We start from the raw sequence: 57,671 nt of genomic DNA on the forward strand, positions 1-57,671 counted from the left end.
CTGAGCGGCGGGGAAGGTAGCGACAGATATATTTTTCGCATCGGCGATGGTCAGGACCGGGTGAGTGATACTGGCAGGAACGCGGTAAATACCCTCGTATTCGAAGGGGCTGACTTCACTCAGGCGTTGATAGAGAAATCAGGAAACGATCTGCTTGTTCACGCATGGGGGGGCAGTGACACGCTTACACTCCCTGGCTACTTCACTTCAGAGATAAATCGTCAATTCGATATGGTCTTTGGCGACACCACACTGACGGTCAGCGACCTGGCAGGGATGGCGTTCTCGGTTTACGGCAATGAAAGCAGCAATAATCTCAGCGGCTGGGATAACGATGACACGCTTTTGGGTTATGACGGGAATGACACGCTGTATGGTGGGAAAGGTAATGACAGTCTGGATGGTGGTACGGGTGATGACAGGCTGAATGGTGAGAGCGGTAATGATATTCTGGACGGCGGTACGGGTAATGACAGTCTGAGCGGCGGGGACGGTAGCGACAGATATATTTTTCGCATCGGCGATGGACAGGACCGGGTGGCTGATACTGGCAGGAACGCGGTAAATACCCTTGTTTTCGAAGGGGCCGACCTCACTCAGGCGTTGATAGAGAAATCAGGAAACGACCTGCTTATCCATGCATGGGGGGGCAGCGACACGCTTACACTCCCTGGCTATTTCAGTTCAGATGCAAATCGTCAATTCGATATGATCTTTGGCGACACCACGCTGACGGTCAGCGACCTGGTGGGGATGGGATTCCCGGTTTACGGCAATGAAAGCGACGACATCCTCAGTGGCTGGAATAACGATGACACACTTTTGGGTTATGGCGGGAATGACACGCTGAGCGGCGGGAGCGGTAACGACGTTCTGAATGGCGGTACGGGTAATGACAGTCTGAGAGGCGGGGAAGGTAGCGACAGATATATTTATCGTGCTGGTGATGGAAAAGATAGTATTTATGAGCAGGGTTCAATGATTGATTATTCTGATGCAATTTTATTTGACGAGAATATTCTTGCATCAGAAACGCTTGTTTCAAGATCTACGAATAATTTAGTGTTATCTTTTTCCGAGGGTGCAGACAGTATCACGATTAGTAATTTCTTCATCTCAACAAACTATCAAGTGGAACACATTACATTTGCAGATGGAACTGACTGGGTGCCGGAAGATATCTTTAATTATATTGAAGATAATATTCCTCTCCCGCTGGCAGAAACGAGCGATAGTTCTTTTTCACTCAATTTAATGCAACAACAAATTTGCCAGTTTACATCCGATAATGCTAATGATGAAAATATGGACTCGGTTGGCTATTCTTTGGCGTCGGCCAGAACAACTACAGTCGAGCTTGTACAGTAATTATATTGGCCACTGAGGTTTCTCGGTGGCCAAAATGACAGGGATGTATAAATTGATTTCTTTAGAACAAGGTTTGTGGTCTTGCCTTTCAATTATTGCTCGTCATTACGGGATGGCGGTAAATACAATGGCGTTGCAAGGTAAATATGCTACGGATAATCATCACGACATTAAGGTTCAGTTTGTTCGCGCAGTACGTGAGACTGGTTTAAAATGCCGTTGTGTAGAGGGGGTCAATATAGCCGCCTTAAAAAAATTACCCCTTCCAGCTATAATTGAACTTCCAGAAACAGGTTATGTAATATTGTTGGCTGTAAAGGATGATGAGTGGTTAATCCAGCCAATAAGTCATGATAAACCCACGGTGTTTCATCCAGACGAAAATGACCACTATCATTTATTCCTTTTTACGCGCCGTTTTTCTTGGGGGGAGATCAAAAGCGAATTCAATCTGAATTGGTTTGCAAATGCATTTTGGCACTATAAAAAACTTATTGGTGAGGTTTTGTTGGCATCTTTCTTTATACAAGTCCTGGCATTGATCTCCCCTCTCTTCTTCCAGGTGGTGGTAGATAAAGTGCTTACTCATCAAAGTTTGACGACCTTAGATGTACTTGCGCTAGGTATGGTTGTGGTTTCACTGTTCGATGTTATTTTAAATGGCTTACGGAACTACCAATTGGCTCATACATCTCAGCGCATCGACGTAACGCTCAGTTCGCTGCTTTATAAGCATTTGCTGGCATTACCCTTGACGTGGTTCATGCAACGACAAGCCGGAGTGATAGTCGCACGAGTCCATGAGCTTAAAACGATCAGAGAGTTTTTAACGGGCAGCGCAATGTCCTTATGTCTTGATTTGTTTTTTACTTTACTGTTTTTTATCGTGATGGCTTTTTACAGCATTCCCTTAACACTCATCGTTATTGTCTCTCTGGTTCCCTACATATTGTTATCGATGTCGATTACTCCGATATTACGAGAACGTCTGGACGAGCAGTTTAAACAGGGGGCGAGAAATCAGGCTTTTCTGGTGGAGAGCCTGACAGGTATCGAGTCGGTAAAAGCCATGTCTGTAGAAAACTTAATGAACCGACGTTGGGATGAACAGGTCGCGTCATTCGTCACCAGTTGTTTCAAAACACAGAACCTTGGCAATATAGCCAGTCAGATATCGAGGTTTGTCAGTAAAATTACTAGTGTATCGATTCTCTGGTATGGCGCACATTTGGTTATTGAAGCTCAATTAACAGTGGGGGCATTAATCGCTTTTAATATGTTTGCCGGACAGGTGACAACGCCAGTTTTACGTCTGGTTCAGCTATGGCAAGACTTCCAGCAAGTCTCCGTGTCCGTGAAGAGACTTGGGGATATATTGAATATGCCCGTTGAACATCAAGAATGTACTGCGACCCTGGCTGAAGTAAAAGGGGCTATAAAATTTTCTAAGGTTTCTTTTTCGTGGCAAGTGGGGGGGGCTTCAGTACTGGATAATATCTCATTAACAATTCGACCGAAAGAGATCATTGGTATTGCAGGACGTTCAGGTTCAGGGAAAAGCACGCTTACGCGACTGATACAACGCTTATGTATTCCTACGAGCGGTCAAATTTATATAGATGGGATAGATATTGCTCAAACGGATCCTCACTGGCTCAGAAAACAGATTGGGGTCGTCCTTCAGGAAACACAACTATTTAATGGCACAATACGCGATAATATCGCGCTTGCCTTGCCGGAAGCTTCTCTTGAGCAGGTTATTGAGGCGGCCAATCTCGCGGGGGCGCATGAATTTATTAGCGAGTTTCCACAAGGTTATGATACGCCGGTGGGCGAACATGGTGGGCGACTCTCTGGGGGGCAGAAACAGAGAATAGGCATTGCGAGAGCATTAATTACAAATCCGCGGATCATCATATTTGATGAGGCAACCAGTGCATTAGATTATGAATCTGAATACATCATACAACGTAATATGGCTGAAATTTCTCGCGGCCGTACAGTGTTTATTATTGCACATCGTTTGTCAGCTTTACGCACCGCGAGTCGAATTTTAGTGATGGAAAAAGGGAAGATAGCCGAACAAGGCAGCCATAAACAATTGCTGGAACTGAAAGGTATCTACTCCAGGTTGCACGACCTGCAGGAGTCCGTTGTATGAAAGATACTCACTACCGGGAATTTTTGCCTGCAGTTTTGGAAGTTCAGGAAACACCGCCTTCTCCGGCAGGCAGAATGATTACATGGAGCATTATCATCCTCTTTGTTGTATCGATTTTGTGGGCCGCCTGTGGGCGTGTGGATATCGTTGCGGTAACGCGAGGTAAAATTGTTGTGAGCGATCTCTCTCGTCCGGTTAGCAGTTCTGTGGTGGCCCAGGTGATTGAGGTTGCGGTAAGCGATGGGCAGCACGTCCGCAAAGGAGATGTGTTAATCCGCCTCAACAGTAAAGCCCTTGAGGCCCGATATGAAGAAAATGTATTGCGGCAAAAAACGAATCGTTTTCATATCGCCCGGCTTCAGTTGTTGCGTAAGCATTATCAGGATATTGAAGCACCAGCAGAATTGCCTGCAGACTATTTCAGTGAAGACCCTTTATTCGGAAAGCAAGTGTCTCAACAGTTGGCTGCTGAGATCAATAACGATCGACAGGAAAAGGTGGTACTTCGGGACAGCATGGTCGTTCTTAATGCACAAAAAACCGGCTATCTTTCTCAAAAGGAACAATCGCTACGTTTACTCCCTATCTACGCTGAACAGCATCGTGCCTTATCGTCGCTGTATAAAAAGAATTTAACCAGCCGGGACAGTGTTCTTGAAATCCAGAAGAAACTTACCGAAGCGGAATTTGCTCTGAAAAGCGCTGAAGCAAAAGTGGTGGAGATAGGGGCAGGTTATCATCAGGCTGAATCCGAATATCAGGCCAGAATAACCACTAAACTAGAAAGCGTGGAGCAACAGCTTGCGGATAAAACGCTAGAAAACAGCATTCTGGAAAAACAATTAAAAGAATTAACCGGGCAAATTGCACAATATACCTTAGTGGCTCCTGTTGAGGGGATCGTTGACGCACTGGTTTTTCGGGATGCGGGAGGCGCAGTGGATGCGCCACAAGAACTTCTTAAAATTGTTCCTGATAATGAAATACTTAGTGCTGAAGTCATTGTGAGTAATCAGGATGTGGGATTTTTACGTCCAGGTCAAAATGTTACTCTCAAAATCGATACCTTTGATTTCACGCGATATGGATGGGTTATTGGCCGATTGCGTAAAATTTCCGCTGATGCTACTGAAGATAAAGACCAGGGGCTTATCTATAAAGCCACCATTGAATTGTCGCAAAAGCATTTAATTATTGATGGGCGAGAAATGGCGCTCGAACCTGGAATGCAGGTAACAGCTGAAGTAAAAACGGGGCGGAGAACCATCTTAAGTTATCTGTTAAGTCCGGTGATGGAAGCGCTCGATAGCGTAGGGAAGCAGCGCTAAGTTAGTGGGCCGGATGATCGAGCGGCCAGTCGCAAACCACCTGGCCGCTTAACTCTCTTACTGCACGGGCTGCCAGGCTTTATCCGTCCTGTAGGCTTCCAGAGCCTGGGCTTTTTGCTGTGACTCACTTCCCAGGTCGGTCTGATAAACGGTGTCATTCTGGTCAATCATAAAGCTCATGATCCCGGTTTCGCCGTATTTCACCGGCCAGGCAATCAGGGCAAAGCCCTCTTTTTGGGCATCGGGAAGAATGCGGAAGCGGTAACCGTGATAGCCCATGCCCGGCACGGTGGGGCTGAAGGCTGGCCCTAACGGGCTGGGTTCATCACCGGGCTGTGTGGGCCAGTACAGGCCGTCTTTTTTGCCTTCGCTGCTCAGCAGTTTGGCGGCGTAAATCTGGAAGCGCTGGTAATAGTCTTCCTGCGCATCAACATAGGCGTGCATCGCCTGAATGGCTGACAGCTCATTACGGCCAATCTCGCGGGTCTGAATTTCATCTTCCGCGCTCGCCATATCAAAATGCCAGCCTTCGGCGGTTTTCAGCATCGGGATGGGCAGTTGCCACTCCCCTGCGCCGACGTTCAGGTGCGCAACATCCCCGTTTTCCTCTATTTTATGACCGACTTTCCAGTCTCGCAGGAAGCGGGCAACGGCTTCAGGATCGGCCCCTTCCGGCGGCAGATATTGCCGCCAGTTATCGCCCAACAGGTCGTTCATGGCGGTTTCGTTATGCGTGGAGATGGCATCGACCAGTGCTGTGGCGGCCTTGTCCGGCGAGTCGAAATGCTGCTGCGCAAAAGCGGGCAGGGTGAACAGGGCGAGCAGACCGGCGATCGTTATTTTTTTCATGGCTCCTCCTTAGCGATGACGCAGTTCGCGATGTTGAGAACCACGTTCGATCTGTGGTCGGCTGTGGGTCTGGGACAAGTTGCGGCTTTGCGTGCCGCGTTGGCGCTGGGCCTCCCAGGATGGCGAGCGGCTGTCATTGCCGCTCAGGGCATTGGCTCGCACGTTCTGCAATTGCTGTTGGCGCTGCTGATGCTGTGCGGGTGTCACGGAGGCGTGATGTTCTTTCACCTGCTCGCGACGTTGTTGCTGCTGCGCTGTTGGGTTCTGCACATGAGATTTGGCATTTTCACGGCGCTGTTGCTGCTGCGCCGTTGGGTTTTGCAGCTTCTGCTTCGCCGCCACGCGGTTTTCCGGGGTGTCATAACCGCGGTAGTTGCTGCGCTGGGTGATTTTGTTCAGCTGCTGCGAAGCTGCCTGACGCTGTGAATCGCGGTTGCCCGCTGCTGCCACGCCGCCTGCGGTCAGCCCTTTCGCTGCCCCGTTGTGAGTGCTGTGCTGGAACTGATCGAGCGCCGCCTGACGCTGGCTGGTCAGATTGGCCGGGCTGCGCTGTGTGGCGCTTAGGCCGCCGGGCACGTTGGTCTGGTGGAAGCGCTGAGCCACGTTGTTGTTCGGGTACGGCACGTTGTTGCGGAACGTCGGGTTGTGCTGCCAGTTTACGTTCTTGCCATCAAAGTGCTGATTGTTGAAGTGGTTGTAGTTATTGACGTCGATATTAATGTTGTTGTTTCCGCCGCCGTGCCAGCCGCCGTGATCCCAGTCATCGTCGTGATGATAGTCGTCGTCCCAGTCGATGTTGCTGAACAAGGCGTAGGTGGTGGCGACGCCCAGGCTGAAGCCGAGGCCGTTGACGAAACTGTTGGTGAACTGCTCACCGGGCGTAGGGGGCAGGTAGACCGGTGGGTAAGCGGTATTCGGCCAGGTGCCGTAGACGGTGTTCGGGTTATAGGTTGGAACGTACACCACGTTCGGATCGGCTGACTCAATCTTGATGACTTGCGTCGTCGGGGATGGGGTGGTGGTCGTTGTCGTGGTGGTGGTTGTGCCAGACGCCGGTGGCGGTGCCGCCACTTGGGTGGTGGTCACTTTCTGCTGCGGCGAGGATTTTAAGGTGCCGGTTTGCTGGGCGATGTTACGCAGCTTTTGCACCGAATCCATCACATCCTGAGGCTGTGCCAGAAACGCGTTGCCTAAATCCTGCACCCACTGGGGGTTCTCGCCCATTAAGGACAGCAGCGCCGGGAAGGCAACCAGCGATTTTACGCTTGGGTCCCACGGTTGATTCGCCACGGCCTGCACGGCGGCATCGCCCTGCATGCTGGGGTTATCCTGCGACCATTGCACCGCCTGCAGCACGTTGCTTGGATACGTGGAGGCCATCAACACCTGCGACAGCAGATTGTCAGGGTAGAGCGCAATCGGCGCGACCCACTGATCAATTTGCGCGGGGGGATAAGTTGTGGCAGCAGCGGGTTGTGCCGCGACTGGAGCAGCTGGCTGCGCAGGTGCTGCCGGTTGTGCGACAACAGGAGCAGGCTGCGATGGCGCATCTGCCGCACGGCTCTGGATATACAGAGTTCCCGAAGCGGCGAGCAACCCGGCACTGCAAATCAGCGCAAGAATATGGGGCTTGAAGGGCAACGTCATTGTGGTCTCCTGGCGCAAAAAATTTGGCCTGATTCAGAGAGTATTGCCGAAAATAGCAACGATGACAGGAGTATAGGGGGACTTATTTTTTGTTTTTGACTTTAGTTGGGATCGCGACGAGAAGTCTGTAACCAGATAAGATTTTTATGTTTAAAAAAAGCCAATCGAGCGGCTTTATTCTGACCTTAACGATTCAGCCCATTATTTAATGTTGCTTTTTTGTAAACAGATTAACACCCCCCGGAAATCCTGCTATGCTGCCCGTCGCGGTATCGGGCATTTACCCTACAAACTGCTGTCTCACAGGAGAGTGAAGAGAACGCCGGCCGCATATGACAATGAGAGTGAGGAGATACCGTCGTGCTAGAAGAATACCGTAAGCACGTAGCTGAACGTGCCGCCGAGGGAATTGTTGCGAAACCTTTAGACGCAACCCAAATGGCCGCACTCGTCGAGCTGCTGAAAGCCCCGCCTGCTGGCGAAGAAGAATTCCTGTTAGACCTTTTAATCAACCGTGTTCCGCCAGGCGTCGATGAAGCCGCCTATGTGAAAGCCGGATTCCTTGCTGCTGTCGCCAAAGGCGAAGCCACTTCCCCTCTGGTTACCCCTGAAAAAGCAATCGAACTGCTGGGCACCATGCAGGGGGGTTACAATATTCATCCTCTGATTGACGCGCTGGACAGCGCTACGCTGGCCCCGATCGCCGCTAAAGCCCTGTCTCACACGCTGCTGATGTTCGACAACTTCTACGATGTGGAAGAGAAAGCCAAAGCGGGCAACAGCTACGCGAAACAGGTGATGCAGTCCTGGGCAGACGCCGAATGGTTCCAGAGCCGTCCAGCGCTGGCAGAGAAAATCACCGTCACCGTCTTTAAAGTGACTGGCGAAACCAACACCGATGACCTGTCTCCAGCGCCGGATGCCTGGTCTCGCCCGGATATCCCACTGCACGCGCTGGCGATGCTGAAAAACGCCCGTGAAGGTATTGAGCCCGATCAGCCAGGTGCTGTCGGCCCGATCAAACAGATCGAAGCCCTGCAGAAAAAAGGCTTCCCGCTGGCTTACGTGGGTGACGTTGTCGGTACCGGCTCTTCCCGTAAATCCGCAACCAACTCCGTGCTGTGGTTCATGGGCGACGACATTCCACACGTGCCGAATAAGCGCGGCGGTGGTCTGTGCCTCGGTGGCAAAATTGCACCTATCTTCTTCAACACCATGGAAGATGCGGGCGCGCTGCCAATCGAAGTGGACGTGAACAACCTGAACATGGGCGACGTGATTGACGTTTACCCGTTCAAAGGCGAAGTGCGTCACCACGAAACCAACGAACTGCTGGCAAGCTTCGAGCTGAAAACTGACGTGCTGATTGACGAAGTGCGCGCCGGTGGCCGTATTCCGCTGATCATCGGCCGTGGCCTGACCACCAAAGCGCGTGAAGCGCTGGGTCTGCCGCACAGCAACGTATTCCGTCACGCGAAAGACGTTGCTGAAAGCAACCGTGGCTACTCCCTGGCACAGAAAATGGTGGGCCGCGCTTGCGGCGTAGCCGGTATTCGTCCAGGCGCGTACTGCGAGCCGAAGATGACTTCTGTCGGTTCACAGGACACCACCGGCCCAATGACCCGTGATGAGCTGAAAGACCTGGCGTGCCTGGGCTTCTCTGCTGATTTGGTGATGCAGTCCTTCTGCCACACTGCCGCTTATCCTAAGCCGGTTGACGTGACCACTCACCACACCCTGCCAGACTTCATCATGAACCGTGGCGGTGTCTCGCTGCGTCCGGGCGACGGGGTTATCCACTCCTGGCTGAACCGTATGCTGCTGCCAGATACGGTGGGTACGGGCGGTGACTCTCATACCCGTTTCCCAATCGGTATCTCCTTCCCGGCGGGTTCTGGTCTGGTGGCGTTTGCTGCTGCGACAGGCGTTATGCCGCTCGACATGCCGGAATCCGTACTGGTGCGCTTCAAAGGTAAAATGCAGCCGGGCATCACCCTGCGTGACCTTGTGCATGCAATCCCTCTGTATGCCATCAAACAGGGCCTGCTGACCGTTGAGAAGAAAGGCAAGAAGAACATCTTTTCTGGCCGCATTCTGGAGATTGAAGGTCTGCCGGATCTGAAAGTCGAGCAAGCGTTCGAACTGACCGATGCGTCTGCTGAGCGTTCCGCTGCGGGCTGTACCATCAAACTGAACCAGGCGCCGATTGAAGAGTATCTGAACTCCAATATCGTGCTGCTGAAGTGGATGATTGCTGAAGGCTACGGCGACCGTCGTACGCTGGAACGTCGTATCCAGGGCATGGAAAAATGGCTGGCTGAACCTATGCTGCTCGAAGCCGATGCTGACGCAGAATACGCGGCCGTTATCGACATCGACCTGGCGGATATCAAAGAGCCAATCCTGTGTGCGCCAAACGATCCGGACGACGCGCGTCTGCTGTCTGATGTGCAGGGCGAGAAAATCGACGAAGTGTTTATCGGTTCCTGCATGACCAACATCGGCCACTTCCGCGCGGCGGGTAAACTGCTCGATAATCACAAAGGCCAGTTGCCAACTCGCCTGTGGGTCGCGCCGCCAACCCGTATGGATGCTGCTCAGCTCACCGAAGAAGGCTATTACAGCATTTTCGGCAAGAGTGGGGCACGTATTGAGATCCCGGGCTGTTCACTGTGCATGGGTAACCAGGCGCGTGTGGCGGACGGTTCAACGGTGGTTTCCACCTCGACCCGTAACTTCCCGAACCGTTTAGGGACGGGCGCGAATGTGTTTCTGGCCTCTGCAGAGCTGGCGGCCGTTGCGGCGCTGATCGGTAAACTGCCAACGCCGGATGAGTACCAGACGTTCGTGGCGCAGGTTGATAAGACCGCTGTAGACACGTATCGCTATCTGAACTTCGACCAACTCTCTCAGTACACCGAGAAAGCGGACGGTGTGATTTTCCAGACTGCTGTGTAAAAGCTAGCGCTAAAAATGTAGGCCGGGCAAACGCAGTGCCGCCCGGCAATTCTTTGCCGGATGTCGCTAACGCTTATCCGGCCTACAAAAGACAAAACCTCACTTCCTTCGACGTGGGGTTTTTATTTTCCACTCCTGACACCCGTCCCGCTTTTTATCTCCCTTCTATCTGCGATAATTACGCCAATGGCTTTGCAGAGGAAAACATCATGGATTACGAATTTCTGCGCGACATCACCGGGGTGGTGAAAGTGCGTATGTCGATGGGCCACGAAGTGGTAGGGCACTGGTTTAATGAAGAAGTGAAAGAGAACCTCTCACTGCTCGACGAAGTGGAAGCCGCGGCACAGGCCGTAAAAGGCACCGAGAACGCCTGGCAGCGAGCCGGGCATGAATATACCGTCTGGCTGGACGGGGAAGAGGTGATGGTGCGCGCCAACCAGCTTGAATTCTCCGGCGATGAGATGGAAGAGGGCATGAGCTATTACGATGAAGAGAGCCTGTCGATGTGCGGCGTAGAGGATTTTCTTCAGGTAGTGACGGCGTATCGGGAGTTCGTCAGCAAAAAGTGATCGTCAGTAGCGTTGAACGGCCGGGATTCTTTCCCGGCTTTTTTTTAACCAAAATGATTAATTGATTTTATATAATCATTTTAAAACTGTGATCTGGGACGATTGTGTCTTCATCATGATTAAATATAATCAATATGATTTTATTTAATCATGATGAAGACGGGTGGGACGACATGAATATCAAAAAAGCAATTGAGCGAGTTCCCGGCGGCATGATGGTCGTGCCATTAGTCATTGGGGCAATTATCAATACGTTTGCGCCTCAGGCGCTGGAGATTGGCGGCTTTACCACCGCTTTGTTTAAAAATGGCGCCGCGCCTTTAATTGGTGCTTTCCTTCTTTGCATGGGTGCTGGGATCAGCGTCAAAGCGGCGCCACAGGCCTTGTTGCAAGGCGGCACAATCACCCTCACAAAACTCCTCATCGCCATTGCTCTGGGGCTGGGCGTAGAGCATCTGTTCGGTACTGAAGGGATTTTCGGCTTAAGTGGTGTGGCAATCATTGCCGCGATGAGCAACTCCAACGGCGGTCTTTATGCAGCGCTAGTGGGCGAGTTCGGAAATGAGCGCGATGTGGGCGCGATTTCTATTTTGTCGCTGAACGATGGACCTTTCTTCACCATGATCGCACTGGGCGCGGCGGGTATGGCTAACATTCCAATTATGGCGCTGGTGGCGGTGCTGATCCCTCTGTTGGTTGGCATGACTTTGGGGAATCTCGACCCGAATATGCGTGACTTCCTGACCAAAGGCGGGCCGTTATTGATTCCTTTCTTCGCTTTCGCGCTTGGTGCCGGAATTAATCTTGAAATGCTTTTGCAGGGCGGCCTGGCGGGGATCCTGCTCGGCGTACTGACCACGTTTATTGGCGGCTTCTTTACCATTCGATCCGACCGCTTAGTGGGCGGCAGCGGTATCGCGGGGGCAGCTGCTTCAAGTACGGCAGGGAATGCGGTGGCAACGCCGCTTGCCATCGCGCAGGCCGATCCATCATTGGCCACGGTTGCTGCAGCGGCTGCACCGTTAATTGCCGCATCGGTTATCACCACCGCTATTCTGACGCCGATATTGACCTCATGGGTTGCGAAGAAACAGGCACGACAGGTGGCTCAGGAGAAAAACGCATGAAAATGATCGTTATCGCTGACGATTTCACGGGGGCGAACGACACCGGTGTGCAGTTGGCGAAAAAGGGAGCCAGAACGGAAGTGATGCTCAGTGCAGCACAGAAACCTTCACGCCGTGCAGATGTGTTGATCGTCAATACGGAAAGCAGAGCACTGCCCGCAGAGCAAGCTGCATACTCCGTTGGAGAAGCTCTTGCGTCGTGGTGTGAAAGGGCGACGCCGCCGCTGGTGTACAAGAAAATTGATTCTACCTTCAGGGGAAACGTTGGGGCAGAAGTCGTGGCAGCGATGCAAGCCAGTGGTCGTCGTATCGCCGTCATTGCGGCGGCCATCCCTTCTGCAGGACGCACCACGCAGAAGGGGCTTTGTCTGGTCAACGGAACACCGCTTCTGGACACCGAGTTTGCCAGCGATCCGAAAACACCGATTACCTCTTCGCGCATTGCCGAACTGATTGCACTGCAAAGTGAGTTGCCGGTTCATGAAGTCCATCTCGACGATCTCAGACGTGGGCGGCTCAGTGCTCTTCTGAAAGCCTGGGCTGATGAAGGCGAATGTATGGTCGTTGTCGATGCCGTGGAAGATCGCGATTTGATGTTGGTCGCTCAGGCACTTTGCGAGCAAAAGCAGTTTCCACTGATGGTGGGAGCGGCGGGCCTCGCCAATGCTTTGCCCGTCAGTCTCTTTATGCAGGAACAGCAGGCGCTACCCGTGCTGGTGGTTGCCGGATCGATGAGCGAAGCCACGCGCAGACAGGTCGATCGTGCGCTTTGCGAAGGGCGGGCGGACGTTGTCGATATCGATGCATCCCGCCTGATTTCTTCGTCGTTTGCCTTCGAAATCGCTGCTGTTGCAGAGCAAGCGTGCGCACAGCTAAGTCGCCAGCACCATACGATTTTACGTACCAGCCGAAGTGCGCAAGACAGGCAGTTGATTGATGAGTTATGCCAGACGGCCGGAATGAACCGTCAGCAACTGGGTGAAGTCTTAAGCCAACGTATCGGGGAAATCACGCTAAAAATTCTGGCACAGGCGCGAGTCGGCGGCCTGTTTCTGACAGGGGGCGATATTGCTACTGCGGTTGCCAGCGCGCTGGGCGCAGAGGGATATCGAATTCAGAGCGAAGTCGCACCCTGCATTCCTTGCGGGACATTCATCAACAGCGAACTGGACGATTTGCCGGTGATCACCAAGGCCGGGGGATTTGGTTCAGACAGCACGCTGTGTGATGCGCTTTATTTTATTGAGGAGATGTACTGTGGGCACTAAGATTGTTGCAATCACCATGGGCGACCCTGCGGGGATTGGGCCTGAAATTATCGTTAAAGCACTCACCGAAGATGACCTCAACGGCGCGCCGCTGGTCGTGGTCGGCTGCCTGCATACACTGAAGCGTTTACAGGCTAACGGTCTGGCTAAGGGCGTTGAATTTCGCGCTATTACCGAGGTAGCAGCAGCACGCTTCACGCCTGGTGTCATCCACGTGATTGATGAACCGCTGGCGGAACCCCAGGCACTGGAGCCAGGTAAAGTGCAGGCTCAGGCAGGGGATCTTGCTTATCGTTGTGTAAAACGAGCCACGGCGCTGGCGTTGAAAGGAGACGTTCAGGCCATCGCCACCGCACCGCTAAACAAAGAGGCGCTGCACCTTGCCGGGCACAACTATCCAGGGCACACCGAGCTGTTGGCGACACTGACCGAAAGCCGCGATTACGCAATGGTGCTTTTTACTGACAAGTTGAAAGTCATTCATGTCTCTACCCATATCGCCTTGCGTAAATTCCTGGATACGCTGAACACACCTCGCGTAGAAACCGTTATCGGCATTGCTGATACTTTTCTCAAACGCGTGGGTTACGCCAAACCGAGAATCGCCGTCGCTGGAGTGAATCCGCATGCGGGCGAAAATGGTTTGTTCGGTGATGAAGAGAGCCGTTTCCTGGCACCTGCCATTGCCAGCACCAAAGCCAAAGGTATCGACGTTTACGGGCCGTGCCCGCCAGATACTGTTTTCCTGCAGGCCTACGAAGGGCAGTACGATATGGTGGTCGCGATGTATCACGACCAGGGGCATATTCCGTTGAAGCTGTTAGGTTTTTACGACGGTGTAAACATTACCGCTGGTCTGCCATTCATTCGCACGTCCGCGGATCATGGGACTGCGTTTGATATCGCCTGGACGGGAAAAGCAAAATCTGAGAGCATGGCCGTATCGATCAAACTGGCAATGCAACTGGCGTAATTCCCTGTTATGAAAGGACAACACCGTCTGGATAATATTGTGGCGTATCTGAAAAACCATACGCTGGTTACGGTAGAACAATTGGTTGAGGCGGTTGATGCTTCCCCGGCCACTATCCGACGTGATTTGATCAAACTCGACGAACAGGGCGTGATCAGCCGAAGCCATGGCGGCGTTGCGCTACGCCGCTTTGAACCTGTGCAACCCACCACCAATGAAAAGCAATTGCGATCGCCCGCAGAGAAAAAGGCGATCGCTCGTTTTGCTGCCTCGTTAGTTAAAGCGGGTGATGCAGTTGTTTTGGATGCCGGAACCACCATGCTCGAACTGGCAAAATGTTTAACGCATTTGCCACTGCGGGTGATTACGGTGGATTTGCATATTGCGCTGTTCCTGTCGGAGTTCAGGCAAATTGAGGTCACGATTGTCGGTGGCCGAATTGACGACAGCAGTCAGTCCTGCATTGGTGAGTATGGCCGTAAAATGCTGCGCAGCGTTTTCCCGGATATTGCGTTCATGAGCTGTAACTCCTGGGGCGCAGAGACTGGGGTGACAACACCGACAGAAGACAAAGCAGGGCTGAAACAGGAAATCATCGCTAATGCTCAGCGCAAAGTCCTGTTAGCCGATAGCAGCAAATATGGGGCGCACTCGCTGTTCACGGTGGCAACGCTCGAAGACTTCACGGAAGTGATCACCGATTCACATCTTCCACAATCGGTACAAACTGAGTTAGCCCGGCGAGATATCGCGCTTAAGTTAGTTCAGCCAGAATAACAGCGCCCGCGGGCGCTGCTGGTCGTGGCTCACACGGCCGGCATATTCCGTCCGTAGTAGATTTCACGCATCTCTTTCCACAGTAAATCCGTAATTGCTTTGCGCTCCCTGTGGTTCGTAGTCCTGCCGCGCGATATTAAGAATATTGGCGCCGATAATCGAGCAGGTCTCAGAGAGGATCCGTCTTCTCGTGATACAGCACGTTTTCGACGGTAAAGTACTGACCAAACTGGTCGTGCAGCGTTTCATGCCACACCTTGTTATTGGTCATGGGTTGAACCCTCCTTCGTTAACACCCCGTCAAAATGGGCGCAACATCATAGCCAACAATGACCGTGGATGCACGGTCGTTATTTCAGCAAGGTGAGTTCAGTGGGGCTTATTTGACGTAGGCAAGCAGGCTCAGGGAATCACGGGCCAGCGCTTTGCACTTTTTTGAGGTCGGGATGCGGATGCCACTGAGATCACGATAGCTGTCTTCGCCCAGCGCTTTCATGTTGAAGGTATCGTAGTTGCTGAGATCCCACTGATTTTGCTGAGCAAAAAAGACCAAAGCACGACGAATTTGCTGGTTCGGTAAATTCTGGTAACCACAGTCGTTTTTCAGGAACACAAACACCGCCGTCAGATCGGCCATATCTTCGGCCTCGGATTCGCTTAACGCATAGCTATTAGAGGAAATTGCCAGCAAAGCACCGAGTACCACAGTTCTGAAAAACGTCTTCATTTTAATTACCATTGCATCCACGAAATTCAACGTTAGCACACTTCTCAGGCCTGCGCAGGGCTTTATTAAGGGATTCTTCTTGACCTTCCGGTAAGGGCAGGGTTTAAGCTCATTTAATCGCCAGTTGTCAAAAGGGAGTGAAGATGCAACGTCGTGAATTTATCAAATTAGCCGCCGCCGTCGGGGTCGCCAGCGCTTTACCGTTATGGAGTCGTAGCGTTCTGGCCGCCGAACGTCCACCTTTACCGATCCCCACTTTGCTCACCCCCGATGCCCACAATCGCATCACGCTAACGGTGCAAAGCGGAAAATCTCAATTCGGCACGAAAACTGCGACAACGTGGGGCTATAACGGCAACCTGCTGGGGCCTGCTTTGCAATTGCAACAGGGCAAGGCGGTGACGGTAGATATCCGCAACCAGCTTGCAGAAGAGACAACCGTTCACTGGCATGGGCTTGAAATCCCTGGTGAGGTTGACGGCGGCCCGCAGGGCGTTATCAAGCCCGGCGCATCCAGAAGCGTGACGTTTACGCCGAGCCAGCAAGCCGCAACCTGCTGGTTCCATCCCCATCAGCATGGCAAAACCGGGCATCAGGTGGCGATGGGGCTTGCCGGGTTAGTGCTGATTGAAGATCCGCAAATTCATAAACTGCTGTTGCCCAAGCAGTGGGGCATTGATGATGTGCCGGTGATTATTCAGGACAAACGCTTTACCGATGCGGGTGAAGTGGATTACCAGCTCGATATCATGACCGCCGCTGTCGGCTGGTTCGGTGACACCTTGCTGACCAACGGTGCGATTTACCCCCAACACGCCGCGCCAAAAGGCTGGCTGCGCCTGCGTTTGCTTAATGGCTGTAACGCTCGCTCGCTGAATCTGGCGGCCAGTGATAATCGTCCGTTGTATGTGATTGCCAGTGACGGCGGCCTGCTCGTCGAACCGGTGAAACTGAACGAACTGCCGATGCTGATGGGCGAACGTTTTGAAGTGCTGGTGGACATCAGCGACGGGAAAGCTTTCGATTTGGTGACATTGCCAGTGAATCAGATGGGTATGGCGGTTGCGCCGTTTGATAAGCCTCATCCGGTGATGCGCATTCAGCCAGTGCAAATTTCTGCTTCGGCGACGCTGCCGGATAGCCTCGCAACGCTGCCAGCCCTGACAACACTTGAAGGGCTCACGCAGCGCAAACTACTGCTGTCGATGGACCCGATGCTCGACATGATGGGCATGCAGGCGCTGATGAAGAAGTATGGCGATCAGGCCATGGGCGGGATGGATGATGGGCAGATGATGGGCCATGGTGGAATGCAGAGGGATCACGGCAACATGGGCCATATGAATCACGGTGGCAAAGGCTTTGATTTCCATAACGCCAACCGCATTAACGGCAAAGCCTTCGATATGGCGAACCCGATGTTTGCAGCCAGCCGCGGTCAGTTTGAGCGCTGGACGATATCCGGTGAGGGCGACATGATGCTGCACCCGTTCCACATCCACGGCACGCAGTTCCGAATTTTGTCCGAGAATGGCAAGCCGCCAGCAGCGCATCGCGCGGGCTGGAAAGATACGGTGAGAGTCGAAGGCGCGGTGAGCGAAGTGTTGGTGAAGTTTGACCATGAAGCATCGAAAGAACATATGTATATGGCGCATTGCCATCTGTTAGAGCATGAAGATACGGGGATGATGCTTGGGTTTACGGTGTAAAAAAAAGCCGGGTGGCGGCTAGCACCTGACCCGGCCTACAGTTTTGAACATGCGCTCATGTTTGACTATGTTGTAGGCCCGGCCAGCGTAGCGCCGCCGGGCAATTCCTTTTTATTTCGCTTCATCTGGCAAAGCGTAAGCCACAATATAGTCGCCCATCCTGGTACCAAACGAACCATGACCCCCCGCAGAAATGACTACGTACTGCTTGCCATTCACTTCATAGGTCATCGGCGTTGCCTGGCCACCGGCTGGCAGACGGCCTTCCCACAGTTTGTCACCGTTAGTCATATTGTAGGCGCGCAGATAGTTATCCGCAGTGGCCGCAACAAACAGCACGTTACCGGCGGTGGAAATCGGGCCACCCAGCATGGGCATCCCCAGATTGAACGGCAGTTTAAACGGCATTGGGAACGGCAGGCTGTCCTGCGGCGTACCGATGCGTTTTTTCCACGCGATCTGGTTGGTTTTCAGATCCAGAGCAGAGATATAACCCCAGCCCGGCTGTTTACACGGCAGGCCAAACGGAGACAGGAACGGGTTCAGCGTGACGCCAAACGGTACGCCGTACTGCGGCTGAATACCGGTTTCTGTTCCTGAACCTTTCGCATCTTTAGGCGGCTCGATTGGGTTGCCAGGGCCACGAGGCATCAAGCGTGAAACGAACGGCAGGGCAATCGGGTTAGCAATAGCAACCTGACGGTTCGGATCGACGGAAATACCGCCCCACTCAAACATCCCCAGGTTGCCCGGGAACACCAGCGTGCCTTGCTCTGACGGCGGAGTGAAGATGCCTTCATAGCGCAGCTGGTGGAACATCACGCGACAGACCAGCTGGTCGAACATCGTCGCGCCCCACATATCCGCTCCGCTCAGATCTTTCTTCGGACGGAAGCTCAGATCGGAGAACGGCTGCGTTGGGCTAAGGCGATCGCCTTTGGCTGGGCCTTGTGGCACGGGTTTTTCTGGGGCAGGCACCACCAGTTGACCATTACGACGGTCGAGCACAAAGATGTTACCGGTTTTCGCCGGAGCGTAAACGACTGGCACGGTTTTACCGTCAACGGTGATATCCGCCAGCGTCGGCTGAGACGGTTGGTCCATATCCCACAGATCGTGGTGAACGGTCTGGTAGCTCCACGCCAGTTTCCCGGTGGTGGCATTCAGCGCCACAATCGCGCTCGCATAGCGTTCCTGCTCTGGTGTGCGGTTACCGCCCCAGATGTCGGGAGTGGTCACACCCATTGGCAGATACACCAGATCCAGCTTCGCATCATACGCGGCAGGTGCCCACGAGTTCGGCGAGTTCAGGCTGAACTTGTGTTCGTCATTAGGGATTTCATTGGGATCTTTCGCGCCTGGGTCAAACGCCCACAGCAGCTTACCGGTGTTAACGTCAAAACCACGAATCACGCCAGAGGCTTCACGGGTTGAGAAGTTATCGGTGACGGAACCCGCAATGACGATGGTTTTGTCGGTAACGATCGGCGGTGACGTCGGCTCATACATGCCTGGCGTGGTCACTGGCTGGTTAGTCTGCAGGTTCAGCACGCCTTTGTTGGCGAAGCTTTCACACAGCTTGCCGGTATCGGCATTCAGCGCAAACAGACGGCCATCGTTCACCGGCAGCAGGATGCGGCGCGGACAATCCGCCACCACGTCAGTGGGCGCGCTATCCGCTTTGGCTTCATGGTAAGAAACACCACGGCAGGTCACGTGCTGGAAGAAGGTGTTGGTGTTGAGCTGTGGATCAAAATGCCACTTCTCTTTCCCTGTTGCAGCATCAAGCGCGAACACGCGCTGGTGAGCGGAGCAGAGGTAAAGCATGTCGCCCACTTTAATCGGCGTCACTTCATTGGTGATTTCACCCGGATCGTTCGGCTGCTTCAGGTCGCCGGTACGGAATACCCAGGCTTCTTTCAACTGGTGCACGTTATCGGCGTTGATTTGCTTGAGCGGTGACCAGCGTTGACCTTCCTGGTTGCGGCCATAAGCTGGCCAGTCCTGATCGGCTACCTGAGAAATCGGCGCGGCAGGCGTCACATCAGTGCTCAGCGTGCCGTTGATTTCCTGTGGGTCGTGGAAGCCTGCCCAGGTGAGGATGCCGCCGGTAATCAGCAGAACCACCACCAGTGCCGCGACCGCGCCTGCAGAAGGCACAATCAGGCGACGCGAAACAAACGGCAGAATCAGCCAAATGCCGAAGAACACCAGAATGTCGCTGCGCGGTGTCAGCGCCCAGAAGTCGAAGCCGACTTCCCAGACACCCCAAATCATGGTCGTCAGCAGTACCAGCGCATAGAGCCAGAGTGCAGCACGCTTACCGCGCCAGAGCATCGTGGTCACCGCCAGCATCACCAGCCCGGCGATAGGGTAGTACCAGGAGCCGCCCAGCGAGACGAGCCAGATTCCCCCGATCAGCAGATACAGCCCGCAGAAGGCTGCAAACAGCGCCGTCAGCTTCACCAGAAGCCCGGTCTGTTGTGGTTTTGTTTCCGCCATAGAAAGCACACCTATTAAGTTGTTAATTTTTTAGTAGCAATTAAGTATAGGATTTAACAAATGTGATCGGAATCGCAAAATGAGCTTTATTATCTCATTCACCGAAGAAATCGATTTGCTGGTATACTGCATGGCTTGCCGATCAATGCCGTAGACCAGTGGCTACGGGGTTGAGAGATTTATCTCTGAAATCAGATGGTTAGTGAAATGAAACAGACTGTTGAAGTGATGATCCCGGAAGCGGAGATCAAAGCGCGTATTGCCGAATTGGGCCGTGACATTACCGCACGTTATCAGGACAGCGGCAGCGAGATGGTGCTGGTTGGCCTGCTGCGTGGCTCATTTATGTTTATGGCAGACCTGTGCCGTGAAGTGCACGTCTCCCATGAAGTCGATTTTATGACGGCCTCCAGCTACGGCAGCGGTATGTCGACCACCCGTGATGTGAAAATCCTCAAAGATCTCGATGAAGATATTCGCGGCAAAGATGTGTTGATCGTTGAAGACATCATCGATTCCGGTAACACGCTGTCAAAAGTGCGTGAAATCCTCAGCCTGCGCGAGCCGAAGTCTCTGGCGATTTGTACGCTGCTGGATAAGCCAAGCCGCCGTGAAGTCGACGTGCCGGTAGAATTCGTCGGCTTCTCCATTCCTGATGAGTTTGTTGTCGGCTACGGGATTGATTACGCTCAGCGTTATCGCCATCTGCCTTACGTGGGCAAAGTGGTGCTGCTCGACGAATAAACAAACATTTTCTGACGCTGACGCAGCGCCTGTCAGCGTCAATCGTGATAACTGTCCTTCCTTGTTTCCCCCATTTATTTTCATTCCCTTCTTTTTATTTTTATGAGGCTTTCGTTTTGTTTTCAATATTCTTTTTTATTGAATGACGATCACACTCACAGAAACAAAACAAAACCATTTATCGTATTGTTGACCGTGCTAGGCTGTGATTCGAAAGATAGCGTAAGTTTATGGATTTCATTTCATTACTCTGGATTTAGCTGTACCAGTAAAGAAGGAGTTTAAAATGAGCAGCGGTTACAGTGTCAGTGCAATGGATAAAGTGTCTCGGCGAACGTTAGTGAGTTATACGTTGGGTGCCGCAGGTGACAACTTTATTTTTATCATGATCGTCACATTTTTGATGATGTACTATACCGATTATGTTGGCCTGCCTGCCCAAACGGTGGGAACGCTATTTTTAGTTACTCGTATCTGGGATACCGCCTCGGATCTTATCTGGGGAGTATTGATTGATAATACGCATACCCGGTATGGGAAATTTAAACCTTATCTGGTACTGGGCGCGACGGTAGGGAGCATTGCTCTGTTTGCAACTTTCTCTGTGCCGGATATTTCCCTACAAGGAAAAGTTATTTATGCCTATATCACATACTTTTTGTTAAGTACGGCATTTACTTGTTTTGATGTCCCTCTTTTCGCATTAGCGACAGTGGTGACTAAAGATCCGCAGCAGCGTAACCGTCTTGTTTTTACAACGCGCTCCGGGGCGATGGTTGGCCAATGGATTGCCAGTCTGATAACGATCCCTTTACTGTTGATCTTCAAAGATAACTGGTCGATGGTGGCAGGTTGCTATGCCCTTTTCTTTTTTGCTACGGCAATGCTTACTGTTGCGAATGTGAAAGAAAACTATATTACTGGAAATAAAGAACGCCACTCCGCCTCACTTTATCTCTGGCTGATAAAACATAATCGTCCTCTGGTTATCCTGATGGGGTTCTGGATTTGTTTTAATTTCGTCATTTCAGCCCGCGTGGGATTCGGTCTCTATTATTTTAAATACCTCTTTCACAGTGAAGCCGCGATGGCGACATTCCTTGGTGCATCAACTTTTGTCACAGTTATTGGGGCTGTTTTTGCCACGGTATTTGTTCGACGATTAGGCAAGAAAAAGCTGTGCATGGGGTCTGCCATTCTTTTAGGTTCTGCTTGTTGTCTGCTGTGGTTTGTGACCTTATTACCCGTATCATGGGCGATTATTTTGCACTGTATCCCGAATTTCTTTCTGGGCATTCTGGGAGTCACGCTGGGTGGAATGTTGCCGGATACCATTGAATATAACGAATGGAAAAATGGCAAGCGTGCAGAAGGCATGATCTTCTCATTGAATATGTTCCAGCTTAAATTTTCAGGTGCTGTAGGTGGGGCATTGACCGGCTTCATTCTGGCATGGGTTGGTTATATACCTAATGTAGAACAGACCACAACTGCGGCAAACGGTATTAATATAGCCTTTACCTTACTGCCTGGTGCCTTGTTTATCTCCATGAGTTTTCTCCTGATTCGCTACGAATTAATAGAAAGCCATTGCGAAGAGATTGTTATGGCGTTGAGAGAACGCACCACGGAATAAGGTGAGGAGTAAAAATGAAAGTTTATACCGCTTCGCATACTCGTGAAATTGCTTTGCCCATGGGGGGGATTGGCGCTGGTTGTATCAGCCTTGCGGGGAATGGCCGACTTGTTGACTGGGAAATTTTTAACCATCCAGATAAAGGGCGTAATAACGGCTATAGCCATATTGCTGTTAAAGCCAGTAAACAGGGGGAATGTGTAGATGCCAGAGTTCTTCATGGTCCTATTCAGGAGCGACTGACGGGCAATTACCATTTGAGCAAACGGTTAAAGAAAATGCATGCCGGATTTGGTTTTGGCCCTGATAGTGAAACGCTCGCGGGTATGCCGCATTTTAAAGAAAACACCTTTTGCGGTAATTATCCTTTCGGCAAGGTTCAGTTTTTTGATGCGCGATTTCCCGGCAACGTCAGCCTGGTGGGTTTTAACCCCTTTATTCCTGGTGATGATAAAAATTCCAGCATTCCGGCAGCTTTTTTTGATATCGAAATTGAAAACACCACTGCAGACACGCTGGATTACAGCATTGCCCTTTCGGTGAATAATCCGCTGGCGCAAGGCAATACGCGCAACAGTCATCATCATGAAGACGGCGTGCATCGGATGGACTTCAGCCAGAATGTCTATCCAGACAGCGATCCGCGATTCGGAGAGATGTGTATTGGCACTGATGCGGAGGACGTAAGCTGGCAGCAGTGTTGGTACAGGGGGACCTGGTTTGACAGCTTGTCAATATTCTGGCGTGAATTTCTCCAGCAGGAAAGGTTCTGCGACAGGCAGTATGACGAGCCTTCTGCGCTCCATCATGATACCAGCACGTTGGCAGCCCATATTACGCTGGCACCGGGTGAACGCAAAAATGTGCGTTTTGTTATCGGCTGGTATTTCCCACGAAATTATAACTTCTGGCAACGCTGGTATGACAAACAGACTGAAGAAGTTCTTCGTTATGAGGATTACCGCGGTGAAGAAACCTGGCGGAATTACTATGCCACTCAGTTTACGGGAGCAGGGCAGGTGGTTGGCTATGCGTTTCAGCACTGGAAGGAACTGGTGAAATGGAGTGAGAGATTTGCCCGGCAACTTGAGCATTCCACGTTGCCTGAAGTGGTGAAAGAAGCTATCAGCGCCAACCTTTCTACGCTGAAAACACCTACCTGCCTGCGGCTGGAGGAAGGGGAGTTCTATGGTTTCGAGGGAGGACTGGACAACATAGGCAGCTGTGAGGGGTCCTGTCTTCATGTCTGGAATTATGCTTACGCGCTACCGTATCTGTTTCCACAGCTTGAACGCAGTATGCGTGACCTTAATCAGCGCTATAACCTGCGCCCTGACGGCAGCCTGGCCTTCAGGTTGATGCTGCCGTTAGGCCAGTCAGTATTTGACTTCCGCGCCTGTGTTGACGGTCAGTATGGCGAGGTGATCAAGATTTATCGCGACTGGAAAATCAGCGGCGATAATGCGTGGCTACGAGAAAAATGGCCAGCGGTAAAAGCGATGATTGCCTTTGCCTGGGATCCTGAAAACCCGGACAAATGGGATCTCAATCGCATAGGGGTGATTTCCGGGCGTCAGCATCACACCCTGGATATGGAGTTGTTTGGGGCAAACAGCTGGCTTACTGGCTATTGGCTTGCGGCACTGAAATGCGGGGCTGAAATGGCTGTATTGATGGGGGAGCCTGAGACCCAACAGCAGTGGAACACTCTCTTTATACAAGGTAAACGCTACTGCGATAGTGCGTTATTTAACGGGGAATACTATTGCCAGACGGATAACCTCCGGCAGCGTGACGTGTTGGATCCTTACTTTATCGAGACAGAAAAAACGTGGAATCTGGATGAAGGAACGCTGTATGACTTTTACTGGAATGAGGAAAAACAAGAGATTAACTATCAGATAGGCAATGGATGCGCGATCGATCAGGTTATTGCGCAGTGGCATGCCAACCTGTGCGGTCTTGGAGAGATTTTTGATAAGCAACAAGTGAAAAGTGCCCTGGAAGCCATCTGGCGCTATAACTTCCAGTCTGCGGATGAACGCTGGAACCCTTGTCGGTTATTTGCGGTGAATGAGGAAAAGGGTGTCGTGATTTGCGAGTGGCCAAAAGGTGATAAGCCGTGGCTCGGCATCCCTTACGCAGAAGAAAATATGTGCGGTTTTGAATATCAGGTCGCAGCGCACATGATTCAGGAAGGGATGATCGCGCAGGGGGTTGAGATCGTCCGCGCGATACGAGACAGATATGATGGGGCGAAACGAAATCCATGGAACGAAATGGAATGCGGCAGCCATTATGCGCGTTCTATGGCCAGCTATTCGCTACTGCATGCTTTCAGCGGTTTCACCTGCGATCTGCCGCGAGGGCAACTGGCATTTCGTCCTGTCACCCGTGATGGAGAGCAGCGTTACTTCTGGGCTGTCGATGGCGCATGGGGAAGCATTTCGTGGGATGAGCAGGGGGCGAGCCTGCAGGTTGAGTACGGAAAACTTTCGCTGCAAACGCTGATACTGGAGTGCTGGTCGGACTTACGCCTCTGTGAAGTCAGATTGAATGACACGCCTGTTACTGCACAGCAGCAGGAAATGACCTGGTACATGCGTCAGCGGTTAACAGCAGAAGATACGCTGACATTACATCCCCTGGCGAAATAAGAGGAAAGCCGGTCAGTTAAACTGATTGGTACCCGGCTTTTTTGATAAAATCCCGAAACGCTAAGCGTCCGGGATTTTTTTATTTGTGGTTAATACGTGTGTGCAGGTTGGACAGCGCCTTGCGATAGCCCTGTTCCAGGCTTTCACGGTTGGTCGCGCTCACGTCGAGATCGCGCAGCAGGCCGTCGTGAATGCCGTAAGCCCAGCCGTGGATATTCACTTTCTGCCCACGTTTCCATGCTGACTGCATAATGGTGGAGTGGCCGAGGTTGTAGACCTGTTCCATGACGTTCAGCTCGCACAGGGTGTCCATGCGGCGTTCCTGAGGCATTTCGCCCAGCAGGGAACTGTGTTTGAACCAGATATCACGGATGTGCAGCAGCCAGTTGTTGATAAGACCCAGCTCTGGGTTCTCTACCGCTGCCTGTACGCCACCGCAGCCATAGTGACCACAGATGATGATGTGCTCGACTTCCAGCACATCTACCGCATACTGAACCACAGAAAGACAGTTCAAATCGGTATGGATGACCAGGTTGGCCACGTTACGGTGAACAAAAAGTTCGCCAGGTTCCAGACCCGTCAGGCGTTCCGCAGGGACGCGACTGTCGGAGCATCCAATCCATAGAAAGCGCGGTTTCTGCGCCTGCGCCAGTTTTTCAAAAAAACCGGGATCCTCTTCCACCAGCATTTTTGACCATAGTGCATTGTTGCTGATGAGTGTATCTATGTCTTTCATGGAGGTTAATGACCTGTAACCAAGTTAGTGCGTTGCGCTAATATAGGTCAACTCGGCTTTATTTAAAACCACACATCGATTGCAAGATTTTAAAAAGAGAAATTGAATGAGTATTGCACTTGAACTAAAACAGCTTAAAAAGACCTATCCAGGCGGCGTTCAGGCGCTGCGTGGCATTGACCTGAAGGTCGAGGCAGGGGATTTTTATGCCCTGCTCGGGCCTAACGGTGCGGGGAAATCCACCACCATCGGGATAATCAGTTCGCTGGTCAACAAGTCTTCCGGCCAGGTGAACGTCTTTGGTTACGACCTGGATAAAGAGGTGGTGAACGCCAAACGCCAGCTTGGGCTGGTGCCGCAGGAGTTCAACTTCAACCCATTTGAAACCGTGCAGCAGATTGTTGTAAACCAGGCGGGCTACTACGGCGTTGAGCGTAAAGAAGCGGTTGAACGTAGCGAAAAGTATCTAAAGCAGCTCGATTTGTGGGAAAAACGCAACGAACGTGCACGGATGTTATCGGGGGGGATGAAACGCCGTCTGATGATTGCCCGTGCGCTGATGCATGAGCCAAAATTGCTGATCCTCGATGAACCGACGGCAGGCGTGGATATCGAGCTGCGCCGCTCGATGTGGGGCTTCCTGAAAGATCTCAATGATAAAGGCACCACCATCATTCTCACCACTCACTATCTGGAAGAAGCCGAAATGCTGTGCCGCAACATCGGCATCATTCAGCACGGTGAACTGGTCGAAAACACCTCAATGAAAAATCTGCTGTCGAAGCTGAAGTCCGAGACCTTTATTCTCGATCTGGCGGTGAAAAGCCCGCTGCCAAAGCTGGATGGCTACCAGTACCGTCTGGTGGATACGTCCACGCTGGAAGTGGAAGTCCTGCGCGAGCAGGGGATCAACAGCGTCTTTGCTCAGCTGAGCGAGCAGGGCGTGCAGGTATTGAGTATGCGTAACAAAGCCAACCGCCTGGAAGAGCTGTTCGTCACGCTGGTTCACAATAAGTCAGGAGAGCAGGCATGATGCAGTTGTATTGGGTGGCGCTGAAAAGTATCTGGGCCAAAGAGATCAATCGCTTTATGCGAATCTGGATCCAGACCCTGGTTCCGCCGGTCATCACCATGACCCTCTATTTCATCATCTTCGGTAACCTGATTGGCTCCCGGATTGGTGATATGCATGGCTTTTCCTACATGCAGTTTATCGTGCCGGGCCTGATCATGATGGCGGTGATCACTAACGCCTATGCCAACGTGGCCTCTTCGTTCTTCAGCGCCAAGTTCCAGCGCAACATTGAAGAGCTGCTGGTGGCACCCGTGCCAACGCATGTCATTATCGCGGGTTATGTCGGCGGCGGCGTGGCGCGTGGGCTATGTGTGGGAATTCTGGTGACGGCGATTTCGCTGTTCTTCGTGCCATTCCAGGTGCACTCCTGGCTGTTCGTGGCGCTGACGCTGCTGCTGACGGCGGTGCTGTTCTCGCTGGCGGGTCTGCTGAATGCCGTGTTTGCCAAAACCTTTGACGACATCAGCCTGATCCCAACGTTCGTGCTGACGCCGCTGACTTATCTGGGCGGGGTGTTTTACTCGCTGACGCTGCTGCCACCGTTCTGGCAGGCGCTGTCGCACCTTAACCCGATTGTCTACATGATAAGCGGCTTCCGCTTTGGCTTCCTCGGTATTACCGATGTGCCGCTGTTCACCACCGTGGCGGTGCTGGCAGTGTTTATCATCGCGTTCTATATCCTGTGCTGGTATTTAATCCAGCGTGGTCGCGGCCTGCGTAGCTAATGATTTTGCCCTTCTTCGCATGGAGAGGGGTGAACTCTTGATCGATCTCACCCCTCCTCAATTTTCACTCCGCTAAACTACTTGCCTGCTAAGGAGCCGGACTATGTTGGGTTGGGTGATTGCCTGTCACGATGACAGCGCACAAGTGCTACTGGATCGTCTGGAAAAGAAATGTGGGCCGCTGGTGCAATGCCGGGCGGTTAACTACTGGCGTGGCCTGAGCACCAACACGCTCAGCCGCATGATGTGTGATGCGCTGCATCAGGCGGATTCGGGTGACGGCGTTATTTTTCTGACGGACATTACTGGTGCTGCGCCGTATCGAACGGCTGCACTGATGAGCCACAAACACTCGCACTGCGAAGTGATCTCCGGTATCAGCTATTCACTGCTTGAATCGATGGTATCGCTGCGGGAGACGCACAGTAGCGAGGCGTTCCGGGAAGCGATCGTGGCGCAGGGCGGCCAGGAAGTGACCAGTCTCTGGCATCAGCAGCAAAAGCATCCGCCGTTTGTGTTGCTGCATGACCTGTATGCCAATTAACCATTGGTATTGATGGTGCTTTTGTTACACTATTCACTGACTTATCGTTTCGGTTCGGTTCTGAGCGCATGCTGATTCGCGTTATTTTCTCATTTCTTCTCCTTCTTTCTGGCAGCGTTAGCGCCAGTCTGCTTAGCCAGCACGGGCTGCCTGCCCGCTACATGCAAACCACAGAAGATGCCATTATCTGGGCGCAGGTGGGCAATGATGTGGTGACGGTCGGGAATGTACGCGCCGGGCAAATTCTTGCCGTCGTGCCGACCCATGCTGACTACTATGAGTTTAGCTTCGGGTTTGGCACGGGCTTTATCGACAAAGGCCATCTGGAACCCGTGCAGGGGAATCAGCGTGTGGAAGACTCGCTCGGTGATCTGAACAAACCGCTGAGCAATCAAAACCTGGTGACCTGGCGTGATACACCGGTGTACAACGCACCCAATGCGGGCAGTGCGCCGTTTGGCGTGCTGGCCGATAACCTGCGTTACCCCATTATCAGCAAGCTGAAAGATGGTCTGCACCAGACGTGGTATCAAATCCGTATCGGTAACCGTCTGGCATGGGTCAGCAGCCTGGATGCGCAGGAAGATAACGGCATTCCGATCCTCACCTACCACCACATTTTGCGCGATGAAGAAAACACCCGTTTTCGTCACACCTCGACCACGACCTCCGTGCGTGCCTTCAGCAACCAGATGACGTGGCTGCGCGATCAGGGCTACACCACGCTGACGATGTACCAGCTTGAAGGCTATGTGCGTAACAAGATGAACCTGCCGGCGCGTTCGGTAGTGATTACCTTTGATGACGGCCTGAAGTCGGTCAATCGTTACGCCTATCCCATTCTCAAAGAGTATGGCTTCAAAGCGACCACGTTTATCATCTCTTCGCGTATCAAGCGCTATCCGCAGAAGTGGGGGCCGAAATCACTGCAGTTTATGAGTATTTCAGAACTCGAACAGATCCAGGATGTGTTTGATATTCAGTCTCATACCCATTTCCTGCACCGCGTGGACGGTGATCATCACCCGATTTTACTGAGCCGCAGCTATCACAACATCTTGTTTGATTTTGAGCGTTCGCGTCGGGCGCTAAACCAGTTCAACCCGCACGTGCTGTACTTGTCGTATCCGTTTGGCGGATACAATGCTACAGCGGTTCAGGCGGCGAATGACGCGGGATTCCATATGGCGGTGACGACGGTAAAAGGGAAAGTGAAGCCGGGTGATAATCCGTTCTTATTGAAGCGGTTATACATATTAAGAACGGATTCGTTAGAGAGTATGTCGCGGCTGATCAGCAATCAGCCGCAGGGGTAAAACTCAGGCAACCTGAACAGGAATCGCCCTGGCGGTACGTTTCATTTCGTTGTCGCCTTCGAAATAGGCCACATTCGGACGCCATGTGCGGGCTTCGGCGTCGGACATGGTGACAAAGCTTGCGATAATCACGATATCACCGACAGCGGCGCAGTGCGCTGCCGCACCATTCACGGAAATGATGCGTGAACCGCGTTCTGCGGCGATGGCGTAGGTGGAGAAGCGCTTGCCATTGCTCACGTTCCAGATATCAATGGCTTCGTTTTCCAGAATCCCTGCCGCGTCGAGGAAATCCTGATCGATAGCGCAGGAGCCTTCATAGTGCAGGTCCGCCTGAGTCACTTTCACGCGGTGGAGTTTGCCCTGCAGCATAGTGCGAATCATAACTTTACCTTTACTGTCCTGGTGCTTTGCCGGGTGGCGCTATGCTTACCCGGCCTACGTAGGCCCGGCAAACGCGAGTGCCGCCGGGCAGGTGTTGAGGGCAGTATTGCCCGTTTTTTAACCCCTGTCTACTGGGATAATTCAACCGTTTTATTGTCGATCAAACGTGCCTGACCCAGCCAGGCCGCCATCAGAATAACCGCGCGTTTGCTGGTCTCAGACAGCTCCAGCAGGGTGTCGGCATCACGAATCTGAATGTCGTCGGCACGGAAGCCTTTGTCGTTCAGTTCTTGCTCCGCCAGCGCAATCATCTCTTGCTCGTCACGCTCGCCCGCCTGAAGTTTTTTAGCAATGGCATTCATCACTTTGCTTAAGCCCGGCGCGATTTTGCGCTGGTCGCTGGTGAGATAACCGTTACGGGAACTCAGCGCCAGCCCGTCTTTGGCACGAACCGTTGGTACGCCAACGATATCAATGTCATAGCCCATATCCGCTACCATCTTGCGGATCAGCGCTAGCTGCTGGAAATCTTTCTCGCCAAAACAGGCGACATCCGGCTGAACAAGATTGAACAGCTTGCTGACGATGGTGGACACGCCGCGGAAATGGCCTGGGCGGCTGGCGCCTTCAAGCATGGTAGAAATGCCCGGTACATCGACAAACGTCTGAGTGTCCATGCCTTGCGGGTAAATGTCCGCAGGCGCAGGGGCAAAAACGAAATCCACTTTGCGTTTGTTCAGCTTCTCGCTATCTTCCTGCAGGGTACGCGGGTAGCGCGCTAAATCGTCGGCACGGTCAAACTGCATCGGGTTGACGAAAATACTGACCACCACCACATCGGCGGCGGCTTTGGCTTCATCAACCAGTTTCATGTGACCGTCGTGCAGGTTGCCCATGGTCGGCACCAGCGCGATGCGTTTGCCTTCCTGACGTAAACGGCGGATATGCTGACGCAACAGCGGCAGGGTTTCGATAATCAACACAACAAACTCCTTAATGGAAACTGTGTTCTTCGCCCGGATAAGCCCCGGACTCGACCTCGTCAATATACTGCCGCACGGCAGCGCGCATGTCGCCCGATTCGGTCAGGAAATTTTTAGCAAATTTAGGGATATGTCCGCCGGTAATGCCGAAAGCATCATGCATCACCAGAATCTGGCCGTCGGTGACGTTGCCGGCACCAATGCCGATCACCGGAATGGTCAGGGCTTCGGTTATGCGTTTTGCCAGTTCCACTGGCACGCATTCCAGCACCAGCAGCTGCGCGCCTGCGGCTTCCAGTGCCAGCGCATCATCAAACAGCGTCTGCGCGGCATCGCCACGCCCCTGCACTTTATAACCGCCGAAGATATTGACGGACTGCGGCGTCAGGCCTAAATGCCCGCATACCGGTACTGCGCGCTCGGTTAGCATTTTTACCGTTGGCGCAAGCCACGCACCGCCTTCCAGCTTGACCATGTTCGCGCCAGCACGCATGACAACGGCGGAGTTCTCAAAAGCCTGCTCAGGAGTGGCGTACGCCATAAACGGCAGGTCTGAGAGCAGCAGGCAGTTTGGCGCACCACGGCGAACCGCGCGGGTGTGATAAGCGATATCTTCTACCGTCACGGGCAGCGTGGAGTCATGCCCCTGAACCGTCATGCCCAACGAGTCACCGACCAGCATGACGTTAATGCCGGCGTCGGCGAACAGTTTCGCGAAGCTGAAGTCGTAAGCGGTGATGGTGGCAAAGCGTTTCTTTTCCTGTTTGCATTTCTGCAGCAGGGAAATGGTGGTGGGTTTCATAGCGTTTCCTGATAACGAAAGCCGAATCTAACGGCATTGTATCAGGCAGGCCCCGGCGGGCAATCGTTTTACCGTTTACCAGTGTGCAGGTTTTGTGCTGTTAAGCGCTTGCAGCAGTGAGGACAATGATGTGCCGTTGGGGAAATGGAGATCGGGGGCGATTTCCGCCAGCGGCCACAGCATAAAGCCACGGTTATGCATGTCGTAATGGGGAACCGTCAGGCGCTCGGTGTTAATGACTTCATCGCCGAACAGCATGATGTCGAGATCCAGCGTGCGTGGCCCCCAGCGTTCAGCTTTACGAACACGGCCTTGCTGTAATTCAATGCGCTGGGTGTTATCCAGCAGTGCTTCAGGCTGAAGCCCGGTTTCGAGTTCAACCGCGGCATTGAGGTAGTCAGGTTGATCCTGCGGACCAAGCGGTGGCGTGCGGTAGAACGAAGAGACCGCCACAATGCGGCTCTGTGGGATCTCGCCGAGCGCAGCAATCGCCGCATTCACCTGATCGAGCGGTGATGCCAGATTGCTGCCGACGGCGATGTAAACGCGTGTCACGCGCTGCTGCCTGAACGCGGGGTGCGTTTGCGAGGACGGCGGTGGCGACGACGAGCAGCAGGCTCTTCATCCAGACCGTTCAGCATGTCTTTTTGGGCTGGCGGAGCAGCCACCTGGAATTCACCCCACCACTGCGCCAGACTTTGCAGTTCGCGGTTGCCTTCGGCTTCTGCACGCAGAGCCAGCAGATCGTACGCCGCACGGAATTTTGGATGCTCCATTAACTTCCAGGCGCGTTTGCCCTGACGGCGAGACATGCGCAACTGCAGTTGCCAGATGTCACGCACCAGCGTGGTAATACGTTTTGGGATAGCCAGTGAACGGCAGGCTTCATCCAGCACGTCGTTCATCGCCAGCGCGAAAGCGTCGTAATAAGCCAGACCACTTTCCTGCGCAATGCGCTGAGCCGTTTCCAGCAGCGGATACCAGAACATGGCGGCAAACAGGAACGCCGGGTTCACGCGCATATCGTTATGGATGCGGTTATCGGTATTACGCAGCACCTGGCTGAGGATGCGTTCCATCGGGCTATCACCGTTTTCAGTGAAATAGCGGGTGATGGTCGGGAACAGTGGCTGGAACAGGCTGTATTCGCGCAGCAGTTGATAGGTTTCAAACCCATAACCGGCCTGCAGCAGTTTCAGCGATTCTTCAAACAAACGCGCCGGTGGCACGTCGTTAATCAGCGTGGCCAGGCGCGGAATCGGCTCGGCAGTATCCTGGCTGATGTTCATGTTCAGCTTGGCGGCGAAACGCACGGCGCGCAGCATCCGCACCGGATCTTCGCGGTAGCGGGTTTCCGGATTACCAATCAGGCGAATCACGCCGTCGTCTAAATCGCGCATGCCGCCGACGTAATCACGTACGGTGAAATCAGCCACGCTGTAATAGAGACTGTTGATGGTGAAATCGCGACGCTGAGCATCTTCTTCGATATTGCCGAAGATATTATCGCGCAGCAGCATGCCGTTTTGGCCGCGCTGAGAAGTGGCGCGATCGTCCGGTGAGCCATCGTGATGACCACGGAAAGTGGCGACCTCGATGATTTCCGGGCCAAACATGACATGGGCCAGACGGAAACGGCGACCGACCAGGCGGCAGTTACGGAACAATTTACGCACCTGTTCCGGCGTGGCGCTGGTGGTCACGTCAAAATCTTTCGGTTTTTTGCCAAGCAGCAGGTCGCGGACACCGCCGCCCACGAGATAAGCCTCGTAGCCCGCTTTGTTCAGACGGTAGAGCACCTTGAGGGCATTTTCACTGATATCTTTGCGAGAAATAGCGTGCTGCTCACGCGGGATGACCGTCATTTCTGGTTTTGCGTCGACGGTTTCAGCCCCGGTTTCTTCACGGGTTAGCACCTTACGGCAAAAATTAGCGACTCGGGTAAAAATGTTACACCTCGGTTATCGTGTCAGTCGTCAAGTAGAGTATGGACAAAAAATTGCGGCTAATCATAGCTCAGCAGAGACCATTTGAGAATGCTGGATTTCCGTTAGCCTGGAGACTTCGAGCCACAGGGGTGTTGGCTGCACTCACTTGCAGTCTGGCTGTGACACGAATTATTCAGGCTAACGAATTAAAAAGCTTCCAGTTCGCCACCGCCATTTTCAGCAGATCCTCGAGTGCCAGATCCCGCCAGTCATTAACGCTATCCTGATTTAGAAACTGTAAAGCCCGGATAATTTCCGGACGTGGGTCACCGGCGGAAAGCGCAGGTGCATGATTCTGTTTTGAAAGCTTGTTGCCATCGCTATTGAGCGCCAGCGGTAAATGAATATAGCCAGGTTCCTGCCAGCCAAAATGACGATAAAGCGAAATTTGCCGTACGGTCGGCTCAATTAAATCGGCCCCGCGGACGATTTCCGTCACGCCCTGAAAATGATCGTCGACCACCACGGCCAGATTGTAGGCAAATAAGCCGTCGCGACGATGAATAATAAAATCTTCTCGTGCCAGACGCTCGTCCGTGGTTATGGTGCCGCGCAGCCTGTCTGCAAACTGCAAAACTGGCTGCGTCTGGTGCAAGCGAACCGCCGCGTTTTCAGGGCCGAGATGAAGCTGACGACAGTGACCGTCGTAAGTGCCTCCGACGCTCTGAATACGTGCGCGAGTGCAGGTACAGTTATAGCTTAGCCCTTGCGCCTTCAGCCATGCGAGCCGCTCACGATAGACCTCATGACGCTGCGATTGCCAAAGCACATCACCATCCCAGTGCAGGCCGTAATGTTCCAGCTGACGCAAAATGGTCTCTGCGGCACCGGGAACTTCACGAGGGGGATCAATATCTTCCATGCGAACCAGCCATGTTCCAAAGTTGGCTCGCGCTTGCAGGTAGCTGCCAAGAGCAGCAATCAATGAGCCAAAATGGAGTTCGCCGGACGGGGAAGGCGCAAAGCGCCCTATATAATCAGATTTTGCCATGTCTTAGGCTCAGAAAAGAACAAGGCGGGAGAGGGCTCCCGCCATGAGGGTGATGCGATGCGAATGACTTAGCCAGCCATCTGTTTTTCGCGAATTTCCGCCAGCGTCTTGCAGTCAATGCACAGATCGGCCGTCGGACGCGCTTCCAGACGGCGGATACCAATTTCCACTCCGCAGGATTCGCAGTAGCCGAAATCTTCGTCTTCGACTTTCTTCAGCGTCTTCTCGATCTTTTTGATTAACTTACGTTCGCGGTCACGGTTACGCAGTTCAAGGCTGAACTCTTCTTCCTGTGCGGCACGGTCTACCGGGTCCGGGAAGTTGGCAGCTTCATCCTGCATATGTGTCACGGTACGATCAACTTCATCCCTGAGTTGGTTACGCCACGCTTCAAGAATACGCTTGAAGTGAGACAGCTGGGCTTCGTTCATATACTCTTCACCCGGCTTCTCCTGGTATGGCTCCACCCCAGCGATGGCGAGAATACTCAGGGACGATGTTTTACGGATTTGCCCTTCTTGCATGTTGCTTCTCCTTAACACGCACTATCGATCCCCATGTGGGGGAAAAATCAGGCCGCTATAAATAGCAGATGCTTTTCCGGATAGCAATTATCTAAACGTTACACTTGACAATGCTGTGAAGAAAAGCGTATTTGCGCACGCGACCAGCACATTTATTGTTCAGTCGTTGGCCGGTGATAACACAACAGGCAACGGCTCTTTCAGAGTCATCGTATCGGCAGAAAGTTCCGCTTTATAAGCCAGAATTTCAACCCCCTTGTTTTTTGCCTCATTCAATAATTGCGCGTACCTGGCATCGATATGGCGCGCGGGTGAAAAACGGGTAATGGCAGAGTGAAGAACCGCAAATAGCACCACGGCTCGATCGCCTGAGGCCGCCACACTCATTAATTCTCGCAAATGCTTCTGACCACGCTCAGTCACCGCATCGGGAAAATAACCGTACTCTTGTTCCGCTAACGTGACCGATTTCACTTCAATATAGCAGTTACGGCGATCATCTGCCTGTAACAGAAAATCAATTCGGCTGCGCTCATCACCGTATTTTACTTCGCTTTTCAACACGCTATAGCCACAAAGCTCCGGAATCGCATCCGTCTGAATCGCCTCTTTGACCAACTGATTGGCGCGTAACGTGTTGACACAAATAAATGCCCCGGTCTGCGTCTCGGTGATTTCCCAGGTATGCGGATATTTGCGCGTTTTGCTGTCAGAGGTGGAATACCAGACGGTATCTCCCGGCGTCGCACAACCGGTCATTGCGCCAGTGTTGGCGCAGTGCAGCGTTAGTTCTTCCCCTTCAGGCGTAATGACATCGGCCAAAAAGCGTTTATAGCGTTGGATCAGGCGGGCGGGTTTTAACGGGGGCAGAAACTGCATGGGTATCCTTATTCGGTTAGCGTCCAGCGCTCAAGCTGCGTATAGCGGGTGCGGCCACGGGTAAATTCAGAGGCGTACAGTGCAAACTCCGTGACAGGCACTTGCCAGCCAAAGCCTGGCGGCGGAATGGGCACGGCATGCGCGGTATTACGCAGCAGCGTGATGTGCGGATGAAACGGTTGAGGGCTTTGATAACAGCCGCTGCGGGCCGCCTGGGAACGGAGCATATTCGCCAACTGCAATAAACCCCGAGGCGGCTGACGAGTGCCGAGCCACACCACCTGTGAACGTAGCCACTGTCCGGCATCATCAAGGTTCAGCGTAAACCCTGGCTGGCGAATTCTCCCGGCCATCGCCGCTAACGCACGTTGTTTGTCAGCGCTTACCTCGCCCAGAAATGCCAGCGTCAGGTGCAGATTAGCGGCGGCAATGGGCCGCCCGGCCTCAGCCGGGAAATGGTCGGCACGCCACTGGATAATCTGCTGCTGCGTCTCGCCGGGAAGCTCAAGGGCGAAAAACAGTCTTCGGGAATCTGACATGAACAAGGCTCGGTAATGATTTAGCGCAATGCTACAATGCGGAGCCGTTTAAAGTCACCCCTGGAGTCTTTTGTGTCCACATTACCTGTCGCCGCCGTCCTTCCTGAACTGCTTCAGGCGCTTCGTCGCGCTTCACAGGTTTTGCTGACTGCGCCTACCGGGGCAGGGAAATCCACCTGGCTGCCGTTGCAACTCCTTCAGCAAGGGGCGATTGAGGGGAAAATTATCCTGCTCGAACCACGGCGGCTGGCAGCACGTAACGTTGCCCAGCGTCTGGCGGAACTGCTCAATGAAAAGCCGGGTGAAACTGTGGGCTATCGTATGCGTGCAGAAACCTGTGTCGGTAAAAACACCCGTCTGGAGGTGGTGACCGAAGGCATACTCACGCGCATGATCCAGCGCGATCCGGAACTGGCGGGCGTTGGCCTGGTTATCCTCGATGAATTTCACGAACGTAGCCTGCAGGCCGATTTGGCGCTGGCCTTGCTGCTGGACGTGCAGGCCGGGCTGCGTGATGACCTCAAGCTGCTGATCATGTCGGCCACGCTGGATAATGAACGTCTGCGAACCTTATTGCCTGATGCCCCGGTGGTGATTTCTGAAGGCCGGGCGTTTCCCGTCGAGCGATGCTATCAGTCGCTGCCTTCCCATCAACGTTTTGATGAAGCTGTCGCGATTGCGACGGCCGAACTGTTGCGTGCAGAATCCGGTTCGCTGCTGCTGTTTTTACCCGGAGTAGGGGAAATTCAACGCGTGCAGGAACAGCTTGCAGGGCGCGTCTCGTCAGATGTTGTGCTTTGTCCGCTCTACGGCGCGCTCTCGTTGAGCGAGCAGCGTAAAGCGATTCTGCCCGCGGAAAAAGGGCAGAGAAAAGTGGTTCTGGCCACCAACATCGCCGAAACGAGCCTGACCATTGAAGGCATTCGGCTGGTTGTGGATTGTGCTCAGGAACGTGTCGCGCGTTTCGATGCGAGAACCGGGTTGACGCGTCTAATCACCCAGCGCGTGAGTCAGGCCTCCATGACTCAGCGTGCAGGTCGCGCAGGGCGTCTTGAGCCTGGTATATGTTTACATCTGACAGGCAAAGAGCAGGCTGAACGTGCGGCTGTGCAGGGCGAGCCGGAGATTTTACAAAGCGATCTCTGTGGACTGACGCTGGAGCTGTTGCAGTGGGGCTGCCAGGAACCGGCTCAGTTGAGCTGGCTGGATCAGCCGCCTGTTGCCAATCTGGCCGCTGCGCGAAAATTACTGGTGCAACTGGGTGCTTTTGACGGAAAACAGCTTACCGCGCGTGGACAAAAGATGGCGGCGCTGGGCAACGATCCTCGTCTGGCGGCGATGCTGGTGGCAGCCAAAACGCCGGAAGAGGTTGCGACAGCCACAAAGCTCGCGGCAATTCTTGAAGAGCCGCCGCGCGGAGGCAATGCTGACTTAGGCATCGCCTTCTCGCGTAATCAGCCAAACTGGATGCAGCGTGCCAAAACGCTCGCGCAGCGGCTGAATAATCCCGCTGGATCACCTGATGCTGCAAGCATTCCAGTCTTACTCGCCCAGGGTTTTGCCGACCGAATTGCTCGCCGTCGTGGTCAGGAAGGACACTACCAACTGGCGAACGGCATGGGCGCCATGTTAGATGCCGACGATGCGTTGGGTCGTCATGAATGGCTGATTGCGCCGTTGCTGTTGCAGGGCAGCCAGTCACCGGATGCGAGGATATTGCAGGCCGTTGCGGTAGATATTGAGGCTCTTGTGGCGGCCTGCCCGTCACTGTTGAGCCAATCAGACACCATCGAATGGGACGAAAATCAGGGCACGCTAAAGGCCTGGCGGCGCAGCCAGATTGGGCAACTGACCGTGAAAGTGCAGCCGCTGGCAAAACCTTCTGAAGAAGAGCTGCACCAGGCGATGCTGAATGGCATTCGGGATAAAGGGCTTAGTGTGCTTAACTGGACGCCCGACGCGGAGCAACTGCGCTTACGCATTCAATGCGCTGCCCGTTGGTTACCGGAAGAACGCTGGCCGGCCGTTGATGACGAAGCCTTGCTGGCGACGCTGGAAAGCTGGCTACTGCCGCATATGCAGGGCGTTCATTCCCTGAAAGCCTTAAAAGCGTTGAATGTCAGCCAGGCCTTGCAGGACTTATTACCCTGGTCACTACGTCAACGACTGGATAGTGAGCTGCCTGCACATTACACTGTGCCGACCGGAAGCCGGATCGCCCTGCGCTATGATGCCGAGAACCCGCCGGTGTTGTCCGTGCGGATGCAGGAAATGTTCGGCGAAGCGGCAACGCCAACAATAGCGCAAGGCCGCGTCGCGCTGGTGCTGGAGCTACTTTCGCCTGCACAGCGCCCACTGCAAATCACGCGTGACCTGAGCGCGTTTTGGGCCGGAGCCTATCGAGAAGTGCAAAAAGAGATGAAAGGGCGCTATCCGAAACATGTCTGGCCGGATGATCCGGCGAACACCGCACCGACCCGGCGGACGAAAAAGTATTCTTAACAAGGGGAATGCATTTGTAGGCCGGGCCAACGCAGTGCCGCCCGGCAAAGGGTTGGATTGATGCGGCCTGATGCCCTCTCCCACAGGGAGAAAGTCAAAACCCGCACCGTACGGTTCCCTCGCCCCTTTGGGGAGAGGGCTAGGGTGAGGGGATAAGTGTGATGTGATGCGGCCTGATGCCCTCACCCCGACCCTCTCCCACAGGGAGAGGGAGCAAACACTAAAGGCTTGCTCGTTAAGCAAGCCTTGCTGTTTACCTCGAGAGGGCGCAAACACTAAAGCCTTACCTCAAAAGGTAAGGCTTGCAGTCTGTTTTTGAGAGATTTCTTCTTTAACCGTAGCGTGAAAGAAAAGAGAATCAGGCGCTTACGCCTGAATTTAGCGGAGAAAAAGTATGGCGGGGAATGACCGCGAGCCGATTGGACGCAAAGGCAAGCCTGCACGTCCGGCAAAGCAAAAGGTTAGCCGTCGTCGTCTCAGGGATGAAGAGTACGACGATGAGTACGAATATGATGACGAGGATGAAGAACCCATGCCGCGTAATGGAAAAGGCAAAGGTAAAAAACCGAAGGGCAAACGTCGCTGGCTATGGTTGCTGGTCAAGATCGGTATTGTCTTTGCGGTGCTGCTCGCCATTTATGGCGTCTATTTAGACCAGAAAATCCGTAACCGTATCGACGGTAAAGTCTGGCAGTTGCCTGCGGCAGTCTATGGTCGTATGGTCAGCCTTGAGCCGGATATGCCGGTCAGCAAAAACGAGATGGTTCGTTTGCTGACGGCAACCCAGTATCGCCAGGTCACCGCGATGACCCGTCCGGGCGAATTTACCGTGCAGGCGAACAGCATCGAGATGATCCGCCGTCCGTTTGATTTCCCGGACAGCAAAGAAGGGCAGGTGCGCGCGCGTCTGACCTTCGATGGCGATCATCTGGATTCGATCACCAACATGGATAACAACCGCCAGTTCGGTTTCTTCCGTCTCGATCCACGTTTGATAACCATGATGTCCTCCCCGAACGGTGAGCAGCGTCTGTTCGTGCCGCGTAGCGGGTTCCCGGACTTGCTGATCGACACGCTCATTGCGACAGAAGACCGCCATTTCTACGAGCATGACGGCATCAGCTTCTACTCGATGGGACGTGCGGTATTAGCGAACCTGGTGGCGGGCCGGACGGTGCAGGGGGCAAGTACCCTCACGCAGCAGCTGGTGAAAAACCTGTTCCTCTCCAGCGAACGTTCTTACTGGCGTAAGGCGAACGAAGCGTACATGGCGCTGATCATGGACGCGCGTTACAGCAAAGATCGCATTCTTGAACTGTACATGAACGAGGTGTACCTCGGTCAGAGCGGCGACAATGAAATTCGCGGTTTCCCGCTGGCAAGTCTGTACTACTTCGGCCGTCCGGTGGAAGAGCTGAGCCTTGATCAGCAGGCGTTGCTGGTCGGGATGGTGAAAGGGGCGTCCATTTACAACCCATGGCGTAACCCGAAACTGGCGCTCGAACGTCGTAACCTGGTCCTGCGCCTGCTGCAACAGCAGAAGGTCATCGATCAGGAACTGTACGACATGCTGAGTGCTCGTCCGTTAGGCGTGCAGCCACGCGGTGGCGTGATTTCACCACAGCCAGCGTTTATGCAGATGGTTCGTCAGGAACTGCAGGCGAAACTTGGCGATAAAGTGAAAGATCTTTCCGGCGTGAAAATCTTCACCACCTTCGACTCTGTGGCCCAGGATGCAGCCGAGAAAGCGGCGACCGAAGGCATTCCCGCGCTGAAGAAACAGCGTAAGCTCAGTGACCTGGAAACCGCGATGGTGATTGTCGACCGCAACACGGGTGAAGTTCGTGCGATGGTCGGTGGCGCAGAGCCGCAGTTTGCCGGATATAACCGTGCGATGCAGGCGCGTCGTTCAATTGGTTCTCTGGCAAAACCCGCGACCTATCTGACCGCGCTGAGCCAGCCGAACACCTATCGTCTGAACACCTGGATTGCTGATGCGCCAGTCACGATTCGCCTGTCTAACGGCCAGACCTGGTCTCCGCAGAACGACGACAAGAGTTTCAGCGGTCAGGTGATGCTGGTGGATGCGCTGACCCGTTCCATGAACGTGCCAACGGTGAACCTCGGGATGACGATTGGCTTGCCAGCTGTGACCGATACCTGGGAAAAACTGGGGGCGCCGAAAGAACAGCTAAACGCGGTTCCTGCGATGCTGCTTGGGGCGCTTAACCTGACCCCAATTGAGGTAGCACAGGCTTTCCAGACCATCGCCAGCGGTGGTAACCGGGCAACGCTTTCCGCGCTGCGTTCGGTCATCGCAGAAGACGGGACAGTGTTGTATCAGAGCTACGCTCAGGCAGAACGTGCGGTGCCTGCTCAGGCTGCATACATGACGCTGTGGACGATGCAGCAGGTTGTTCAACGCGGCACTGGCCGTCAGCTTGGGGCGAAATATCCGAACCTGCATCTGGCCGGGAAAACCGGGACCACCAACAACAACGTCGACACCTGGTTTGCCGGGATTGACGGACGTGAAGTGGTGATTACCTGGGTAGGACGTGATAACAACCAGCCGACCAGGCTGTACGGGGCCAGCGGTGCGATGTCCATTTATCAGCGCTATCTTGCGAACGAGTCGCCAATCCCCCTGGATCTGACGCCGCCGGAAGATATCGCCAATATGGGCGTAGATGGCAACGGCAACTTCATCTGTGGCGGCGGTGGAATGCGCGAGCTTCCGGTCTGGACGACTGACCCGGATGCGTTGTGTCAGCAGAGCCAGGCTATGCAGCCGCAGAACACCAATCCGTTTGAGGGGGGAAGTCAGCCGCAGCAGCCTCAGCAGCAGCCGCAACAACAGCAGCAACAGCCACAGCAAGAGAAAAGCGACGGCGTTGCAGGCTGGATTAAGGATATGTTCGGCGGTAACTGATCAACATTCCTCACCTAAGAAGTTGTAGGCCGGGCAAACGTAGTGCCGCCCGGCGAGAAGCCCGGTGGCGCTTTGCTTACCGGGCCTACACCCCCTCCGGCTCATCTTTTTCTAACGCCCCCATAACTCCACATTAACCATCAGGTTATTTTTTAAACCCTCAAAACGACCAGGGATGTATTCCGCTTGCCATGCCTTCCGCGTTTCGCCTATCATTCTTCGGCATAATAATAATTCTCGTTTACGTTATCATTCACTCAATATCATCAGAGAATCACAATGGCGCGTCTCAACACTGCTCAGCCAGGAAACCCCTTACTGCGTAAACTCGCAGTGGTAGTAGCCACAGCGGTTAGCGGCATGTCTGTTTCAGTACAGGCTGCAGAACAACCAAAAGAAGAAACCATCACTGTGACTGCCGCACCTGCTGCTTTGCAGGAAAGCGCATGGGGCCCTGCAGCCACCATCGCGGCGAAACACACTGCCACGGCGACCAAGACCGATACGCCAATTGAAAAGACTCCTCAGTCTATTTCAGTGGTGACCAATGAAGAGATGCAAATGCATCAATTCCAGTCTGTTAAGGAAGCGCTTGGTTACACACCTGGCGTTACAGTCAGCAGCCGTGGTGCCTCAAATACTTATGACTTCGTTATCATCCGTGGCTTCTCATCAGTAGGCCTGAACCAGAATAACTATCTGGATGGACTAAAGATGCAGGGCGATTTTTATAATGACGCCGTCATCGATCCTTATATGCTTGAACGCGTTGAGTTGATGCGTGGCCCAACTTCCGTTTTGTACGGTAAGAGTAATCCGGGCGGTATCATTTCAATGGTCAGCAAACGTCCAACTACCGAGCCGCTTAAAGAAGTTCAGTTTAAAATGGGGACGGATAATCTCTTCCAGACTGGCTTTGATTTCAGCGATGCTATTGATGATGACGGTGAGTTTTCCTATCGTTTGACAGGTGTAGCCCGTAGCAATAACGAACAGCAAGAAAATGCCAAGCAGCAACGTTATGCCATCGCACCTTCTTTCTCATGGCGTCCAGACGATAAAACAAACTTTACTTTCCTGTCCTATTTACAAAATGAACCGGAAACGGGTTACTACGGCTGGCTTCCGAAAGAAGGGACTGTTCAACCATTGCCAAATGGCGGCCACCTGCCGACCAACTATAACGAAGGGGCGACGAATAATACCTACTCTCGCAACCAGAAAATGGTTGGATATAGCTTTGAGCATGGCTTCAATGACACTTTCACGGTGCGCCAGAACTTGCGTTTCTCTGAAATGAAAGTTGCACAGCAGAGTGCTTACGGTACGGGGCTGTGTAATAACAGTATGAATTTGTATAACCCGTATTGTCAGGCATTGACGCCAGAACAACAGGCTCATTATCTGGGGCGTGGGACGGTTGTTGACAATGAACGTCTGCAAAATTTCAGCGTAGATACTCAGTTGCAAAGCAAGTTTGCAACGGGCCTGGTACAGCACATCCTGTTGACCGGTATCGACTATATGCGTATGCGCAACGATATTAGCGCGCTCTTTGGAAATGCTCCTTCCCAGGATCTGAACAATTTACCGCCAATGGAGTCGGTTGATTTCGGCAATGCTGTGCCTTACCAGATGAATGAAAGTAAGCAGACTGGGTTGTATGTGCAAGATCAGGCTGAATGGGATAAGTGGGTGCTGACTTTGGGCGGTCGTTACGACTGGTCCAAACAAGCGACAACCGTGCGTAGTGATAATGGCTATGTCGAGAGAAATGACCACCAGTTTACCTGGCGTGGTGGTGTTAACTACCTCTTTGATAATGGTATCTCTCCCTATATCAGCTACAGCCAGTCCTTTGAGCCAAATGCGTTTAGCCTCTACAGCACACCTCGTGTAGCTTATAAACCGTCAAAAGGTGAGCAATATGAGGCTGGCGTTAAATATGTTCCAAAAGACATGCCAGTGGTTATCACGGGGGCGGTTTATCAGCTAACCAAATCTGACACGTTGATGACTGATCCGACGAATGCTTTTAATCAGGTACCAGCAGGTGAAGTGCGTTCACGTGGTGTTGAGTTAGAAGCCAAAGCTGCTGTTAATGCGAATATCAACTTGACAGCGTCCTACACCTATACTGATGCAGAATACACCAAAGATACCACGCTGAAAGGGAACACTCCGGTCCAGGTGCCTAAAAACATGGCATCGCTCTGGGGGGATTACACGTTCAATGAAGGTGCACTGTCTGGGTTGACTCTGGGAACGGGTGGGCGTTTCATTGGTTCAAGCTATGGTGATCCGGCAAACACTTTCAAAGTTGGCAGCGCAGCGGTAATGGATGCTGTGGTCAAATATGATCTTGCACGCTTTGGGATGGCAGGTTCGAACCTTGCTGTAAACGTGAACAACCTGTTTGATCGCGAGTATGTAGCAAGTTGCTTTGATACCTACGGTTGTTTCTGGGGCGCAGAGCGTCAGGTGGTTGCGACCGCAACGTTCCGTTTCTAACTTTTCATTCAGGCGCGGTTTCCGCGCCTTTAAATGGTGGACAAAGAAGGAAAAAGCGTGGTTTTTCCTTCTTTGTGGTTATCAGCCGAAAATCACGAAAGTGATTTTCCTTGTTTTTAATTTGGTAACGTATGCTCGCCCAACGCAGGTGTGAGAAAGACCCTCACTCTGTAGGCGCGGCTTACCGCGCCTTTACACGTTGGCCGTTATGCAGGACACCACAACTCAAACCGATACCACGTTCGCGCTGAACGATGTCACCTTTCGTGTGCCTGGCCGTACGCTGCTGCACCCGCTTTCGCTCACCTTTCCCCCGGGTAAAGTGACCGGCTTGATTGGTCATAACGGCTCCGGGAAATCCACTTTGCTGAAAATGCTGGGCCGTCATCAGCCGCCGTCCGAAGGTGACATTCTGCTGGACGGGCAGCCGCTTGAAAGCTGGAACAGCAAAGCCTTCGCGCGTAAGGTCGCGTATCTGCCACAACAGTTGCCGCAGGCGGAAGGGATGACAGTACGTGAGCTGGTGGCGATTGGTCGTTACCCGTGGCACGGGGCGCTGGGGCGTTTTGGCGTTGCCGATCGCGAGAAAGTCGAAGAGGCTATTTCGCTGGTAGGGCTGAAGCCGTTGGCGCATCGCCTGGTGGATAGCCTTTCCGGGGGCGAACGTCAGCGTGCGTGGATTGCGATGCTGGTGGCTCAGGACAGCCGTTGTCTGCTGCTCGACGAACCAACTTCTGCGCTGGATATTGCCCATCAGGTGGATGTGCTGGCGCTGGTGCATCGTCTCAGCCAACAGCGTGGCCTGACGGTGGTTGCCGTTTTGCATGACATCAACATGGCGGCTCGTTACTGCGATTATCTGGTGGCGCTGCGCGGCGGGGAAATGATTGCCCAGGGCACGCCTGAAACCCTGATGCGTGGCGAAACGCTGGAACAAATTTACGGAATTCCGATGGGGATCCTGCCGCATCCGGCGGGCGCTGCCCCGGTAAGCTTTGTTTATTGATGAATGATCCCACTCTGATTAGCCGTCGACGCCTTCTGACGGCCATGGCGCTGTCGCCGCTGCTCTGGCAGATGCGAGGTGCCCATGCGGCCGCCGTTGATCCCCATCGTATTGTGGCGCTGGAGTGGCTGCCCGTTGAGCTGCTGCTGGCACTCGGGGTCACGCCTTACGGCGTTGCCGATATCCCCAATTACAACCTGTGGGTGAATGAGCCGGGCCTTCCAGCTTCAGTCATTGACGTGGGGTTGCGTACTGAACCCAATCTTGAACTGCTGACCGAAATGAAGCCATCCTATATGTTCTGGTCCGCCGGTTATGGCCCTGCACCTGAAAAGCTGGCGCGAATCGCCCCTGGACGAGGGTTCAACTTCAGCGATGGCAAGCGACCATTGGAAATGGCGCGTAACTCGTTAGTGGAAATGGGGAATCTCCTGGGGCTGGAAAATCAGGCTCGCGAACACCTCAATCACTTCGATTCGTTTATTGCCCAGCACAAACCTCACTTCGCCCAGCGCGGCAGCCGTCCATTGCTGATGATTACGCTGCTCGATGCGCGTCATGTATTGGCGTTCGGGCCGAATTGCCTTTTCCAGCAAATCCTTGATGACTACGGGATTGTGAATGCCTGGCAGGGGGAAACGAATTTCTGGGGCAGCCAGGTGGTAGGCATCGATCGTTTGGGGAGTTTTAAAGACGCTGATGTTATCTGCTTCGATCACGGCAATGACGCTGAAATGCAAAAGCTGATGGCGACGCCGCTGTGGCAGGCGATGCCGTTTGTGCGTGCGCAGCGATTCCAGCGCGTGCCTGCCGTCTGGTTTTATGGCGCGACGCTGTCGACCATGAACTTTGTGCGCATTCTGGATAATGCCCAGGGAGGTCGCACATGACGTCGCGAATCTCTCGCTTCCCTGCCGCACTGCTTTTACTGTTGTTTATCGCCGCTGCGTGGCTGAGTTGGCACAACTTCAACGTCGCTCTGCCGCGTGCGCAGTGGGGCGAGGCGCTTTGGCAGCCCAATATCGACAGTATCCAACAGATGCTGTTCCACTACAGTTTGCTGCCACGTCTGGTGATTTCGCTGCTGGTTGGCGCGGGGCTTGGTCTGGTGGGTGTTTTGTTCCAGCAGGTGCTGCGTAACCCTCTGGCGGAACCGACCACACTAGGCGTCGCGACAGGTGCTCAACTTGGCATAACCATCACCACGCTGTGGGCGATCCCTGGCGCGATGACTACGCAGTTTGCTGCGCTGGCTGGGGCTTGTGTGGTGGGGGCGCTGGTGTTTGGCGTCTCCTGGGGCAAACGTCTCTCGCCGGTGACGCTGATTTTAGCCGGGCTGGTGGTTAGCATGTACTGCGGCGCGGTGAACCAGTTGCTGGTTATCTTCCATCACGATCAGCTGCAAAGCATGTTCCTGTGGAGCACCGGGACGCTGACGCAGACGGACTGGAGCGTGGTGCAACAGCTTTGGCCGCAACTGCTCGGCGGCGTGATGCTCACGCTGTTGTTATTGCGCCCTCTGACGCTGATGGGGCTGGACGACGGTGTTGCTCGTAACCTCGGCTTAGCGCTTTCTCTGGCTCGTCTGGCGGCACTCACGCTCGCCATTATCATCAGTGCGCTGCTGGTTAACGCCGTGGGCATTATTGGGTTTATTGGGTTGTTCGCACCGCTGCTGGCGAAAATGCTCGGCGCGCGTCGGCTGCTTTCACGCCTGATGCTGGCTCCGCTGATTGGGGCGCTGATCCTCTGGCTTTCAGATCAGCTTATTCTCTGGCTGACACAAGTGTGGATGGAAGTCTCTACCGGCTCCGTCACGGCCTTGATTGGCGCACCGCTGCTGTTGTGGCTGCTGCCTCGTCTGCGCAGCATCAGCGCCCCGGCAATGGATGCGGGTGACAAGGTGTATGTTGAGCGTCAGCGCGTAGTGGGATGGTCGCTGGCGGGCATTGTTGTCTTACTGCTGGGCATGGTGATTGCACTCTCTTTCGGACGCGATGCGCACGGCTGGCACTGGGCCTACGGTGAGTTACTGCATTCCCTGATGGAGTGGCGAGCTCCGCGTATTCTGGCCGCCCTGATTGCAGGCATGATGCTGGCGGTGGCAGGCTGCATTATTCAGCGCCTGACCGGTAACCCGATGGCTAGCCCGGAAGTGCTGGGGATTTCTTCCGGTGCGGCGTTTGGTGTGGTGCTGATGCTGTTCTTCGTGCCGGGCAACGCGTTTGGTTGGCTGCTGCCAGCAGGAAGTTTAGGCGCTGCGGCAACGTTGTTGATCATTCTGATTGCTGCCGGGCGAGGTGGATTCTCACCGCATCGCATGTTGCTGGCGGGGATGGCACTGAGCACCGCCTTTACCATGCTGCTGATGATGCTGCAGGCAAGCGGCGACCCGCGCATGGCGCAAATCCTGACCTGGATTTCAGGCTCAACCTACAATGCTTCCTGGGATCAGGTTGTGCGTACCGGGTTGGTGATGATCGTTCTGCTGGCACTGACGCCGTTCTGCCGTCGCTGGCTGACCATTTTGCCGCTGGGTGGAAACACGGCGCGGGCTGTCGGAATGGCTCTTACGCCAACACGCGTTGCTTTGCTGTTACTGGCGGCGGCGTTAACCGCGACGGCAACAATGACCATTGGGCCGCTGAGCTTTATCGGTTTGATGGCACCGCATATTGCGCGAATGATGGGCTTCAGAAGAACCCTGCCACACATGATTTTGTCGGCTCTGGTCGGGGGAATACTGCTGGTGTTCGCGGACTGGTGTGGGCGGATGGTGCTGTTCCCGTATCAAATTCCTGCCGGGTTGCTCTCGACCTTTATTGGTGCGCCTTACTTTATTTATCTGCTTCGCAAACAGAGTCGGTAAACATGCCCGGCGGCACTTCGTTTGCCGGGCCTACAACACCGTAGGCCGGGCAAGCGTCAGCGCCGCCCGGCACAAGCTTACAACTTAGCAAACACCTTACGCGCCGCATCGATAGTCTTATTGATATCGTCTTTGCTGTGCGCCACGGACATGAAGCCGGCTTCGAAGGCGGAAGGGGCCAGATAAACCCCTTCTTCCAGCATCAGATGGAAGAAGCGTTTGAAGCGTTCCACGTCGCACTTCACCACATCCTGATAGCAGGTCACGGTTTTGGCCTCGGTGAAGAAAATACCGAACATGCCGCCGACGTTATTCACCACCAGTGGAATGCCGGTTTCGCGTGCTGCGTTCAGCAGGCCGTCTGCCAGTTGATTGGTCAGGTTGGTCAGGGTTTCGTGAATGCCGGGCTGTGCCACTTCTGTCAGACAGGCAAAACCTGCCGCCATGGCAATCGGGTTGCCGGACAGCGTACCAGCCTGATAAACCGGGCCCGTTGGTGCCAGCGCATCCATCACTTCGCGACGGCCGCCAAAGGCACCGACTGGCATACCGCCGCCGATGATTTTGCCAAGGCAGGTCAGGTCTGGCACCACGTTGTAGTGATCCTGAGCACCCGCCAGCGCGACGCGGAAACCGGTCATCACTTCATCAATGATGAACAGCGCGCCGAATTCGTCGCACAGTGCACGCAGGCCTGGCAGGAAGTCTGGCTCTGGCAGAATGCAGTTCATGTTGCCCGCGACCGGTTCAACGATGATGCAGGCAATCTCTTGCGGATATTGCTCGAACGCTTCGCGAACAGAGGCCAGATCGTTATAGGTGCAGGTCAGGGTATGTTTGGCGAAATCTGCCGGAACGCCCGGAGAGTTTGGCTGACCGAGGGTCAGGGCACCAGAACCGGCTTTCACCAGCAGGCAGTCGGCGTGCCCGTGGTAGCACCCTTCGAATTTGATGATTTTGTCGCGTCCGGTGAAGCCGCGAGCCAGACGAATGGCGCTCATGGTGGCTTCGGTGCCGGAGTTCACCATGCGCACCATATCCATGGTGGGCACCAGTTCAGTCACCAGTTCCGCCATTTTGACTTCCATTTCAGTCGGCGCACCGAAACTTAAGCCGCGGGATGCCGCTTCAATCACCGCATTACGAATGGACGGATGGTTGTGCCCCAACACCATCGGGCCCCAGGAACCGACATAGTCGATGTAAGCTTTGCCGTCGACATCGTACAGGTACGCGCCGTCTGCACGTTCAACAAACAGCGGAGTGCCGCCAACGCCGGTAAAAGCACGGACTGGCGAATTGACGCCGCCGGGGATCAGTTCGCGCGCAGCGCTGTAGAGATTCTCAGATTTACTCATTGCCAGGTTCCTGGTTCGTAGAAAGCTTGTTAGCCGACTATTCTAAGGTATTCCCTGAACGTTATGAAAGTTTTGCCCAATTGAAACAATCCAATATTGAGGGAATTTTTAGGCGACGTGCTGCCCGTGGGTGGTTACAATGCGCTCTGCCATTTGTATTACCAATAATTGATTAAGGCATGAAAGCAGAATCTCCCTCTTTTGAATCACAGCAAATCGTTCGTCTGCGTCGCGGAGATGCAGTCCGTCGTCTGGTCCACAGAGACAAAACCCCGTTAGCCATTCTCCTGATGGCCGCCGTGGTCGGCACCCTTGCAGGCCTGATCGGCGTGGCTTTTGAGAAGGCCGTGAACTGGGTGCAGAACGTACGTATCGGCTCGTTGGTGCAGGTCGCCGATCACTGGTTCCTGGTCTGGCCGCTGGCGTTTATCTTCTCCGGCCTGCTGGCGATGGCGGGCTATTATCTGGTGCGCCGCTTTGCGCCAGAAGCGGGCGGCTCTGGCATTCCTGAAATTGAAGGGGCGCTGGAAGAATTGCGTCCTGTGCGCTGGTGGCGCGTTATCCCGGTGAAATTTATCGGCGGCATGGGAACGCTGGGTGCAGGCATGGTGCTCGGGCGTGAAGGGCCAACGGTTCAGCTCGGCGGCAATGTCGGGCGCATGGTGCTGGACATTTTCCGTCTGCGTACGGCTGAAGCCCGTCATACTCTGCTAGCGACCGGTGCCGCGGCGGGTCTGGCTGCCGCTTTTAACGCACCACTGGCAGGCATCCTCTTTATCCTCGAAGAGATGCGTCCACAGTTCCGCTACAACCTGATTTCCATCAAAGCCGTGTTCATCGGCGTCATCATGTCGAGCGTGGTGTTTCGCGTCTTTAATGGCGAAACCGCAGTTATCGAAGTGGGCAAACTTGCCGATGCGCCGGTCAACACGCTTTGGCTGTATCTGATTTTGGGCATGGTGTTTGGCTGCGTCGGGCCGCTGTTTAATGGTCTGGTGATCCGTACCCAGGATCTGTTCCAGCGCATTCATGGCGGCGATATCAAAAAGTGGGTGCTGATTGGCGGCCTGCTCGGCGGTATCTGCGGCGTGCTTGGCCTGATTGAACCCGAAGCGGCAGGCGGTGGTTTTAACCTTATCCCGATTGCAGCCGCTGGAAATTATACCGTCGGCCTGTTGATGTTTATCTTCATCGCCCGAGTCATTACCACACTGCTGTGTTTCTCTTCCGGTGCGCCGGGTGGCATTTTCGCCCCCATGCTGGCGCTGGGAACACTGTTAGGCACAGCCTATGGCATGGCGGCTTCGGCCTGGTTCCCGGCTTATCATCTGGAAGCAGGGACGTTTGCGATTGCGGGAATGGGCGCGCTTTTTGCCGCCTCAGTGCGTGCGCCGTTGACCGGCATCGTGCTGGTGCTGGAAATGACCGACAACTATCAGCTCATTTTGCCAATGATTATCACCTGCCTTGGCGCAACACTGTTGGCTCAGTTCCTGGGTGGCAAACCGCTTTACTCCACGATCCTTTCCCGCACGCTGGCGAAGCAGGAAGCGGAGAAAGCCGAAAAAGAGAAGCCGCCGATCGGGGAGAATACTTGAACGATTTAGTCGGGTATTGGATAATGGCTTAAAAGATCTGGTGAGACTTTGACCAGATAGAGAATCAACTGGAGCATATAATGAGTGATGACGTAGCGCTGCCCCTGCAGTTTACTGACGCGGCCGCCAGCAAAGTAAAAAACCTGATCGCGGATGAAGACAATCCGAACCTGAAGTTGCGCGTCTATATCACCGGCGGTGGCTGCAGCGGATTCCAGTATGGTTTCACCTTTGACGATCAGATCAACGAAGGTGACATGACCATTGAGAAACAGGGCGTTGGCCTGGTGGTCGACCCGATGAGCCTGCAGTATCTGGTGGGGGGGTCAGTGGATTACACCGAAGGGCTGGAAGGTTCACGCTTTATCGTGACCAACCCGAATGCGAAAAGCACCTGCGGGTGTGGGTCATCGTTTAGCGTTTAATTTGGCATGAATGCCCGGTGGCGGCTTCGCCTTACCGGACCTACAAACGGCAACCTCGGTTGCCGTTTTGCTTTTTACCTTCCGCTTTCATCCAGCGCAAACGTAGGCAGCTTAAGGTGCCAGCGTATTGCCGCCAGCCTTATCACCAGCGTCACTAACATGCCGAACATCGCGGAGTTTTCCAGCGAGACGTTGAAGGTATAGTGGGCGGTGGCGTGAACGATGCCGCCGATGATGCACGCAGTGGCGTAAATTTCGGTACGCAGGATCATGGGAATTTCACGTGCCAGCACATCTCGAATAATCCCGCCACCAACACCGGTAATCACGCCCATGCAGATAGCCACCATCGGGCCTGTCCCGGCAATAAACGCTTTATTGACCCCGATACCCACAAACACAGCCAGGCCAACCGCGTCCAGCACTGGTAAGATCCATTTCGGCAAACGCCGCGGCTGACGCACCAGCAGGATCGTCAGCATGCTGGTGATCATCGCCACCACCAAATCGGTGGGATCTTTTACCCAGAATACCGGCCCGTGGGCGAGCGCCATATCACGAATGGTTCCGCCCCCGACAGCGGTGACTACACCCAGGACGAGGACGCCAAAAGGGTCCATCCGAAGTTTTCCGGCCAGCAAGACGCCGGAGATAGCAAAGACGGCTGTACCCACAATATCCAGCCAATAGACAAGCATTGATGTGTTTCCCGTTAATTGACCTGCGCAAGCGTTGTGCAGAGTTGTTTGGCGGCGAGGATAATACGCGGGGAGGCGCGTTCAAACCAGTCGCTGTTGAGCGGAATCACCGGAATGTTGAGCTGATCACCCCAGTACTGTCTTATTGAGGACACTTCTTTATCGGTGCCTGCGGTGATAATCGCTTGTGGCTGGCGGGCAATGACCTGTTCCCGGCTCACCTGAGGCCAGGGTACACGGCTGTTGGCAAAGATGTTTTCCCCGCCGCAGGCCTCAATCACTTCGTTCTGTATTGAGTCTTTATTACTGGTGAACAGCGGGTTAGTGCCGAATTGCAGGAAGACCGTTTTTTTTGTCGTTTGCGCATAGCGTTGTTTAAGCGCGGCGAACTCTTTACGCAGGGTTGCCCCCGCCTGTTTTGCCTGTTCGGGAACAGGGCTCCAGGCCGCTAACTTTTCCAGCGCATCGGCAAGGTGCTTAATGCTGCTGGTATCCACCCACATCACGTTGATGCCAAGTGAACTGAGTTGATTGACTTGTCGTTCTGCATTTCCGCCGCGCCAGGCCAGCACAACATCAGGCTTCAGCGCCACAATGCGTTCCAGATTCATGCCCTGCCAGCTGGCAACCTGCTCAATATCTTTGGCTTGCGGTGGGTAATCGGAAAAGCTGCTGACCCCGACAGGCGTAATGCCCGCGGCAAACGCCAGTTCCGTATTGGCGGGGGAAAGCGTGATGACTCGCGGCGCGGCTATCAGCCACGCCGGGAACGTCAGTAGCAGGGCAAGAATGCCCTGCAACAGGGGGTTACGCATGGTTCAGTTTCTGCACCAGCGTTTCAACCATCAGGCTGGACTGTTTCGCCGCCACCGCCAGGAACTCATCAAAGCTCAGGTGAGACTGCTGATCAGCCACATCAGAGATAGCGCGAACGACCACGAAAGGCACCTTGAAGTTATGGCAAACGTGCGCAATGGCGGTGGCTTCCATCTCAACGGCAACGGCCTGAGGGAAGTTGTGGCGGATTTTTGCCAGGCCGACGGAGCCATTGATGAACGCGTCACCGCTGACAATCAGGCCGCGTACGGCATTCAGATTCAGCTCTTTAATGCAGCTTTCTGCTGCTTCTACCAGTTTTGCATCGGCGGCGAAACCGGCCGGGCAACCCGGAAGCTGGCCATACTCGTAGCCAAACGCGGTGACGTCCGCATCGTGATAGCGTGCTTCATCAGAAACCACGATATCGCCCACTTTCAGCGTGGGCGCCAGGCCACCTGCGGAACCTGTGTTGATGATGACATCCGGTTTGCAGCGTTCGAGAAGCAGTGCGGCACCCATCGCCGCGGCGACTTTACCGATCCCTGATTTCAGCAGCGCAACGTCAGCGCCGTTCAACTGGCCGGTGTAGATTTCGCTCCCGCCAACGGTAAGGGTCTGACGATTCTGGATTTTGTCACGCAGCAGCGTCACTTCTTCTTCCATTGCACCAATAATGCCGATTTTCATAGATTTACTCGCGATGTGATGGGTTTAAAGGCATAGTTTATCACGGAGCACGCATTTCCGGACCGGGAGAGGCTATGGCAACTATTGATTTTCGCACCAAAATAAACTGGCGTCGTCGTTACCGTTCGCCGCAGAACGCGACGACCGAACATGAAATTCTGCGTATTTTCGAAAGCGATCGTGGGCGAATCGTCAATTCTCCGGCCATTCGTCGGTTACAGCAGAAAACTCAGGTCTTTCCGCTGGAACGCAATGCGGCGGTGCGCACGCGTCTGACCCATTCTATGGAAGTTCAACAGGTCGGGCGCTACATCGCCAAAGAGGTGCTGAGCCGCCTTAAGCAACAAAAGCTGCTTGATGCTTACGGGCTTGAAGACCTGACCGGGCCGTTTGAAAGCATCGTTGAGATGGCGTGCCTGATGCACGATATCGGCAATCCGCCGTTTGGCCATTTCGGTGAGGCAGCAATCAATGACTGGTTCCGTAAGATGTTGTGGCCTGCGGATGCCGCCAGCCAACCGCTAAGCGAAGACCGTTGTCTGGTTGGCGCGCTGAAGCTGCGTGATGGCGAAGATACGCTCAATGAATTGCGTCGCCGTGTGCGTCAGGATCTCTGCCAGTTTGAAGGGAATGCGCAGGGTATTCGCCTGGTCCACACGCTGATGCGCATGAACCTGACCTGGGCGCAGGTGGGCTGTATTTTGAAATACACCCGTCCGGCCTGGTGGCGCGGTTCGCCACCGGAAAGCCACAGCTATTTAATGAAGAAGCCTGGCTATTATTTCGCCGAAGAAGCCTATATTGCGAAGTTACGTAAAGAACTGGATCTGGCACCTTATAGCCGTTATCCATTGACGTGGATTATGGAAGCGGCCGATGACATCTCTTATTGCGTGGCTGACCTCGAAGATGCGGTCGAAAAACGGATCTTCAGCGTGGAGCAACTTTATCAGCACCTTTACGACGCATGGGGCACGCACCAAAAGGGTTCGCTGTTTTCTCAGGTGGTCGAAAATGCCTGGGATAAATCTCGATCCAATTCAATGAGCCGCAGCACGGAAGACCAGTTCTTTATGTATTTACGCGTGAATACCTTGAATAAACTGGTGCCTTACGCGGCGCAGCGCTTTATTGATAATCTCCCACAGATATATACGGGAGATTTTAACCATGCTCTGCTGGAAGATGACAGTGATTACAGTCAGCTGCTTGAGTTATATAAGAGCGTGGCGATGAAAGAGGTATTCAGTCATCCGGACGTGGAGCAGCTTGAATTACAAGGTTATCGAGTTATCAGTGGTTTACTGGAGATTTACCAGCCGCTGCTTAAATTATCATTAAGTGATTTTAACGAGCTGGTGGATAAAGAACGTTTGCGCCATTTGCCGATTGAAAGTCGTCTGTTCCATAAGCTATCAACGCGTCACCGACTGGCCTATGTTGAAGCCATCAATAAAATTCCGCGCGACGCCGCAGAGTATCCGTTGATGGAGTACTATTATCGGTGCCGCCTGATTCAGGACTATATCAGTGGGATGACCGATCTCTATGCCTGGGATGAATACCGTCGGCTGATGGCGGTGGAATAAGGCGAAAGTTTTGTAAAGACGGACAATAATTTTTTACTTTTCCCCGAAACTTGAATCCGGAACTTCGCGCTATAAATCGACTCTGACAGTCACGTACACAGCAATTTTTGCACTATCTGACATATTGAGATGACGAGACATGAAAAAAACCACGTTAGCAATGAGTGCCCTGGCTCTGAGTTTAAGTCTGGCCCTTTCCCCATTATCAGCAAGCGCTGCTGAAACGGCCTCCTCAGCAAACACTGCCCAGCAGATGCCAAGCCTGGCGCCGATGCTGGAAAAAGTGATGCCTTCCGTTGTGAGCATCAACGTGGAAGGGAGCACCACCGTGAATACCCCAAGAATGGGCCGTAACTTCCAGCAGTTCTTTGGCGACAACTCGCCATTCTGCCAGGACGGTTCCCCGTTCCAGAACTCACCGTTCTGTCAGGGCGGGCAGGGTGCTCCTGGCGGTAACGGCGGCGGCAGCCAGCAGGAAAAATTCATGGCGCTGGGCTCCGGCGTGATCATTGATGCAGCCAAAGGCTATGTGGTAACCAACAACCACGTGGTCGACAACGCCAGTACCATTAAAGTTTCCCTGAGCGACGGACGTAAGTTTGACGCGAAAGTGGTGGGTAAAGATCCGCGTTCTGATATCGCGCTGATTCAGATTCAGGACCCGAAAAACCTGACGGCGATTAAGATTGCAGATTCCGACGCACTGCGTGTGGGTGACTATACCGTCGCTATCGGTAACCCGTTTGGTCTGGGTGAAACCGTGACTTCCGGTATCGTTTCTGCGCTTGGCCGTAGCGGCCTGAACGTGGAAAACTATGAAAACTTTATCCAGACGGATGCCGCCATCAACCGTGGTAACTCGGGCGGTGCGCTGGTGAACCTCAACGGTGAGCTGATCGGGATTAACACTGCGATCCTCGCACCAGACGGCGGTAACATCGGTATCGGCTTCGCTATCCCGAGTAACATGGTGAAAAGCCTGACCGAGCAGATGGTGAAATACGGCCAGGTGAAACGCGGCGAGCTGGGCATCATGGGCACCGAGCTGAGCTCTGATCTGGCGAAAGCGATGAAAGTTGACGCGCAGCGTGGCGCTTTCGTAAGCCAGGTGATGGCAAACTCTTCTGCGGCGAAAGCCGGTATCAAAGCAGGTGATGTAATTACGTCCCTGAACGGCAAGCCAATCAGCAGCTTCTCCGCACTGCGCGCGCAGGTTGGCACCATGCCAGTCGGCAGCAAAGTAGAGCTGGGTCTGGTACGTGATGGCAAACCGGTGAACGTGACGCTGGAACTGCAGCAGAGCAGCCAGACTCAGGTCGATTCCAATACCATCTTCAACGGTATTGATGGCGCTGAAATGAGCAATAAAGGCGCTGATAAAGGTGTCGTGGTGAATGGCGTGAAAGGTGGGTCATCTGCGGCTCAAATCGGCCTGAAGAAAGGCGATGTGATCATCGGTGCTAACCAGCAGCCAGTGAAGAACATTGCGGATTTACGCAAAATCCTCGACAGCAAGCCGTCTGTTCTGGCGCTGAACATTCAGCGTGGCGACAGCACTATCTATCTGCTGATGCAGTAATCGTTAATTGCTGATAACAAGCCCTTCTCCTGTGGAGAGGGGCTTTTTTTATGCTTTATTGCCCGGCGGCGCTACGCTTGCCAGGCCTACAAATTCGATGTGCGACGTAGGCCAGGTGGAGTATAGCCGCCTTGGGATGTAAAAAAGCCGGGAATGACCCGGCCTCACTAGTGCTGAACTGACAGTGCGTTATTTATTGCGGGTCAGTTTTTCCAGATCGGATTCAATCTCGCTGATCTTGTTGGCGACCACGCTTTCCAGATGACGCAGATCGTCGAGGATCTTGCGCTTCAGATCCACCTCGGTACGGTCGCGTTTGCACAGTTGATCCAGTTCGTCGATCACGTAGCGCAGATTAGGGCTGATTTCCTGCACTTCTTTGTAGCCCTGGCCCACACCGTCGGCCACCACGGTTTTACGTTGGCGCGGGTATTTAAACTTCACGCTCTTCGCGAAAAACTCGCCCTTATCCTTATGAAAATAGATTTTCAGGATATCGTTGTTGGCTTCCTGCCGGAGGCTGTAACGATCGATTTCATCAGGATTGGTAATGCCCAAACTTTTCAGATTGTCGTACATAGCGGTATCCTTGGATTAAACATAACC

At 53.6% G+C, this 57,671-nt stretch carries 46 protein-coding genes and 2 pseudogenes; 27 read left to right on the forward strand and 21 right to left on the reverse strand.

Annotated features, from left to right (window positions below):
• The 3 genes from ACLW56_RS16380 to ACLW56_RS16390 all read left to right on the forward strand — a co-directional run.
• The coding region (locus tag ACLW56_RS16380) for a calcium-binding protein (protein ID WP_330984810.1) at positions 1–1,368 on the forward strand (1,368 nt) is incomplete at its 5' end.
• A gap of 34 nt (positions 1,369–1,402) precedes the next feature.
• Complete coding sequence (locus ACLW56_RS16385) at positions 1,403–3,529, forward strand: type I secretion system permease/ATPase (protein ID WP_330984885.1); 2,127 nt, start codon at positions 1,403–1,405, stop codon at positions 3,527–3,529.
• Complete coding sequence (locus ACLW56_RS16390; RefSeq protein WP_330984811.1) at positions 3,526–4,857, forward strand: HlyD family type I secretion periplasmic adaptor subunit; 1,332 nt, start codon at positions 3,526–3,528, stop codon at positions 4,855–4,857. The genes ACLW56_RS16385 and ACLW56_RS16390 overlap by 4 nt, the downstream gene beginning before the upstream one ends.
• Before the next feature lie 57 nt (positions 4,858–4,914).
• Here ACLW56_RS16390 and ACLW56_RS16395 read toward each other — a convergent pair whose 3' ends face one another.
• Together ACLW56_RS16395 and ACLW56_RS16400 are read right to left on the reverse strand one after the other, a co-directional pair.
• The gene (locus ACLW56_RS16395) at positions 4,915–5,706 is read right to left on the reverse strand and encodes a DUF2950 family protein (protein WP_330984812.1); all 792 of its coding nucleotides are present in this window, start codon (positions 5,704–5,706) and stop codon (positions 4,915–4,917) included.
• Positions 5,707–5,715: 9 nt separating this feature from the next.
• Positions 5,716–7,353, reverse strand: a complete 1,638-nt coding sequence (locus ACLW56_RS16400; RefSeq protein ID WP_330984813.1) for a DUF3300 domain-containing protein — start codon at positions 7,351–7,353, stop codon at positions 5,716–5,718.
• Positions 7,354–7,713: 360 nt separating this feature from the next.
• Here ACLW56_RS16400 and acnB point away from each other — a divergent pair, with 360 nt between their 5' ends.
• From acnB to ACLW56_RS16430, 6 genes are all read left to right on the forward strand, one after another.
• A complete protein-coding gene (acnB, locus tag ACLW56_RS16405) occupies positions 7,714–10,311 on the forward strand; it encodes a bifunctional aconitate hydratase 2/2-methylisocitrate dehydratase (RefSeq protein ID WP_330984814.1) in 2,598 nt (865 codons plus the stop codon).
• A 209-nt stretch (positions 10,312–10,520) separates the two neighbouring features.
• Positions 10,521–10,883, forward strand: a complete 363-nt coding sequence (yacL, locus tag ACLW56_RS16410) for a protein YacL (RefSeq protein WP_330984815.1) — start codon at positions 10,521–10,523, stop codon at positions 10,881–10,883.
• A gap of 173 nt (positions 10,884–11,056) precedes the next feature.
• On the forward strand, positions 11,057–12,010 hold the full coding sequence (locus tag ACLW56_RS16415; RefSeq protein ID WP_330984816.1) for a 2-keto-3-deoxygluconate permease 1: 954 nt from the start codon (positions 11,057–11,059) through the stop codon (positions 12,008–12,010).
• A complete protein-coding gene (dtnK, locus tag ACLW56_RS16420; RefSeq protein WP_330984817.1) occupies positions 12,007–13,278 on the forward strand; it encodes a D-threonate kinase in 1,272 nt (423 codons plus the stop codon). Before ACLW56_RS16415 ends, dtnK begins: the two co-directional genes overlap by 4 nt.
• Positions 13,268–14,251, forward strand: a complete 984-nt coding sequence (locus ACLW56_RS16425) for a D-threonate 4-phosphate dehydrogenase (protein ID WP_330984818.1) — start codon at positions 13,268–13,270, stop codon at positions 14,249–14,251. The genes dtnK and ACLW56_RS16425 overlap by 11 nt, the downstream gene beginning before the upstream one ends.
• A gap of 9 nt (positions 14,252–14,260) precedes the next feature.
• Positions 14,261–15,028, forward strand: coding sequence for a DeoR/GlpR family DNA-binding transcription regulator (locus ACLW56_RS16430; protein ID WP_330984819.1), 768 nt, complete (start codon positions 14,261–14,263; stop codon positions 15,026–15,028).
• A 102-nt stretch (positions 15,029–15,130) separates the two neighbouring features.
• Here the strand turns inward: ACLW56_RS16430 and ACLW56_RS16435 are convergent.
• The 3 genes and pseudogenes from ACLW56_RS16435 to ACLW56_RS16445 form a co-directional block, all read right to left on the reverse strand.
• Positions 15,131–15,208: pseudogene (locus tag ACLW56_RS16435) on the reverse strand (hypothetical protein); the annotation flags it as partial.
• Positions 15,207–15,299 (reverse strand): annotated as a pseudogene (locus ACLW56_RS16440) (polyamine aminopropyltransferase); the annotation flags it as partial. The pseudogenes ACLW56_RS16435 and ACLW56_RS16440, both read right to left, overlap by 2 nt.
• A gap of 108 nt (positions 15,300–15,407) precedes the next feature.
• A complete protein-coding gene (locus ACLW56_RS16445; protein ID WP_330984820.1) occupies positions 15,408–15,755 on the reverse strand; it encodes a YacC family pilotin-like protein in 348 nt (115 codons plus the stop codon).
• 143 nt (positions 15,756–15,898) lie between these two features.
• Between ACLW56_RS16445 and cueO the strand changes: the two genes are divergently transcribed.
• Positions 15,899–17,464, forward strand: a complete 1,566-nt coding sequence (gene cueO, locus ACLW56_RS16450; RefSeq protein WP_330984821.1) for a multicopper oxidase CueO — start codon at positions 15,899–15,901, stop codon at positions 17,462–17,464.
• Positions 17,465–17,575: 111 nt separating this feature from the next.
• Here the strand turns inward: cueO and ACLW56_RS16455 are convergent, their stop codons facing one another.
• Positions 17,576–19,966, reverse strand: a complete 2,391-nt coding sequence (locus tag ACLW56_RS16455; RefSeq protein ID WP_330984822.1) for a glucose/quinate/shikimate family membrane-bound PQQ-dependent dehydrogenase — start codon at positions 19,964–19,966, stop codon at positions 17,576–17,578.
• A 207-nt stretch (positions 19,967–20,173) separates the two neighbouring features.
• On the opposite strand from ACLW56_RS16455, the gene hpt reads away from it, so the two are divergent.
• From hpt to ACLW56_RS16470, 3 genes are all read left to right on the forward strand, one after another.
• Positions 20,174–20,710, forward strand: a complete 537-nt coding sequence (gene hpt / locus ACLW56_RS16460; protein WP_330984823.1) for a hypoxanthine phosphoribosyltransferase — start codon at positions 20,174–20,176, stop codon at positions 20,708–20,710.
• A 286-nt stretch (positions 20,711–20,996) separates the two neighbouring features.
• Positions 20,997–22,346: a glycoside-pentoside-hexuronide (GPH):cation symporter gene (locus ACLW56_RS16465; RefSeq protein ID WP_330984824.1), complete on the forward strand. Its 1,350-nt coding sequence runs from the start codon at positions 20,997–20,999 to the stop codon at positions 22,344–22,346.
• A gap of 14 nt (positions 22,347–22,360) precedes the next feature.
• The gene (locus tag ACLW56_RS16470; protein ID WP_330984825.1) at positions 22,361–25,003 is read left to right on the forward strand and encodes a GH116 family glycosyl-hydrolase; all 2,643 of its coding nucleotides are present in this window, start codon (positions 22,361–22,363) and stop codon (positions 25,001–25,003) included.
• A 79-nt stretch (positions 25,004–25,082) separates the two neighbouring features.
• Here ACLW56_RS16470 and can read toward each other — a convergent pair whose 3' ends face one another.
• Complete coding sequence (gene can / locus ACLW56_RS16475) at positions 25,083–25,742, reverse strand: carbonate dehydratase (protein ID WP_330984826.1); 660 nt, start codon at positions 25,740–25,742, stop codon at positions 25,083–25,085.
• A 106-nt stretch (positions 25,743–25,848) separates the two neighbouring features.
• On the opposite strand from can, the gene ACLW56_RS16480 reads away from it, so the two are divergent.
• The 4 genes from ACLW56_RS16480 to ACLW56_RS16495 all read left to right on the forward strand — a co-directional run bounded on the left by ACLW56_RS16480 (position 25,849) and on the right by ACLW56_RS16495 (position 29,402).
• Positions 25,849–26,775 carry an ABC transporter ATP-binding protein gene (locus ACLW56_RS16480; protein ID WP_330984827.1) on the forward strand — a complete coding sequence of 309 codons (927 nt, stop codon included), beginning with the start codon at positions 25,849–25,851 and terminating at the stop codon, positions 26,773–26,775.
• On the forward strand, positions 26,772–27,542 hold the full coding sequence (locus ACLW56_RS16485; RefSeq protein ID WP_330984828.1) for an ABC transporter permease: 771 nt from the start codon (positions 26,772–26,774) through the stop codon (positions 27,540–27,542). The genes ACLW56_RS16480 and ACLW56_RS16485 overlap by 4 nt, the downstream gene beginning before the upstream one ends.
• A 103-nt stretch (positions 27,543–27,645) precedes the next feature.
• Positions 27,646–28,086 carry a PTS sugar transporter subunit IIA gene (locus ACLW56_RS16490; protein WP_330984829.1) on the forward strand — a complete coding sequence of 147 codons (441 nt, stop codon included), beginning with the start codon at positions 27,646–27,648 and terminating at the stop codon, positions 28,084–28,086.
• Positions 28,087–28,154: 68 nt separating this feature from the next.
• A complete protein-coding gene (locus tag ACLW56_RS16495; RefSeq protein WP_330984830.1) occupies positions 28,155–29,402 on the forward strand; it encodes a polysaccharide deacetylase family protein in 1,248 nt (415 codons plus the stop codon).
• Between the two features lie 3 nt (positions 29,403–29,405).
• Here the strand turns inward: ACLW56_RS16495 and panD are convergent, their stop codons facing one another.
• The 9 genes from panD to thpR form a co-directional block, all read right to left on the reverse strand.
• Positions 29,406–29,786, reverse strand: coding sequence for an aspartate 1-decarboxylase (gene panD / locus ACLW56_RS16500; protein ID WP_330984831.1), 381 nt, complete (start codon positions 29,784–29,786; stop codon positions 29,406–29,408).
• 128 nt (positions 29,787–29,914) lie between these two features.
• Complete coding sequence (panC, locus tag ACLW56_RS16505) at positions 29,915–30,769, reverse strand: pantoate--beta-alanine ligase (protein WP_330984832.1); 855 nt, start codon at positions 30,767–30,769, stop codon at positions 29,915–29,917.
• 10 nt (positions 30,770–30,779) lie between these two features.
• Positions 30,780–31,571: a 3-methyl-2-oxobutanoate hydroxymethyltransferase gene (panB, locus tag ACLW56_RS16510; RefSeq protein ID WP_330984833.1), complete on the reverse strand. Its 792-nt coding sequence runs from the start codon at positions 31,569–31,571 to the stop codon at positions 30,780–30,782.
• A 75-nt stretch (positions 31,572–31,646) separates the two neighbouring features.
• Positions 31,647–32,126 (reverse strand): 2-amino-4-hydroxy-6-hydroxymethyldihydropteridine diphosphokinase, encoded by a 480-nt coding sequence (gene folK / locus ACLW56_RS16515; protein ID WP_330984834.1) that lies wholly within the window; start codon positions 32,124–32,126, stop codon positions 31,647–31,649.
• Positions 32,123–33,520 (reverse strand): polynucleotide adenylyltransferase PcnB, encoded by a 1,398-nt coding sequence (gene pcnB, locus ACLW56_RS16520; RefSeq protein ID WP_330984886.1) that lies wholly within the window; start codon positions 33,518–33,520, stop codon positions 32,123–32,125. Before pcnB ends, folK begins: the two co-directional genes overlap by 4 nt.
• A gap of 172 nt (positions 33,521–33,692) precedes the next feature.
• The gene (gene gluQRS / locus ACLW56_RS16525) at positions 33,693–34,550 is read right to left on the reverse strand and encodes a tRNA glutamyl-Q(34) synthetase GluQRS (protein ID WP_330984835.1); all 858 of its coding nucleotides are present in this window, start codon (positions 34,548–34,550) and stop codon (positions 33,693–33,695) included.
• 68 nt (positions 34,551–34,618) lie between these two features.
• On the reverse strand, positions 34,619–35,074 hold the full coding sequence (gene dksA, locus ACLW56_RS16530; RefSeq protein WP_097162920.1) for an RNA polymerase-binding protein DksA: 456 nt from the start codon (positions 35,072–35,074) through the stop codon (positions 34,619–34,621).
• Between the two features lie 159 nt (positions 35,075–35,233).
• Positions 35,234–35,953 (reverse strand): DNA/RNA nuclease SfsA, encoded by a 720-nt coding sequence (sfsA, locus tag ACLW56_RS16535; protein WP_330984836.1) that lies wholly within the window; start codon positions 35,951–35,953, stop codon positions 35,234–35,236.
• An 8-nt stretch (positions 35,954–35,961) separates the two neighbouring features.
• Complete coding sequence (thpR, locus tag ACLW56_RS16540) at positions 35,962–36,492, reverse strand: RNA 2',3'-cyclic phosphodiesterase (RefSeq protein ID WP_330984837.1); 531 nt, start codon at positions 36,490–36,492, stop codon at positions 35,962–35,964.
• Positions 36,493–36,564: 72 nt separating this feature from the next.
• Here thpR and hrpB point away from each other — a divergent pair, with 72 nt between their 5' ends.
• The 6 genes from hrpB (at position 36,565) to fhuB (ending at position 48,312) form a co-directional block, all read left to right on the forward strand.
• Entirely contained in the window at positions 36,565–38,994 is a 2,430-nt protein-coding gene (gene hrpB, locus ACLW56_RS16545) for an ATP-dependent helicase HrpB (protein WP_330984838.1), read from the forward strand.
• Positions 38,995–39,388: 394 nt separating this feature from the next.
• Positions 39,389–41,926: a bifunctional glycosyl transferase/transpeptidase gene (gene mrcB / locus ACLW56_RS16550; RefSeq protein ID WP_330984839.1), complete on the forward strand. Its 2,538-nt coding sequence runs from the start codon at positions 39,389–39,391 to the stop codon at positions 41,924–41,926.
• 279 nt (positions 41,927–42,205) lie between these two features.
• Positions 42,206–44,437: a ferrichrome porin FhuA gene (gene fhuA / locus ACLW56_RS16555; protein WP_330984840.1), complete on the forward strand. Its 2,232-nt coding sequence runs from the start codon at positions 42,206–42,208 to the stop codon at positions 44,435–44,437.
• Between the two features lie 208 nt (positions 44,438–44,645).
• Positions 44,646–45,443, forward strand: a complete 798-nt coding sequence (fhuC, locus tag ACLW56_RS16560; RefSeq protein ID WP_330984841.1) for a Fe3+-hydroxamate ABC transporter ATP-binding protein FhuC — start codon at positions 44,646–44,648, stop codon at positions 45,441–45,443.
• Entirely contained in the window at positions 45,443–46,333 is an 891-nt protein-coding gene (fhuD, locus tag ACLW56_RS16565) for a Fe(3+)-hydroxamate ABC transporter substrate-binding protein FhuD (RefSeq protein WP_330984842.1), read from the forward strand. Before fhuC ends, fhuD begins: the two co-directional genes overlap by 1 nt.
• On the forward strand, positions 46,330–48,312 hold the full coding sequence (fhuB, locus tag ACLW56_RS16570; protein ID WP_330984843.1) for a Fe(3+)-hydroxamate ABC transporter permease FhuB: 1,983 nt from the start codon (positions 46,330–46,332) through the stop codon (positions 48,310–48,312). The genes fhuD and fhuB overlap by 4 nt, the downstream gene beginning before the upstream one ends.
• A gap of 77 nt (positions 48,313–48,389) precedes the next feature.
• Here the strand turns inward: fhuB and hemL are convergent, their stop codons facing one another.
• Positions 48,390–49,670: a glutamate-1-semialdehyde 2,1-aminomutase gene (hemL, locus tag ACLW56_RS16575; protein ID WP_330984844.1), complete on the reverse strand. Its 1,281-nt coding sequence runs from the start codon at positions 49,668–49,670 to the stop codon at positions 48,390–48,392.
• A gap of 179 nt (positions 49,671–49,849) precedes the next feature.
• Between hemL and clcA the strand changes: the two genes are divergently transcribed.
• The gene (clcA, locus tag ACLW56_RS16580) at positions 49,850–51,268 is read left to right on the forward strand and encodes a H(+)/Cl(-) exchange transporter ClcA (RefSeq protein WP_330984845.1); all 1,419 of its coding nucleotides are present in this window, start codon (positions 49,850–49,852) and stop codon (positions 51,266–51,268) included.
• An 80-nt stretch (positions 51,269–51,348) separates the two neighbouring features.
• The gene (erpA, locus tag ACLW56_RS16585) at positions 51,349–51,693 is read left to right on the forward strand and encodes an iron-sulfur cluster insertion protein ErpA (protein WP_330984846.1); all 345 of its coding nucleotides are present in this window, start codon (positions 51,349–51,351) and stop codon (positions 51,691–51,693) included.
• Positions 51,694–51,767: 74 nt separating this feature from the next.
• Here the strand turns inward: erpA and ACLW56_RS16590 are convergent, their stop codons facing one another.
• Genes ACLW56_RS16590 through mtnN form a run of 3 tightly spaced genes read right to left on the reverse strand, consistent with a single transcriptional unit; the run spans position 51,768 to position 53,897 of the window.
• A complete protein-coding gene (locus ACLW56_RS16590) occupies positions 51,768–52,391 on the reverse strand; it encodes a TRIC cation channel family protein (RefSeq protein ID WP_330984847.1) in 624 nt (207 codons plus the stop codon).
• 14 nt (positions 52,392–52,405) lie between these two features.
• Positions 52,406–53,206 carry a vitamin B12 ABC transporter substrate-binding protein BtuF gene (gene btuF / locus ACLW56_RS16595; RefSeq protein WP_330984848.1) on the reverse strand — a complete coding sequence of 267 codons (801 nt, stop codon included), beginning with the start codon at positions 53,204–53,206 and terminating at the stop codon, positions 52,406–52,408.
• Positions 53,199–53,897 carry a 5'-methylthioadenosine/S-adenosylhomocysteine nucleosidase gene (mtnN, locus tag ACLW56_RS16600; protein ID WP_330984849.1) on the reverse strand — a complete coding sequence of 233 codons (699 nt, stop codon included), beginning with the start codon at positions 53,895–53,897 and terminating at the stop codon, positions 53,199–53,201. The genes btuF and mtnN overlap by 8 nt, the downstream gene beginning before the upstream one ends.
• Before the next feature lie 74 nt (positions 53,898–53,971).
• Here mtnN and dgt point away from each other — a divergent pair, with 74 nt between their 5' ends.
• The gene (gene dgt / locus ACLW56_RS16605) at positions 53,972–55,486 is read left to right on the forward strand and encodes a dGTPase (RefSeq protein ID WP_330984850.1); all 1,515 of its coding nucleotides are present in this window, start codon (positions 53,972–53,974) and stop codon (positions 55,484–55,486) included.
• Between the two features lie 139 nt (positions 55,487–55,625).
• Positions 55,626–57,065 carry a serine endoprotease DegP gene (degP, locus tag ACLW56_RS16610; RefSeq protein ID WP_330984851.1) on the forward strand — a complete coding sequence of 480 codons (1,440 nt, stop codon included), beginning with the start codon at positions 55,626–55,628 and terminating at the stop codon, positions 57,063–57,065.
• Between the two features lie 189 nt (positions 57,066–57,254).
• On the opposite strand, the gene ACLW56_RS16615 is transcribed toward degP, so the two are convergent.
• Complete coding sequence (locus tag ACLW56_RS16615) at positions 57,255–57,644, reverse strand: DUF3461 family protein (RefSeq protein WP_154159731.1); 390 nt, start codon at positions 57,642–57,644, stop codon at positions 57,255–57,257.
• Positions 57,645–57,671: the final 27 nt, after the last annotated feature.

Source organism: Pantoea sp. sgz302252 (assembly GCF_047713085.1).
Lineage (GTDB): Bacteria > Pseudomonadota > Gammaproteobacteria > Enterobacterales > Enterobacteriaceae > Scandinavium.

What these genes read in the sequence shown, in the direction of transcription:
- btuF (WP_330984848.1), bottom strand. Translation starts at nt 53,206, where the DNA reads ATGCGTAACCCCCTGTTGCAGGGCATTCTTGCCCTGCTACTGACGTTC.
- sfsA (WP_330984836.1), bottom strand. Translation starts at nt 35,953, where the DNA reads ATGCAGTTTCTGCCCCCGTTAAAACCCGCCCGCCTGATCCAACGCTAT.
- ACLW56_RS16615 (WP_154159731.1), bottom strand. Translation starts at nt 57,644, where the DNA reads ATGTACGACAATCTGAAAAGTTTGGGCATTACCAATCCTGATGAAATC.
- ACLW56_RS16495 (WP_330984830.1), top strand. Translation starts at nt 28,155, where the DNA reads ATGCTGATTCGCGTTATTTTCTCATTTCTTCTCCTTCTTTCTGGCAGC.
- fhuD (WP_330984842.1), top strand. Translation starts at nt 45,443, where the DNA reads ATGAATGATCCCACTCTGATTAGCCGTCGACGCCTTCTGACGGCCATG.
- ACLW56_RS16395 (WP_330984812.1), bottom strand. Translation starts at nt 5,706, where the DNA reads ATGAAAAAAATAACGATCGCCGGTCTGCTCGCCCTGTTCACCCTGCCC.
- fhuB (WP_330984843.1), top strand. Translation starts at nt 46,330, where the DNA reads ATGACGTCGCGAATCTCTCGCTTCCCTGCCGCACTGCTTTTACTGTTG.
- can (WP_330984826.1), bottom strand. Translation starts at nt 25,742, where the DNA reads ATGAAAGACATAGATACACTCATCAGCAACAATGCACTATGGTCAAAA.
- fhuA (WP_330984840.1), top strand. Translation starts at nt 42,206, where the DNA reads ATGGCGCGTCTCAACACTGCTCAGCCAGGAAACCCCTTACTGCGTAAA.
- ACLW56_RS16465 (WP_330984824.1), top strand. Translation starts at nt 20,997, where the DNA reads ATGAGCAGCGGTTACAGTGTCAGTGCAATGGATAAAGTGTCTCGGCGA.
- ACLW56_RS16430 (WP_330984819.1), top strand. Translation starts at nt 14,261, where the DNA reads ATGAAAGGACAACACCGTCTGGATAATATTGTGGCGTATCTGAAAAAC.
- mtnN (WP_330984849.1), bottom strand. Translation starts at nt 53,897, where the DNA reads ATGAAAATCGGCATTATTGGTGCAATGGAAGAAGAAGTGACGCTGCTG.
- ACLW56_RS16485 (WP_330984828.1), top strand. Translation starts at nt 26,772, where the DNA reads ATGATGCAGTTGTATTGGGTGGCGCTGAAAAGTATCTGGGCCAAAGAG.
- thpR (WP_330984837.1), bottom strand. Translation starts at nt 36,492, where the DNA reads ATGTCAGATTCCCGAAGACTGTTTTTCGCCCTTGAGCTTCCCGGCGAG.
- fhuC (WP_330984841.1), top strand. Translation starts at nt 44,646, where the DNA reads ATGCAGGACACCACAACTCAAACCGATACCACGTTCGCGCTGAACGAT.
- ACLW56_RS16590 (WP_330984847.1), bottom strand. Translation starts at nt 52,391, where the DNA reads ATGCTTGTCTATTGGCTGGATATTGTGGGTACAGCCGTCTTTGCTATC.
- degP (WP_330984851.1), top strand. Translation starts at nt 55,626, where the DNA reads ATGAAAAAAACCACGTTAGCAATGAGTGCCCTGGCTCTGAGTTTAAGT.
- gluQRS (WP_330984835.1), bottom strand. Translation starts at nt 34,550, where the DNA reads ATGGCAAAATCTGATTATATAGGGCGCTTTGCGCCTTCCCCGTCCGGC.
- yacL (WP_330984815.1), top strand. Translation starts at nt 10,521, where the DNA reads ATGGATTACGAATTTCTGCGCGACATCACCGGGGTGGTGAAAGTGCGT.
- erpA (WP_330984846.1), top strand. Translation starts at nt 51,349, where the DNA reads ATGAGTGATGACGTAGCGCTGCCCCTGCAGTTTACTGACGCGGCCGCC.
- ACLW56_RS16385 (WP_330984885.1), top strand. Translation starts at nt 1,403, where the DNA reads ATGACAGGGATGTATAAATTGATTTCTTTAGAACAAGGTTTGTGGTCT.
- ACLW56_RS16445 (WP_330984820.1), bottom strand. Translation starts at nt 15,755, where the DNA reads ATGAAGACGTTTTTCAGAACTGTGGTACTCGGTGCTTTGCTGGCAATT.
- ACLW56_RS16400 (WP_330984813.1), bottom strand. Translation starts at nt 7,353, where the DNA reads ATGACGTTGCCCTTCAAGCCCCATATTCTTGCGCTGATTTGCAGTGCC.
- ACLW56_RS16480 (WP_330984827.1), top strand. Translation starts at nt 25,849, where the DNA reads ATGAGTATTGCACTTGAACTAAAACAGCTTAAAAAGACCTATCCAGGC.
- panB (WP_330984833.1), bottom strand. Translation starts at nt 31,571, where the DNA reads ATGAAACCCACCACCATTTCCCTGCTGCAGAAATGCAAACAGGAAAAG.
- panD (WP_330984831.1), bottom strand. Translation starts at nt 29,786, where the DNA reads ATGATTCGCACTATGCTGCAGGGCAAACTCCACCGCGTGAAAGTGACT.
- ACLW56_RS16490 (WP_330984829.1), top strand. Translation starts at nt 27,646, where the DNA reads ATGTTGGGTTGGGTGATTGCCTGTCACGATGACAGCGCACAAGTGCTA.
- mrcB (WP_330984839.1), top strand. Translation starts at nt 39,389, where the DNA reads ATGGCGGGGAATGACCGCGAGCCGATTGGACGCAAAGGCAAGCCTGCA.
- dtnK (WP_330984817.1), top strand. Translation starts at nt 12,007, where the DNA reads ATGAAAATGATCGTTATCGCTGACGATTTCACGGGGGCGAACGACACC.
- ACLW56_RS16455 (WP_330984822.1), bottom strand. Translation starts at nt 19,966, where the DNA reads ATGGCGGAAACAAAACCACAACAGACCGGGCTTCTGGTGAAGCTGACG.
- dgt (WP_330984850.1), top strand. Translation starts at nt 53,972, where the DNA reads ATGGCAACTATTGATTTTCGCACCAAAATAAACTGGCGTCGTCGTTAC.
- cueO (WP_330984821.1), top strand. Translation starts at nt 15,899, where the DNA reads ATGCAACGTCGTGAATTTATCAAATTAGCCGCCGCCGTCGGGGTCGCC.
- ACLW56_RS16390 (WP_330984811.1), top strand. Translation starts at nt 3,526, where the DNA reads ATGAAAGATACTCACTACCGGGAATTTTTGCCTGCAGTTTTGGAAGTT.
- hemL (WP_330984844.1), bottom strand. Translation starts at nt 49,670, where the DNA reads ATGAGTAAATCTGAGAATCTCTACAGCGCTGCGCGCGAACTGATCCCC.
- ACLW56_RS16415 (WP_330984816.1), top strand. Translation starts at nt 11,057, where the DNA reads ATGAATATCAAAAAAGCAATTGAGCGAGTTCCCGGCGGCATGATGGTC.
- dksA (WP_097162920.1), bottom strand. Translation starts at nt 35,074, where the DNA reads ATGCAAGAAGGGCAAATCCGTAAAACATCGTCCCTGAGTATTCTCGCC.
- hpt (WP_330984823.1), top strand. Translation starts at nt 20,174, where the DNA reads ATGAAACAGACTGTTGAAGTGATGATCCCGGAAGCGGAGATCAAAGCG.
- ACLW56_RS16470 (WP_330984825.1), top strand. Translation starts at nt 22,361, where the DNA reads ATGAAAGTTTATACCGCTTCGCATACTCGTGAAATTGCTTTGCCCATG.
- clcA (WP_330984845.1), top strand. Translation starts at nt 49,850, where the DNA reads ATGAAAGCAGAATCTCCCTCTTTTGAATCACAGCAAATCGTTCGTCTG.